Source organism: Pedococcus sp. P1_H8 (genome assembly GCF_056405175.1).
In genome coordinates this window covers 1-47886 of the sequence record NZ_JBFUCP010000016.1, presented here as the reverse complement: position 1 = coordinate 47886, position 47886 = coordinate 1, and the positions used below count along the sequence as shown (strand labels likewise).

Genomic DNA, 47886 nt, shown 5'->3' with positions numbered 1-47886 from the left:
AACGTAAACATCTACGCTCCAGACGGAACCCTGCTCGGCCACCACCGACTCGACCCCACCAAGCGATACCAAGGCCGCCTGCGAGAAGCCGCCTAAAATGTCCCACATCTACCCGGACATCCGTGTCCCACATCTAGGTAGACAGCACAGGGGTCCAGGTGCGGCAGATCCTTCAAAGTCGCGGCGGGTCAGGAGGGCGGCGGGTCAGGAGGGCGGCGGGTGGCCCTGGTCGGCGACGACACAGAACTCGTTGCCCTCGGGGTCGGCCATCACCTGCCACCAGCTGTCGATCGCCTCCAGCAGGTCGGTCACGGGCTCGCCGATCCGCCGGCCGCCCAGGGCTTCGAGCCGCTCGACCAGGGCGGGGACGCCGAGCTCCAGCGGCGGGTGGACGTCGACATGCATGCGGTTCTTGCCGGCCTTCTCCTCCGGCACGCGCTGCAGGATGAACACCGGCCCCGGCGGCTCGCCCTCGCGTGGGCGCAGCACCTCGAACTCGGGCAGCGAGAACACTGCGTCGTAGCCGAGCGCTGCCGTCCAGAACGGCACCAGCAGGGACAGGTCACGTCCGTCGAGGACGACCGAAAGCCTCATGCCGCGAGTATGCCGCGTGGTCACCGTCAGTCCGGTGCCCAGTCCTGCCGCGGGTCCAAGAGCGTCTGGAGCTCGGGCAGCCGCGTCCAGCCCGCCATGTTCGTGCGGGCCAAGACATGGACGGCGAGCAGTGGCGCGGTGGTCCCGCTCAGCCGAAGGGGCTCGTGCGCGTGCTGCCAGATCAGGTCGAGCCGCCACGGAGTGTCCTCCACCGTGGCCTCGACCACCGCGAGGTCGGTGAACCAGAAGGAGATCCAGCCGCGGAGGCGGTGGTTGACGAGCAGCCGGTCAGTGGTGCCCACCACGGAGGCGCTGTGCCTGTCTCCCCACTGGGCGGTGGGGTGCGCAGGGTACCTGCGCTCGTAGTTCGCGATCGTGCGCAGCGTGGCGTTCTCGTGGGCAGCGAGGCGCATGGGCAAGCCGTCGATCACGGGCAGGGGACGCGATGACTGCAACGCACCGGCATACCTCCGGGCCTCCAACCAGTCACGGTGCCCAGCGGCAGTCGCCAACCATGCTCCGGTCTGCACCTGGCTGCGTCTCCCACGTCGTTGTCGCGGGAGGCGATCGCCGCGAAATGGCGAAACGGCGGGCGGCGGGGTTGCGGGGGTGCGGTGCCGCCCGCCGTTTCTGGTGACCGACCATCCCCCCATGGTTGGTCAACCATGAAGACGTCGAGGTCCCGGAATCGTGACGCGATGTGCGTCGTGCGTGCCGGGGGCGAGGCGCGCAGCGGGCGTAAGGGGAACGGCGGGCGGGTTTGCGGGTGCCGCCCGCCGTTCCTGACCGGCATCGTCACAATGGTCGGTCAACCATGAAGACGTCGGTCATCCGCGATAGTGACGCGGCCAGGAGGCCAATTTTTCACAGATCAGCGGGCGCGACTCAGGTGCTGGTCAGGCTCGGGAGCTCGCCCTGCTTGGCCTTGCCCGACAGTCGGCTGTTGCGCACGCCGTAGGTGAAGTAGATGAGGAAGCCCAGCGCCATCCAGACGATGAACCGCAGCCAGGTCTCCACCGACAGGTTGAGCATCAGGTAGAGGCTGATCAGGGCGGCCAGGATGGGGAGCACCGGTGAGAACGGCACCGTGAAGGACCGCTTGAGGTCGGGGCGGCGGCTGCGCAGGACGGGGACGGCGATCGACACCAGGGCGAACGCCGAGAGCGTCCCGATGTTGACCATCTCCTCGAGCTTGCCGATGGGGGTCAGGCTGGCGATGAGGGCGATCGCGACGCCGATCATGACCGTCAGTCTCACAGGGGTGCCCGTCCTGGGGTTCGTGCGACCCAGTGCCGGCGGCAGCAGCCAGTCGCGCGACATCGCAAAGGTGACCCTGGTGGCTCCGATGATGAGCGTCATGACGACAGTCATCAGGCCGGCCACCGCTCCGGCCGCGATCATGGTGGCGAACCCGGGTTTACCGACCGACTCGAACGCCGAGGCCAGTGCCGCCTTGGGATCGATCTCGGTGTACTTGACCATCCCCGTGATGACCAGCGTCGTGGCGACGTAGAGGACCGTGCAGATCACCAGGGAGGCGATGATGCCGATCGGCAGGTCGCGCTGGGGGTTCTTGGCTTCTTCTGCCGTGGTCGCCACGACGTCGAAGCCGATGTAGGCGAAGAACACGATCGAGGCGCCTGCGACGATGCCGGCGATGCCGAAGGTCGACGGAGTGATCCCGAAGAGCACCTGGATGAGCGGCGCGTGGATGCCCTCGGATGCCTTGCCGGACACCGACGGCGGGATGAACGGTGAGTAGTTGGCCGACTTGATGTAGCCGATCCCGGCGATGATCACGAACAGGACGATGAACAGCTTGACGCCCACCAGGACGAGGTTGACGCGCAGCGACTCCTTGATGCCGATGGAGATCAGGGCCGTGAGGGCAAGGACGAGGATGAGGGCCAACAGGTCGAAGTGCGACCCCGGAGCCAGGCCCGCGGGCACGGTGAGGCCGAGCTTGTCGAGGAGGAGGGTGGCGTACTGCGACCAGCCCTGGGCCACGACGCTGGCGCCGAGCATCAGCTCCAGCAGCAGGTCCCAGCCGATGATCCACGCCACGAGCTCGCCGAGCGAGGCGTAGGAGAAGGTGTAGGCCGACCCGGACACCGGGACCGTGGACGCGAACTCGGCATAGCAGAGTGCCGCCAGCGCGCAGCAGATCGCGGCGATGACGAAGGAGATCGCGATGGACGGTCCTGCGTAGTCTGCTGCCGCCCGGCCCGTCAGCGTGAAGATGCCGGCGCCGATGATGACGCCGATCCCGAAGACGGTGAGGTCGAGAGCAGTCAGCTTCTTCTTGAGCTGGTACTCCGGCTCGTCGGTCTCGCGGATCGACTGCTCGATCGACTTGGTCCTCATGACGGACATGCCATCGCCTCCCGGCTCGGACGGTTCGCCGCTCGCGCGGCCCGGTCCGGGACACGCTAGCGCCGCCTTCCCGACCTCGCCCCCTGGAGGCCGGGGACCGACCGTCAGTCCTGGTAGCGGTCGCGCCGCGGTCGGATCGGGATCGGACCCGTCTCCGCCGAGCGGTCGCGAGCCTTCAGATCGGGGCTCCGGTACAGCGAATCCGCGGGATCGTCCGAGGCCGGCCGGGGTGTGCCCGGCGAGTGCCGCGGGTCGTCCCAGCCGGCATACGGATCGGGTATGCCGGGTGGTGGCGGCTGGTTGTCGTCCCACCGGCGCTCCCCGCCGTACTCGCCGCCGTACTCGTCGACGTCGAGTCGAGCGTGATCGGCCACGCCGAAGATCTCCGCGCAGATGGCGCGGTAGTGACCATCGGGCTCGGGCACCCAGTTGACCTCGCGCAGCGCCTGGTCCTGGCCGGCCGACTCCATGACGAAGCGGCCGTAGCCCAGGATCCGCCCGGGAACGGACCGCTCGTAGGACATGTCGGTGACCTTCATCAGCGGCATCATCGACACCTTCCGGGTGATGAAGCCGTAGAAGAGGAGCAGTCGTTTGTCGGTGGCCACGAACCAGTCGTGCCGCCATTCCGCCAGCTTGTAGGCCATCCGTGCGACGACGGCGAACCAGGCCCACCACACCGCCGTGCTCAGGAACCCCAGGGCGGGGTCGATGCGGGCGTCCACCCAGAACGCGACGACGCAGCCCACGACCGCCGAACCGACCGGTTCGGCGACCTTGCCCCAGTGCTGGTGGACCGCGGTGACGAGGCGCTCGCCGTCCAGCAGGTAGCGGTCGAGCTCCTGGTGGCGCCGGTCTGAGGCAGCCATCGGGCCGGGCCTGCTACCGGCCGAGCAGTGCGTCGAAGAAGTTGCCGATGTTCTTCACGCCGTCACCCATGATCGAGGCGGACGTCCTGACGATGTCGGCTGCCTGGTCCGGGGAGGTGAAGATCGCGTAGGCGGCGAACGCGACGAGGACCCACAGCAGGATCTTCTTCACGCGCTGCATGTCAATCTCCTTGATCGGTCGTCGGTGGGCACGCCGAAAGGCACACCTCGCCGTCCACCCTGCCCCAGATGGCGCCACGAGTCGGAGAGGCGCGCCGCCGGAGGAGCCGGCCGCACGGCATACCCGGTGGGTTGGTCGTGCCGAGGCGCGGCCCCCGCGCGGAGGCGGAAAGGTCAGACGACGCCGTAGAGGCGGTCGCCCGCGTCGCCGAGCCCGGGCACGATGTAGCCCTTGTCGTTGAGCCGCTCGTCCATCGCGCCGGTGACGATGGTGATCGGGATGGTGAGGTCGGCCAGGGCCTCCTCGACGTGCTTGACGCCCTCGGGCGCGGCTAGCAGGGTGACCGCCGTGATGTCGTCGGCACCCCGGTCGGCGAGGTAGCGGATGGCGTCGACGAGCGTGCCGCCGGTGGCGAGCATGGGGTCGATGACGTAGCACTGCCGGCCACTGAGGTCGTCGGGGAGGCGGTTGGCGTAGGTGATCGCCTCGAGCGTCTCCTCGTTGCGCTGCATGCCCAGGAAGCCCACCTCGGCGCTCGGCAGCAGGCGCACCATGCCCTCGAGCATGCCCAGGCCGGCGCGCAGGATCGGCACGATGAGCGGCTTGGGGTTGGACAGCTTGATGCCCGTGGTCGGTGCGACCGGGGTCTCGATCTCGAACGGTTCCACGCGCACGTCGCGGGTCGCTTCGTAGGCCAGCAGCGTCACCAGTTCCTCGGCCAGCCGCCGGAACGTCGGGCTGTCCGTGCGCTTGTCGCGCAGGTAGGTCAGCTTGTGTGTGATGAGCGGGTGGTCGGCAACGTGGACGCGCATAGGCGAAACTTAGCGCGTGACTCCGAGCGGTGGACCAGCAGTCGACGAGCGGTATGCCGCGTGGATGGGTCTGGCGCTCGACCTCGCCGCTGCTGCGGCTCGGGACGGGGACGTGCCGGTGGGTGCCGTGGTGGTCTCGCCCGCCGGTGAGGTGGTCGGTGAGGGACGCAACCTGCGCGAGGTCGAGGGCGACCCGACGGCCCACGCTGAGGTGGTCGCGCTGCGCGCCGCGGCTCGGGCGCTGGGGGAGTGGCGGCTGGAGGACTGCACCCTCGTGGTCACGCTCGAGCCGTGCCCGATGTGTGCGGGGGCCCTGATGCTGTCGCGGATCTCGCGACTGGTGCTCGGCGCCTGGGATCCCAAGCTGGGGGCGACGGGTTCGGTCTGGGACCTGGTCCGCGATCGCCGGGCGACCCATCGCGTCGAGGTGATCGGCGGAGTGCGTGAGTCAGAGTGTTCTCAGGTGCTGCTGGCATTCTTCGAGGAGCAGCGGGCGGCGAGCCGGTTGTCGGCGCATCAAGGCGAGCGGGAAGCAGGGGCGTGAGCGGACTCATCAACGACCTGGTCAACCAGGTGCTCGGGGCGCCTCCGTGGCTGGTCTACCTGATCGTCGCGCTCGTGGTGTTCGCGGAGGACGCCCTGTTCGTCGGGTTCGTGCTGCCCGGAGAGACGCTGGCCATCATCGGCGGCGTGACCGCCAGCCTCGGCCACACGTCGCTCGCCTGGGTGTTGGTGGTGGTCATCCTCGCGGCGGTCATCGGCGACTCGGTCGGCTATGAGATCGGCAGGCTGTTCGGGCCCCGCGTGATGGGTCTGAAGATCCTGGAGAGGCGGCAGGAGCGGCTCGAGTCGGCCCAGGACTTCCTGCGACGCCGGGGTGGGTCCGCCGTGTTCCTGGGCCGGTGGACCGCGTTCTTCCGGGCGGTCATGCCGGCGCTCGCGGGTCTCTCCGGCATGAAGTACCGCGTCTTCCTGCCCTGGAACGCGATCGGCGGAATCGCTTGGGGCGCAACGGCGGTCACGGCTGGTTATCTCGCGGGCGAGTCCTACCACCGGGTCGAGAAGTGGCTGGGTCGGGGCGCGGCCGGCGTGGTCGGCCTCATCGTGGTGGCGGCACTCGCGGTGTGGGCAGTGCGACGGCACCGGGCGGAGTCCACCGAGGCCTGACCCTCTGTTTCGACTTGTTGCCACCTGTGCGTCACGAAACGCGTGAATCGGGGGTCTCGTGACGGCTGGTTGGCAACAAGTGGCGGGTCAAGCAGACGAGGGTGAAGTGTCGGCGGTGGCCTTGGGCATGAGGAGCGCGGCGACGACCGTCACGAGGGCTGCCACCAGGACGCCGACGAAGACCGCTGTGCCTGCGTCGGTCGCAGTGCCCGGGTCGGTCTCGGGCTGTCCCGAGCGGGCGATGACGCCGTTGGCGACCGCGCCCAGCACCGCCGCGCCGAGCGCGCTGCCGATCGACCGGGCGAACAGGTTGGTGCCCGTCGCGACCCCGCGCTCCTGCCACTCCACGCTGGCCTGCGCCGCGATGAGCGACGGACTCGCGACTAGTCCCATGCCCAGCCCGGTGACGAAACAGGTCACCGCGACCACCACCACCGAAGGGTGCTGCGAGAACGCGGCGAGCGTCCCGGTGCCGAGGACGGTGAGCGCCATCCCGACGAGGATCGCCGGCCGGAAACCGAACCGGAGGTAGAGCAGGCGTCCGGACAGCGTGGCCGCGATGGGCCAGCCGATGGTCAGGGCCGCCAGGGCGAGACCGCCGACGAGAGGGTCGACGCCGAGCGAGTTCTCGAGGTAGGTGGGGACGAACGATGTCAGGCCGATGAGGATGACGCCCACCCCCAGCGCCAGCATCGTCGTGGTGGCAAGCAGCCGTCGGCTCAGCACCCACAGGGGCAGCACCGGCTCGGCGGCCCGGCGCTCGACCAGAAGGAAGGCGAGCAGTAGCAACGACCCGCCGCCCAGCACGGCGATGCTCGTGGGCGACGACCACGACCAGGCCTGGCCGCCCTCGAGGATGCCCAGGATGAGCAGCGACATGGCGACGGTGAGCAGAGCGGCGCCCGCGTAGTCGATGCGGTGCTGGTGGCGCGCCACGCGCTCGTGGAAGTTTCGGGCGATGAGGGTGCCGGCGAGAAGGCACAGCGGCACGTTGACGAAGAAGATCCAGCGCCAGATGCCGAGCTGGGACAGGATCCCGCCGAGAGTAGGGCCGACGACCGAGGCGACTGCCCACACGCTCGCGATGTAGCCCTGGGCCTTGGCGCGCTCGGCGACCGTGTAGATGTCGCCCGCGATGGTGATGGCCATCGGCTGCACGGCACCGGCACCCAGTCCCTGGACCGCGCGGAAGACGATGAGCGAGGTCATGCTCCAGGCGAAGCCACACAGCACCGAACCCGCGAGGAACAGACCGATCCCGAACAGCATGAGCGGTTTGCGCCCCACGATGTCGGCGAGCTTGGCGTAGATGGGCACCGACACGGCCTGCGCCAGCAGGTAGACCGAGAACAGCCAGGGGAACTGCGAGAAGCCGCCGAGGTCGCGCACGACCGACGGCACCGCGGTGGCGAGGATGGTCGCGTCCATGGCGATGAGCCCGGTCGAGACCATCAGCGCCAGCAGGATGGGCCCGCGGTCCGAGCGCAGGCCCACTCCAGCGGTGCTCGTCGTCGTGGAGGTCATCTCGGGTGACAAGTGCCGGGGGACGCTGTGCATTCCCCCGACAACCCTGAGGTATGCCGTGTGTGCCGCTCCCGTAGGCGGCTGGCAGACGGTCTCGAGGCGATTTCGTCGCGGTCACCTGCTCTAGTAACCTGCTCCGCGGTGGCGTGTCCGAGCGGCCTAAGGAGCACGCCTCGAAAGCGTGTGTGGGGGAGACTCCACCGTGGGTTCAAATCCCACCGCCACCGCCAGCCAAACGAAGAAGGACCCGACATGCTTTTCGTCGGGTCCTTCTTCGGTTATCGAACGCTGCGGGATTTGGGAGGAGCGAGGTTTGAAGGTTGCCCATCCGACTGTCCTGGGACGATAGCCGGTAGTCAAGCCTTCACGAGTCGTGAGCGAGGGGAAGTCATGGGGCGGGAGCGAGAGCGTGGGACAGGACGGTTGTCCGAGGCGTGGTCCGACCAGAATCGACTCACATCCGTGCGCCTGTTCTGGTGGCAGTGTCTGCTTCTAGGACTGAGTGTGGTCCCCTTGATTGGCAAGTGGTCCGCGGTTGCCCTGATCGTCTGGTACGGACCGCTCCTGCTCGGTTTCTAGGGCTCGGCGTCTGGCTAGCGGTGCGAATCGTGCGCTCGACTCGGCTCGGACGCGCTGACCTGCGCCGGTCTCGCGACGAAGCCGTGGTGGACGATGACGCTGACGAACGCGATGGCTCGGACCTGACCTGACGGGGAATGACGCCGAACCTGACGGGGAGGAGCGAGGACGAGGGAGGGCGTTCCACCGCCAGGGGGGCGCGCCAGGTTGGGCGGGTGCGCTGGCGCCAGTGCCGGGAGCGGTCAGCTCTCGACCTGGCTATAGGGACGTGCGCAACAGGTGATGTGCGCGGTCGAGCTCGGAAGTCAGTAGATCGAGCAGTTCGACGTCCGGTGTTTGGCCGCCGATCTCGACCTGACGGGCCAGGTCGGCGACGCGGGTGGCGCCCATGTTGGCCGCCGATCCTTTGAGCTCGTGGGCAGCGCTTCGCAGACTGTTGGTGTCGTTGCGGGTGAGGGCGCTGCGCATGGTCGCGAGCAGGACGGGGGAAGAGGTTATGAAGGCGTCTACCAGCGCCGGGATGAGCCCTGGCCCCGCCGTCGCGCCGAGCTCGCGCAGGGCCGTCAGGCGCTGGGGGTCCAGGGCCAAGGTGTCACTGTCGAGCGAGCCCGCCGGCTTCCGCTCGGGTTGGTTTGCCCGGTCATGGGTGGGACGCGCCCAGCGGCTCAGAACGTCCTTGAGTGTGGTCAGGGCCACCGGTTTGGGGATGTAGGCGTCCATTCCGGCCACCAAGCACCGTTCTTGGTCCGCGGGCGTCACGCCGGCTGTCATGGCGATGATCGGCACCCGTCCACCGCCGTTCTCCCGCCGTCGGATCTCCTGGGTCGCGGCGTAGCCGTCCATCGCAGGCATGTGGCAGTCCATCAGCACCGCTGCGTAGTCGATGGACGCGACGGCGTCCACGGCCTGCGCACCGTTCTCGGCGAGGTCGACGTCGTAGCCCAGGTGCGTGACCAGCCCTTCGGCGACGAGCTGGTTCACGATGTTGTCCTCGACGACGAGCACGCGTCCCGAAGCCGTCGCCGTGGGCGCCGCTTGGGGCGGCTGCGCCCGCCAGGACGCCGTGGTGGGCGCATCGGCCACCAGCCTGAGGAGCCGGTCGAAGAGCTCGGAACTGCGCACCGGCTTGCTCAGCGCGTCCTGGACCCCGGCGCGCCGCAGCTCGGCCCGGTCGACCTCGATCGTCGACGACAGCATGATCAGTGCGGTGCCGCGCAACGTGTCGTCCGCGCGGATGAGGCCGGCCAGCTCGAGGCCGTCGAGGTACGGCATGCACCTGTCGAGCACCGCGATCGCATAGGGATCGCCAGAGGCGAGAGCGGCGCGCATCATGGCGACGACCGCGTCCGGATGCGCTACGACGTCGGGTCGCGTTCCCCACTCGGTGAGCTGCGCCTCCAGGACCAGCCGGTTGGTCGCGTTGTCGTCCACGGCCAACACCCGCAGGCCGAGTAGCTGGTCGCGGCCCGGGACCGAGGGCGGACCGGTCGCCGACACAGGGAGAGGCACTTCGAACCAGAACGTGCTGCCAACGCCTTCTTCACTGTCCACTCCGATGGCGCCGCCCATCGCCTCGGTCAGGCTGCGCGAGATCGCCAGTCCGAGACCGCTGCCACCGAACTTGCGCGTGGTGGACGCGTCGGCCTGGGTGAAGGAGTCGAACATGGCGTGTTGCGCATCGTCGGGGATGCCGATTCCTGTGTCCGTCACCTGGAAGCGCACCCGGCCCGGGTCCGTCGCGCTCATCCGGGCGGTGATCACCACTTCGCCCTTGTCGGTGAACTTCATCGCGTTGGAGGCCAGGTTGAGCAGGATCTGGCGCAGCCGCCCCTCATCGCCGACGAGCCGCACCGGAACCTCGGGGGCGCAGTAGGCGATCAGCTCCAGCTCGTGGCGGCCGGACATGGGGGCCACCAGAGTTGCCACGGATTCGACCAACGACCGGGGGTCGAGGTCGACGAGCTCGAGGCCGACCATGCCGGCCTCGAGCTTGGAGAAGTCGAGGATGTCGTTGATGACCTGCAGGAGGGCCTGCCCGGCGTTCTTGAGGTTGTCGACGTACCGGACCTGGGTCTCGTCCAGGTCGGTGTGCGCGAGTAGTTCGGTGAGCCCGATGACTCCGTTCATGGGGGTCCGGATCTCGTGGCTCATCGTCGCCAGGAACTCTGACTTCAGGCGCGAAGCCTCCATGGCCTCCTTGCGGGCGATCTCGAGCTCCGCGGTGCGGCTGGCCACGCGCTGCTCGAGCTCGGAGCGGTTGGCGCTGAGCTCCTCGGCGAGCATGTTGATTCCGACCACCACGGCGTCGAGGTCGTCATCGTCCGCGGTGCGTGCCCCGCGGGCGTCAAGGTCGCCGGCGGCGAGGCTGGTGAGCAGCTCGATGATCCTGTCGATGCCCGCGGAACGGGACTCGGTCATGCCTGCACTTGCAGCCAGGCGACTGCCTCGGCCTCGGAGGTGAACATCTTCACCGGAATCGCTCCTCGCTTCAGTCCCATGAAGAAGTTGGCCAGCATTCGCGTTGACGCGGACGCGGCGATGAGCGCGACGGCACGGTAGTTGGGGTTCCGGTCCATGAAGAACTCCCGGGCGGGCCGGTCAATCGACTCGACCTGACGCAGGTCGACCAGGGAGAGCACCTTGCCCCTACCCAAAGCCTTGATCTCTGCGTCGACAGCGCGAGCCTCTTCGATGCCGCACACCGCGCCCGGAAGCCAATCGGTCCGCGCGACAGCGCTTGCCTCGTCCCACGAGACCTCGTAGCACTTGTTCTCGGCCATCCAGACACCTCCGCGGCGGTCGCCCCCATTGCTGCCACGGTACCGCCAGTACCCGCCCGTAAGTGTCAGGTCGGTACCCATCGGGGCAAATCCCCCAAGGAGGTGCGGGGCGCGGGCCTCCGCAACGGCCATGGCCAGACCGGGTTCCGGCATGTGGAAGGGCTGAGACCTTCCGGTCGCGAGGGCGCGTGAGGTGTGGTCGGGTGGCAGTGGCTGACGCCGTTATGGGTGTATTTGCCCGGTGTTGGGACCGGAGGACCTGACGAACGGCCGACGTCGTGAGTCGGGCGCTGGTCGCGGCGCGACAGGAAGTGCCGTCGCCAGCGGAACTGTCCAGCGAAACCGATGCAAGGAGTTGTTTCTCGATGTTCCGCACAACGATGACAATTGGTTCGGTGGTGGCCATGGCCGCCGTGGGTGTGCTGGGGGCGGCGCCTGGTGCGTCGGCGCATGGGGTTCAGCACGTGGACGGATTCCGTCTGGCGGGAACGATGGACGCGCCGGACTCGGCGTGGTTCGGACACAACGCGCTGTGGAAGGCGCCGTCGGGTGAGCGGTCGGCCAAGGTCGCGGCACTGGTGGCGGCCTACCAGCTGCAGGCGGCGCAGGCGAAGTCGGCCGGCCAGGCTGCCGAGGCGGCGTTCGAGGCGTGGCAGGTGCAGGCCGGCGAGGCGCGGGCAGCAGCGGCGGACCTCGCGAACGTCGAGGACGGGGCGTCCGACGGGGCGTCCCTGATGACCGCCTACGAGGAGCAGAAGGGCGAGGCGCAGGAGGCGTGGTCGGCCGCGAAGGACGCCCGTGAGGCCTGGCTCGTCCAGGTCGGCGAGGCGCGGGCGGCGTTGAAGGCTGTCTGGGCGCAGTGGTTCGCCGAGCGGCGGGCGGCGCGTGAGGCCAAGGCCCGCGACAAGGCACGGGAGTCCTCCTTGAAGTCGGTGCGGGTCGCGTCATGGGCGAGCGCTGACCGCTCGAAGACCGAGTCCAGGGACGGCGACGGTCGCGACGGTGACAGCCGTGACGGTGACCGCGACGGGTGGTGCGACCACGACGGGGACAGTGACGGCGCGGACCGCGACGGCGACTGGTCGGACCACGATGGCGACTGGTCGGACCACGATGGCGACCGTGACGGGGACGACCACGACGGGGACGACCACGACGGCGACCGGCGGTCGTGACCAGGCGTCCCTCGCGGCATACCTGACGACTGCGCCCCTGCCCTCACCCTGGGGGCGGGGGCGTTCGCCGCGCGCGCCAGTGCGCCGCGGCTGGGTCTGTGACTGGGCAAATGGTGCGTCACGTGGAACGGTGGGGGCGTGATCCCGGAGTCAGTCGAGCCAGTCGCCCCCACCCCGGTGTTCTTCCTCGCTGGCGGCACCGGGATCTCGGCCGAGACCCTGGGCAACATGATGTTGCAGCAGTTCCCCTCGGTCACCTTCACCCGGCGCAAGATCCCGTTCATCACGACCGTGGAGCAGGCGCAGCAGGTCGTCCTCGAGCTGGACGCCGCGGTGACCGACTCGGTGGTCCCCCTGGTGTTCTCGACGGTCTCGGCCGAGGACATCCGGGCCGAGCTGCAGACGACGCAGTGCGCGTTCATCGACCTCTTCGGCTCCCACCTCGACACCGTGGAGCGGGTGCTGCACGTCAACGCCACGCACGGTGTCGGTGCCCTGCACGGCGTCGGTGACAAGGGGCGCTACGACGCCCGGATGAAGGCCATCGAGTTCGCCATGGAGCACGACGACGGGGCGAGCCTGCGCAACCTGGAGCAGGCGGACCTGATCCTCGTGGCGCCGTCGCGATGCGGCAAGACGCCGACCTCGATGTACCTCGCCCTCCAGCACGGCCTCAAGGTGGCGAACTACCCCCTCGTCGACGAGGACTTCGACGCGGGCGGCATACCGCGTCCCATCCGTGGCCTCGTGGACCGGTGTTACGGACTGCTCTCCACCCCGGCGCGGCTCAGCCAGGTCAGGGGCGAGCGCCGACCGGGCTCGACGTATGCCAGTCTCGCCCAGTGCAGCTTCGAGCTGCGCCGGGCCGAGGCGCTCTATCGTGCGCACCGGATCCCCGCCATCAACTCCGCCTCGATGTCGGTGGAGGAGATGGCGGCGGTGATCATGCAGACCAGTCGCCTCGACAACCTTGCTTAGCAGGACAATCTCGAACAGCAACGCACTCGCGGCCCCCGCCGCCCTGTCGAAAGGATCGCCGTGACCGGCAACATCTCCTGGTTCAAAGACCTCGGCCTGGGCGACGTCGAAGCGGTCGGCGGCAAGAACGCCTCGCTCGGCGAGATGGTCCAGCACCTGTCGAAGGCAGGGGTGCGGGTCCCTGACGGTTTCGCCACGACCGCCGACGCCTACCGTCGCTTCCTGGCCCACGAGGGCCTGGCCGACCGCATCAGCGCGACGCTCGCGGGCCTCGACGTCGAGGACACCCGGGCGCTCGCCGAAGCCGGCGCCCAGATCCGCGACCTCGTCGAGGAGCAGCCCTTCCCCGAGGACCTCGACGCCGACATCCGCGCGGCCTACGAGGAGCTGGTGGCCGGCACCCCCGGCGAGGTGAGCTGGGCGGTGCGGTCCAGTGCCACGGCCGAGGACATGCCCGACGCGTCGTTCGCGGGGCAGCAGGAGACCTTCCTCAACGTGACCGGGATCGACAACATCCTGCTGGCCATCAAGAAGGTCTTCGCCTCCCTCTACAACGACCGCGCGATCGCCTACCGCGTGCACAGCAGCTATGACCACGACGTCGTCGCCCTGTCGGCGGGTGTGCAGCGGATGGTGCGGTCCGACATCGGGTCCTCGGGTGTGATGTTCACCATCGACACCGAGTCCGGCTTCCCCGACGCGGTCTTCATCACGAGCAGCTACGGGCTCGGCGAGGCGGTCGTGCAGGGCGCCGTCAACCCTGACGAGTTCTACGTCTACAAGCCGGCACTGCGGGCCGGGCGACCGGCGATCCTCAAGCGCGGCGTCGGCAGCAAGGCCACCAAGATGGTCTACACGCAGGACTCCGCGGTGGGTCGCTCGATCGACTTCGTCCCCGTCGACGAGGCCGACCGGGCCCAGCTGAGCCTGACCGACGACGAGGTCACCGAGCTCGCGGTGCACGCCCTCAAGATCGAGGAGCACTACGGCCGCCCCATGGACATCGAGTGGGGCAAGGACGGCATCGACGGACAGCTCTACATCCTGCAGGCCCGCCCCGAGACGGTGAAGTCGCGCCAGTCCGGGTCGACCCTGCAGCGGTTCCGGATGGACGAGCGCGGACCGGTCATCGTCGAGGGCCGCGCGATCGGCCAGAAGATCGGCGCGGGGGCGGTCCGCATCCTCACCTCGGCGGAGTCGATGCACGAGTTCCAGCCGGGCGAGGTCCTCGTCGCCGACATGACCGACCCCGACTGGGAGCCGGTCATGAAGCGCGCCAGTGCGATCGTCACCAACCGCGGCGGCCGCACCTGCCACGCCGCGATCATCGCCCGCGAGCTCGGCATCCCCGCGGTGGTCGGCAGCGGCTCGGCGACGACCACGCTGGCCGACGGGCAGGAGGTGACGGTGTCCGCGGCGGAGGGAGACACCGGCTTCGTCTACGAGGGGCGCCGCGCGTTCTCGGTCACCGAGACGGCACTGGACGACATGCCCGACGTCGCCGTCAAGATCATGATGAACGTCGGCACGCCCGACCAGGCCTTCGAGTTCTCTCGCCTGCCGCACAAGGGAATTGGGCTCGCGCGCCTGGAGTTCATCATCAACCGCCAGATCGGCATCCACCCCAGGGCCCTGCTCGAGCTCGATGACCAGGAGCCCGACATCAAGGCCGAGATCGAGGCCCTCATCGCGGCCTACGACGGTCCGCGCGACTACTTCGTCAAGCGCGTTGCCGAGGGGGTCTCCATGCTCGCGGCCGCCTTCGCGCCCGAGCCGGTGATCGTGCGGATGAGCGACTTCAAGTCCAACGAGTATGCCGGGATGCTGGGTGGGGCGCGCTACGAGCCGCACGAGGAGAACCCGATGATCGGGTACCGCGGCGCGGCGCGTTACCTGTCACCGGACTTCGCCGAGTGCTTCGCCATGGAGTGCGAGGCGCTGCGACTCGTGCGCGACGAGATGGGCCTGACCAACGTCAAGGTGATGATCCCGTTCGTCCGCACCATCACCGAGGCCGAAGGGGTCATCGACCTGCTCGGGCAGAACGGTCTGCGTCGAGGCGAGAACGACCTGCAGGTCGTGATGATGTGCGAGGTGCCGTCCAACGCCGTGAACGCCGACGCCTTCCTCGAGCACTTCGACGGGTTCTCCATCGGTTCCAACGACCTCACCCAGCTCACCCTGGGGCTGGACCGCGACTCCGCCCTCGTGGCCGGTGGCTTCGACGAACGCGACCCCGCGGTGAAGAAGATGCTCACCATGGCGATCGAGGCCTGTCGGGCCAAGGGCAAGTACGTCGGGATCTGCGGTCAGGGGCCCTCGGACCACCCCGAGCTCGCGGACTGGCTGATGGACCAGGGCATCGAGTCGATGTCCCTCAACCCCGACACCGTCGTGGAGACCTGGCTGCGACTGGCCCGGCGCGAGGTTCCATTGGCACGTGTGGAGCGCTGACCTGGGCTGTGGCCCGTTCGGGCGATTCGGGAATGAACGCCCGGCCCGATAGGGTTGCAACCACTGCGTGCGCACCGTCGTGCACCACAGGTCGTCTGCTCCGCGCCCCAACTACTGGTTGGCGCCGTCAGCTCACAGGTTCGTGAGTGGTTCAGCATCTTCGGCCACTCCCTACTTCTGTGAGGCTTTCCTTTGTCTACCCACCACACCCCTGTGCCGTTTGCCGACCTCGGCATCCCGCCCCGAGTCGTCGCAGCCCTGCGCGAGCGCGGCATCGACGCCCCCTTCCCGATCCAGGCGGCGACGCTGCCTGACTCGCTGGCCGGACGCGACGTCCTCGGCCGTGGCCGCACCGGCAGCGGCAAGACCGTCGCGTTCGCGCTGCCCATGGTCGCCGCCCTCGCCAAGTCCGGTCGACGCCGCGCGCCGCACACCCCGCGCGCCCTCGTCCTGGTCCCCACCCGTGAGCTGGCCATCCAGGTCGCCGAGACCGTGACGCCGCTCGCGGCCGCTCTCGAGCTCCGCACCATGACCATCTTCGGTGGCGTGGGCCAGAACCCGCAGGTGTCCGCGCTGCGTCGCGGGATCGACATCGTCATCGCGACCCCCGGTCGCCTCGAGGACCTCATCGGCCAGGGCCACGTTCGCCTGGGCGAGATCGAGGTGACCGTCCTCGACGAGGCCGACCACATGGCCGATCTCGGCTTCCTGCCCGCGGTGAAGCGCCTTCTCGACGCCACCCCGCGTGATGGCCAGCGGCTGCTCTTCTCGGCCACGCTGGACAACGCGATCGACCAGCTGGTCAAGCGCTACCTGCACAACCCGGTCACGCACAGCGTCGACAGCGCCGCCTCTCCCGTGCCGGCGATGACCCACCACCTCTTCAACGTGTCGCGCGACAACAAGCCGGCCGTCGTGCGCGAACTCGTTGCAGGACAAGGCCGCACACTCGCCTTCACCCGCACCAAGCACGCTGCCAAGAAGCTTGCCAAGCAGCTCACCGCGTCGGGGATTCCCGCTGTCGACCTGCACGGCAACCTGTCCCAGAGCGCGCGCCAGCGCAACCTCGCCGCCTTCAGCGACGGTTCCAGCCGAGTGCTCGTGGCCACCGACATCGCCGCCCGCGGCATCCACGTCGACGATGTCACCCTGGTCGTGCACGTTGACCCGCCGGCCGAGCACAAGGCCTACCTGCACCGTTCGGGCCGCACCGCCCGGGCCGGTGCCGAGGGCGTCGTCGTCACCGTCAGCACCCCCGAAGAGCGCGGTGACACCCGCACCCTCATGCGCCAGGCCGGCATCAAGCCGACCGCCGTCGACGTCACCCCTGGCCACCCCGCCATCGGTGACCTGACCGGCCCCACGGCAGCACTTGTCACCCCGGCCCCGGTGGTCGAGCAGGCAGGCAACGGTGCGGGCGGTCGCTCGCAGCGCGGTCGAGGCGGCTCGGGCGCACCCCGGACGCAGAGTGGCTCCGGCCGCTCGTCATCCGGTGGCTCCGGTCGCTCGTCCGCCGGCGGTGCTCGTGGCCGTCGCGGTGGCTCACAGTCCTCGAGCACCGAGTCCTACCGCACCGAGACCCCCAGGTCGCAGGGCTCCCGCTCCTCGGGCGGCTCCGGCTCCTCGCAGCGCGGCTCGGGCTCGCGGCAGGGCGGCGGGTCCCAGGGCCCGTCCCGCTCGGGCGGCGGCATCGCCGCGTTCTCCGCTGGTCGCGGCTCCCGCTGACCCGCAACCGCTGAAGCGCCGGACCTCTGAACCACTGAACCACTGAACCGCACGGTGGGCCGCGTCCCGGCGCGCGGCCACCGCGCGGCATACCCCTGAGGGCAACCCGACCCCGTCGTTTGGCGGAGCGATGCTCCCGCCGCGAGTGGGACCATGGTCGCCATGGCGTCGCACGACGTTCGAGACGCGGGTGTGCTGGCTCGGGGCGGGCTCGGCGCGGCCCTCCTGCTGGGGGCCGGTGTCAGTGTCGCCCTCGGCGCCTACGCCAGCGCGCACACGCCGAGCTCGCGCCCGCTGGTCACCCTGGGCTTCTCGGGCATGCTCCAGATGAAGGTCTGGCTGGGCACCCTCGCCGTCCTCCTCCTCGTGGTGCAGCTGCTCACCGCCCTGTGGATGTGGGGTCGGCTGCCGCGAGCAGGAGCGCCGCCTGACTGGGTGGCGCCCGTCCACCGGTGGAGCGGGAGCCTGGCGTTCGTGGTCACCCTCCCGGTCGCCTTCCACTGCCTGTGGGCCCTGGGCTTCGGGGTCGGCAGCCCGCGGGCGGTGCTTCACGGCGTCGCCGGCTGCCTCTTCTACGGAGCGTATGCCGCGAAGATGCTCGGTCTGCGGCTCCAGGGAGCGCCGGGCTGGGCCCTCCCCGTGCTCGGCGGCACCGTGCTCGGATCGCTCGTGCTCACGTGGCTCAGTGCCGCCCTCTGGTTCTTCACCCGTTCCGGTCTGCCGCTGTTCTGAGAGGAGTCGTCCGTGGCGATCCAGCCGCTCTCGCGTCGATCCGCGCTGCGCGGCGCGGCGGTTGCGGGCGTGGCTGCCGTGGTCGGCTTCGTGGTGGCCCGCGCAGGCCGGGCCGGTGCTCCCAGACCTGGGACGGCGGCCAACGCCTACGGTCCCGGCGCCCCTGACGAGGAGCGCGAGCTGGCTCGGCTCGACCAGGTGCCGAGCGGTGGAGGGGTGGTCGTCGAGGGCGACAAGATAGTGCTGACTCGCGGGACGGACGACGTCGTCCACGGGTTCTCCGCGATCTGCACGCACCAGGGTTGTCCGGTGTCGTCGGTCGCAGCCGGGGCGATCGTGTGTCCTTGTCACGGAAGCCGTTTCGACGCCACCAGCGGCGCGGTCCTCACCGGCCCGGCGACCCGTCCCCTGCCGCCCGTACCCGTCGTCGTCCGTGACGGCGTCGTGTACTCCACCACCTGAGGAGAGACCATGCCCCGTCTCTGGTCCGTGCTCCCGACGTTGCTGTGGCTCGCCGCCGCCGGCTTCACGATCGGCGCGCTCATCGCTCTCTCCTGAGCTCGCCGGCGTCTAGGGCGAGAGCGGCTCCTCGTCCTCCCACTCCTCGGCGGCGATCACCTTGAGCACCGCGTTGATCAGGCCCAGGTGGGTGAAGGCCTGGGGGAAGTTCCCCAGGTGACGCCCGCTCGCCGCGTCGATCTCCTCGGCGTACAGGCCCAGCGGCGTCGCGAGGTTGAGCAGGCGCTCGCACAGGCGGCGGGCACGCGGCTTCTCGCCCACGATCGCGAGGCACGACACCAGCCAGAACGAGCAGATGGTGAACGTTCCCTCTTCACCCGACAGCCCGTCGTCGGTCTCCTCCACCCGATAGCGCAGCACGAGCCCGTCGTCGGTGAGCTCGTCGGCGATGGCGACGACGGTGTCGTGGAGTCGAGGGTCGTCGGCCGGGAGGAAGCCGACGAGGGGCATGAGCAGGTTCGAGGCGTCCAGGGCGTCGGTGTCGTAGTGCTGGGTGAAGACACCCCGGTCGTCGACACCGTTGGTGCAGATGTCGGCGTGGATCTCGTCGGCAGCCTCCTGCCAGCGCTGCGCCAGCTCGACGTTCTCGCGGACGCGGGCGAGCTTGGCGCCACGGTCGGCGGCCACCCAGCACATGACCTTCGAGGAGGTGAAGTGCTTGGGGTCGCCGCGCACCTCCCAGATGCCTCGGTCCGGCTCACGCCAGTGCTCGATCGCCGCCTCGACGAAGCCGGAGAGAATGGGCCACAGCCGCTCGTCCAGGGTGTCGCGCGACTTGGTGTGGATCCACACCGAGTCCAGGATGGCGCCCCAGACGTCGTGCTGCTTCTGGTCGAAGGCGCCGTTGCCGATCCGGACCGGCCGCGCGCCGTCGTAACCGGTGAGGTGGTCGAGGGTGGACTCGGACAGGTCCTTCTCCCCGTCGATGCCGTACATGATCTGCAGGCCGTCGGAGGCTTCGGCGAGGTCGGCGATGAACCAGAAGAAGTCGCTGGCCTCCCAGTCGAACCCCAGGGTGTCCAGGGCCCACAGGGCGAGCGTCGAGTCGCGGATCCACGTGTAGCGGTAGTCCCAGTTGCGTTCCCCCCTCGGCGTCTCGGGCAGGGACGTCGTCGGCGCGGCGATCAGGGCGCCCGTGGGCGCATAGCTCAGACCCTTGAGGGTGAGGGCGCTGCGCTCCAGGTGGGTCCGCCACGGGTGGTCGGGGAACTTGCCGCGCGCCAGCCAGTGCTGCCAGTGGTGGGCGGTCCACACCTGCCGGCGGTACGCGTCGTCGAACGACTGCGGGGGGTCGTGCTCGGTCCACGAGAGGGCGGCGTAGTGCGTGTCGCCTTCCTTCATCAGCGTGCGCACCGTGGCCTGCGGTCCTTCGATGCCCAGGCGCATGTCGGTGGTGAGGCGGACCTTGAGCTCGCCTCCGTCGCCCTCGGCGACGGCCGAGTGGTAGTCGTCGCCGAAGAAGGACCAGATCGCCTGCTGGCGGCCGTAGTCGAAGACCGGCGAGCAGTTGAGTGCCAGCTGGACCTCGCCGTTGACGCACCGGATGGTCCGCAGCAGCACGTGCTCGGCGTCGTAGTCGGTGGGTGCCCTGCGGTAGCGGTGCGCCCGCTCGGTCTCGTGGTGCCACGGCCCCATCAGCAGCGCGTCGCGCACGATGATCCATCCGCTCGGCGTGCCCCACGAGGTCTCCAGGATCATCGTCCCCGGGAGGTAGCGACGTGCGGTCGGCACCAGCATGTCGGCCGGGCCGAGCCGGAAGCCACCGGCATCACGGTCCAGGATCGCGCCGAAGACGCTGGGCGAGTCCATCCGCGGCAGGCACATCCACTCGACGTTGCCGCTGGGGGCGATGAGCGCCGTGACCTGGCAGTCGGAGATGAACGCGTAGTCGCCGATGCGGGGGAAGGGCGAGCGGACGATCCGCTGCTCGCCTGCAGCCTGCCGGCGCTGCTCGCCTCCGGCGTCGGCGGCAGAGCCCGCGGGAGAGACGGTCGCAGTCATGCGGCACCTCCTGGTGGGCAACGGCGCAACGGCGCCCTCTCGCAGGATCCCGCAGTTTCGCGGCCCGCGCCATGGCCCGTTCGTGACCCGCCGTGATCAGCAGCCGGATACGCCCGAGGAGGTATGCCGCGGTGCCCCCTCTGGGGGACGCCTCCGGTAGGCGGCGTTGCCTACGCTGGCGGTATGCGTGAGCCCGCCGACCTGCCCTGGGGTCCCCCCTGGATGCGTGGTCGGGAGCAGTGGGCCCACCGGGGTGCGCCTCGGGTGGCGCGCTTTGTCCTGGCCGTCGTGGTCGCGGTGATCCAGCTCGGCGGCAGCCTCGGTGCGTCGCACGCCCAGCCGGCCCGCAGGCCGATCGATGCCCCGGCGGTCCTGATGCTGCTCGTCGCGCCGGCGGCGATCACGGTGCTCCGCCGGTTCCCCGTGCAGACCATGGCCGCGATCGCCGCTGCGACGGCGGTCTACCTCGCCCGGGGCTACGCCTACGGGCCGGTGTTCCTGGGCCTGGCGATCGGACTCGTGGCCACGGTCGTCCGCGGTCACCGGACGGTCGCCTGGCTGGGCGCGGCCGCAGTGCTCGGCGGTGACGCGGTGGGCCGACTCGCGTTCGACACGGCGCGGTGGTCGTGGCCGGCGCAGGGCGGACTCCTCGCGTGGACCCTCGTCGTGCTCGCAGCAGCGGAGGTGGTGCACAGCTGGCGGGAGCGAGCGGCGACCTTCCGGCAGGTGGCGCGGGAGACGAGGCTTCGGCAGGCAGGGGAGGAGCGGCTGCGGATCGCGCAGGACCTGCATGACGTCGTGGCGCACCACATGTCGCTCATCAACGTCCAGGCCGGCGTCGCCCTGCACCTGGCCGATCGCCGGCCCGAGCAGGTCGAGCCCGCCCTGGTCGCCATCCGCGACGCGAGCAAGGAGGCGCTCGGCGAGCTCCGGGCCCTCATCGACGTCCTGCGCCTCGACGGTGCCCCGGCCCCGCGGTCTCCAGTGGCCAACCTCGCCGGGCTCGACGACATCGTCGAGCGCAGCGGCCACGCGGGCCTGCGGGTCACCAAGACGGTGACCGGCCAGCCGCGGCCACTGTCCGCCGCAGTCGAGCTCGCGGCATACCGGATCCTGCAGGAGGCGATCACCAACATCGTCCGGCACGCGCACGCGACGCGGGCCACGGTCGTGCTCGACCACGGTGAGGACAGGCTCTCGGTCGCGATCGAGGACGACGGCGACGGAGGCTCACGGTTGTCGAACCTGGTGCAGGGCAACGGGATCAGCGGCATGCAGGAGCGCGCTCGCGCCCTGGGTGGCGAGCTCCGGGTGATTGCCGCGCCCGGTGGCGGCCTGCGCGTCGAGGCCGACCTGCCGACGGGTGGCCCGCTGTGATCCGGGTGGTGCTGGCCGACGACCAGGCGCTCCTGCGGGCCGGGATCCGCGCGCTGCTCGACGCCGAGGACGACATCGACGTGGTGGGTGAGGCGTCCAACGGCACCGAGGCCGTCGCGGTCGTCCGTGCCACCGAGCCCGACGTCGTGCTCATGGACATCCGGATGCCCGGCACGGACGGTCTGGAGGCCACCCGTCAGATCGCCGCCGACGAGCGACTCTCGGGCACGCGGGTGGTCATGCTGACGACGTTCGACCTCGACGAGTACGTCTTCGAGGCGGTCCGGATCGGCGCCAGTGGTTTCCTCGTCAAGGACACCGAACCCGCCGAGCTGCTGCGGGGGATCCGCGCAGTCGCCGCCGGTGACGCCCTGCTGAGCCCGGGCGTGACGCGGCGACTCATCGGTGAGTTCGCCACGCGAAGCCGCCCCAACGCAGCGCCGGCAGCAGGCCGGCTCGGCGAGCTGACCGACCGGGAGCGCGAGGTAGTCACGCTCGTCGGGGAGGGCCTCACCAACGACGAGATCGCCCAGCGGCTGTTCCTCAGCCCGGCGACCGCCAAGACCCACGTCAGCCGGTCGATGGTCAAGCTCCAGGTCCGTGACCGGGCCCAGCTCGTGGTCCTGGCCTACGAGTCCGGCCTGGTCCGCCCGGGCTGGTCGGAGTAGCCCAGGCGCCCGCGGCTACCTCGTCGGGAGCAGTCGAGGTGTCGCCCCCGGTGGGATTCGAGAAGGGCTCTCCCGTCGAAGGATTGAGGTGTCAGCCAATCCGACCAAGGAGTCACCATGACGACCCTCATCGCCAGTGCCGCGACCGCGGCCACCCTCGCCGCCAACGACGACCACTGGAACGGCCCCGGCCCCTGGTGGCCGATCTTCCCCTTCCTCTGGCTGCTGTTCATCATCGGCATCTTCGCCACGTTCCGGTTCTTCGGGATGCGTCGCTGGAAGCAGTTCCAGGGCCACGCCGGGACGCGCGCCGGAGAGGCCAAGCTGGCCGAGCGCTACGCCGCCGGCGAGATCGACGAGCAGGAGTACGAGCGCCGGCTCGCCACGCTCAGGCGGATGGGCTCGACCGACTAGGCCAGGCCGGCGCATCATTGCCAACCCCTTTGGGAGGGAAGACAATCGAAGTGTTCGGCCCGCCTCGGATCGACGGACCAACTTCAAGGAAAGCTGGTTGTGACAACCATGAAGCGATGGACCCATCCACAGGATCTCGTTGCTCTGATCGCTGGCGCCTACGCAGCCCTCTCGCCGTTGTGGACCACCACGACGGACCGGGCGACCACAACCATGGTCGTGCTTGGTGCCATCACCGCCGTCCTCGCCCTGATCGAGCTGGTCAGGCCGGACATGATGTCCATCGAGGGGCTCACGGCCCTCCTGGGCGCCTGCATGATCGCCGCCCCCTGGGTCATGAGTTTCAGTGGCACCAAGCCGATCTCGTGGACCGCGTGGATCGTCGGTGCGGTCGTCCTCGTCGTCGGCGCGGCTGATCTGCAGGTCACCAGATCGCACCACAAGGGCACCATGGCGACCTCGCACTAGCAGCAGGGGGTCGTCACACGACGCTCAGCAACGCCAGCGCATAGGCGCACTCGGGGTCGGGGTCACTGAAGGTGCCCCGGCCCCCTTCCGTGTCCACCTGCACGATCCAGTCGTTACCGTCGCGGTGCAGCCCTGCGAATCGGTCGCCGAGCAGCACCCGCAGCTGGTCCTCCCGCGGCATCCACAGCGCGGTGTCCAGGGTGACCGAGTCCAGCGCCCACTCGGTGGTGCCGTTGAAGCCCAGCAGCGGCTGCCCCTTGAACGTGTGCACGTCGATGGTCAGGTGGCTGATCCAGAACACCTCACCCACGATGTTCGGCTGGTCGATCGTGAACCGGTCGCCCGGCGTGGGTTCCCAGAGCACCCCGCCCTGGCTGAGGCTGCGCGACAGCTCCACCGTGATCATGGGGCGAGCCTACGACGAAGAGGTATGCCGCGCGGCCTGGCGCGCACGCGGCATACCTCCGTCTGTGGTGACGTCACAGCAGGTCGAAGGCGCGCAGCTCGTCCTCGGACATCAGGCGCGAGCGGATGAGGAAGCGAACGCCCTCGGGGGCTTCGACGGAGAAGCCGCTGCCCCGTCCCTTGACCACGTCGACGGTGAGGTGGGTGTGCTTCCAGTAGGCATACTGCGACAGGGAAATCCAGAACTCGACGGGGTCGAGGATCCCGCCGACCGCGAGCTCGGCGAGCAGCACGTCCGCCTCGCCGGTCATGAACTCCCCTGCGGGATAACACATCGGGGAGCTGCCGTCGCAGCACCCTCCGGACTGGTGGAACATCAGCGGGCCGTGCTTCGCGGTGAGGCGGCGGAGCAGGTCCGCCGCCTCACCGGTGAAGTCGACCCGGCTGTGCTGGGTCGTGTCCACGCCGGCCTAGAAGAACCCGAGCGCGTCGGGCGAGTAGGAGACGAGGAGGTTCTTGGTCTGCTGGTAGTGGTCGAGCATCATCTTGTGGTTCTCGCGGCCGATGCCGGACTGCTTGTAGCCACCGAACGCGGCGTGGGCCGGGTACTGGTGGTAGCAGTTCGTCCACACGCGCCCGGCCTTGATGCCGCGCCCCATCCGGTAGGCCCTTGAGCCGTCGCGGGTCCACACGCCGGCCCCGAGTCCGTAGAGCGTGTCGTTGGCAATCTCGAGCGCCTGTGCCTCGTCGGTGAAGCCCGTCAGCGAGACCACGGGTCCGAAGATCTCCTCCTGGAAGACCCGCATCGAGTTGCTGCCCTCGAACACGGTCGGGGTGACGTAGTAGCCCTCGGCGAGGTCGCCGTCGAGGATGTTGCGCTCGCCCCCGGTGAGGACCTTGGCGCCCTCCTGTCGGCCGATGTCGATGTAGGACAGGATCTTCTCGAGCTGGTCGTTGCTGGCCTGCGCGCCGATCATCGTGGTCGTGTCGAGCGGGTTGCCCTGGCTGATCTTCTCCACGCGCTCGATGGCGTCGCCGACGAAGTCGCTGTAGATCGACTGCTGCACGAGCGCCCGCGACGGGCAGGTGCAGACCTCGCCCTGGTTGAGCGCGAACATCGAGAATCCTTCGAGCGCCTTGTCGTAGAACGCGTCGCTGCTCTCGGCGACATCCTCGAAGAAGACGTTCGGGCTCTTGCCGCCGAGCTCGAGGGTCACCGGGATGATGTTCTGGGAGGCGTACTGCATGATCAGTCGGCCGGTGGTCGTCTCGCCGGTGAAGGCGACCTTGGCGACCCGAGGCGACGACGCGAGCGGCTTGCCGGCCTCGACGCCGAACCCGTTGACCACGTTGAGGACCCCGGCCGGAATGAGGTCGCCGATCAGCTCGAGCACCTTGAGGATCGACCAGGGTGTCTGCTCGGCCGGCTTGAGCACCACGGCGTTGCCGGCGGCCAGGGCGGGGGCGAGCTTCCACGTCGCCATGAGGATCGGGAAGTTCCAGGGGATGATCTGCGCGACCACGCCCAGCGGCTCATGGAAGTGGTAGGCCACGGTCTGGTCGTCGATCTCGCTGCTCGACCCCTCCTGGCCGCGGAGCACTCCGGCGAAGTAGCGGAAGTGGTCGATGGCGAGCGGCAGGTCGGCGGCCAGGGTCTCGCGGACGGGCTTGCCGTTGTCCCAGGTCTCCGCGATGGCGAGCATCTCGAGGTTCTCCTCGAGCCGGTCGGCGATCCGGTTGAGGACGAGGGAACGCTCGCCCAGCGAGGTCTTCCCCCAGGCCGGTGCGGCGGCGTGGGCGGCGTCCAGGGCCGCCTCGATGTCCTCGGCGGTGCCGCGGCCCACCTCGGTGAAGGCCCGGCCGGTCACGGGTGAGATGTTCTCGAAGTACTCGCCCTTCTTGGGCTCGACCCAGTTCCCGCCGATGAAGTGCCCGTAGCGCGGTTCGACCGTGACCTTCGAGCCCTCGGATCCGGGGGGTGCGTAGACCGTCATCGCTGTTCTCCCAACGTCTTTGGTGGTGCCCCGCTGTGGGGTTGGGCTGACGTTAGGCAGCGCAACGTTGCGACGACGTTGCACCCCGAGACTGACGGGCAGGTATGCCGCGCGCAGCCGTCAGAGTCCGTGCTCGCGGTCCAGGCGGGCGATCTGTCCGGCGACGAGGGGGCGCAGCGGCGACGACGCGGTCAGGCAGGCCATCTGCGCCGTCCACATCTCGTAGTCGTCGGCGCCCCAGGCTGACCGGGTCCAGGTGGACATGAGGTCGGGTTCGCGGCTGGCGAGGACGGCCCGCCGCAGTTGGCCCTCGACGTTGTTGCGCAGTCGCCCGACACCGGGCGCGGTCGAGTGCGGCAGCAGCGGACCGCGGTAGGACCGCAGGGCGACGTCGACCGATCCAGCGGCCAGGTGCGCCTCCACGGCGAGCCAGTCGGCGGTCACCTCGGCGGCCAGGCGGTAGGGGCGCGACGCCAGGACATCCTCGCCGAGCAGGGCGCGGAGCCGGTTGAGCTCGGCCCGCAGGGTGGACGTGCTCACGTCATCCTCGTAGAGCAGGACGGCGAGCTCGTCACCGGACAGGCCTCGCGGCGCGGCGGCCAGGAGGAGCACGATCTCGCTGTGCCGAGGGCTGAGCCGCAGCGTGGTGCTCGCGCCACGTCCATCGTCGACGGTGAGCAGCGCGTCGTTGCGGCCGAGGCCGTGCAGCGACAGGGCGATCCCCGCGTGGCTGGGTCGGGCGGGGCCCTTGGCGCGGGTCATCAGCTCGCGAGCGAGCTCCGCTTCGGCCATCCTCGCGGCGGCACGCACCATCGCCATCGTCTGCGGCACGACGATCTGCTCGCCCCCAGTGATGTCGAGGACGCCGAGCAGGGTGGCTGTGGTGGGGTCGTGGATCGGGGTTGCCGCGCAGCTCCATCGCTGCACCGACCGGCGGAAGTGCTCGGCTCCGATGATGTTCACGGGCTGGTCGAGGGCCAGCGCCATACCCGGCGCATTGGTGCCGGCAAGGCGTTCGTCCCAGTTGCTGCCCTCGACGAAGCCGATGCTCTCGGCCCTGCGCAGCACGCTCGGGGTGCCGCACACCCAGAGCAGCTGACCCGTGGCGTCGGAGACGGCCATGATCGCGTCGCAGTCGCGCGCGGCCCGGCCGAGCACGTCGTCGAGCAGCGGGAAGACCTGGGCCAGCGGATGGGCCTCGCGGTGGTCCCGCAGGGCGTCGGCGGGCAGCGTGATCGGCGCCTCCACCCGGTCGGCCTCGACCCCGGCGGCGGCAGACCTGACCCACGAGTCCGCCACCTGGGCGCGGACGGCCGTCATCGGTTCCACCTCGTCAGTGTGCGGGGCGCTCCCGGGCTTGTCACCGGCCGTCCCAACGGGTGAGGCGAGCGGGCGGTCCGACTCGACAGACGGTCGGCGCCCGACCGGTTTGCGCGGCTCAGCAGCCGGACGAGCTGGATGCCGCCGCGCCGGCCGTTGCCTTGGGTGGTGGCGTGAGGGCGGTGAACTTTGCGCCCAGCACGAGGTCGACGGAGGAGTCGGTGCGGCTGTCCTTGACGCCCTTGGCTCCCTTGACCAGGGCCAGCACGAGCTTGGCCGACGTGGTCCCCGTGGCGCCGTAGCGGACCTCCGCCGCAACGGCGACCTTCTTCTGGAGCGGGTCGTTGCTCACGGCCGACACCTTGAAGCCACGCTTGCGCACGTCGGACGCCGTCTTGGCCGCCAGCCCAGTGCGCTCGGTCGCGTTGTAGACGTTCACCGTGACCTGGGACGGGACCCGCACGCTGGAGGTGGCCGTACAGGTCGTGCTCGGAGCCGCGTGGGGCTTGTTGCTTTCCTGGAAGTACGAGTAGGCGTACCAGAAGGCGAAGAACAGCATGAGCGCGACGATCCCGAGCGTGATGAGGGCCCGACGTCGGCGGGTGCGACGGGTGCGTGAGGCACCGGCCTCCACGACGTAGCTCATTCACCCACCTCCACCGGCGGCCCAGTGTGCGTGGGGCCCGTGCGGCCCCCCTGCGTGGGGTCAGTCAAGCACGAGGACGCGCGCGTGGAGGGTAGGACGCTGTTGAAGGGCGGCACGCAGTGCGCGATGCAGGCCGTCCTCGAGATAGAGGGTTCCCTCCCACTCGACCACGTGCGCGAAGAGATCTCCGTAGAAGGTGGAGTCCTCGGCGAGCAGGTGGCCGAGGTCGAGGGTGCGCTTCGTGGTGACGAGCTGTTCGAGCCGCACGAGGCGCGGGGGCACGTCCGCCCAGTCACGGGGCGTCTGCTTCCCGTGGTCGGGATACGGCCTGCCCTCGCCCACCTTCTTGAAGATCACCCAGCAACCATAGGCGTATGCCGTGTGGTCGGCCCTCCGTGCGTCGTGACACCTGCCCCGGGGCGTGGAGCCGCACTAGAGTGCCGAACGTGACCGAGACGACGCCATCGCAGTCCCCCTCAGAGCCGACTGGCGGGGACAACGCCCAGCTCGACGAGATCCGCGCCGGGTACTCCTTCGCGGGTGGCGCGCTCCACTTCGGGGCCGCTGTCATCGACGGCGTGGCCCATCCTGATGCACCGGTGCGGATCCCGCTGTCGACGCTCAACCGGCACGGTCTCGTCGCCGGCGCGACGGGCACGGGCAAGACCAAGACCCTCCAGCTCATGGCCGAGCAGCTGTCCGGCCAGGGCGTGCCTGTCTTCCTCGCCGACATCAAGGGTGACCTTTCCGGCATGGCGACCGCAGGAACGGCCAACGACAGGATCACCGCCCGCGCGACGGACGTCGGGCAGCAGTGGGTCGGCACGGCATACCCGACCGAGTTCCTGTCCCTCGGTGGACTCGGCAGCGGCATCCCGATTCGTGCCACGATCACATCGTTCGGACCCACGCTGCTGTCAAAGGTGTTGGGGCTCAACGAGACCCAGGAGTCCAGCCTCGGCCTGGTCTTCCACTACGCGGACAAGAACGGCCTCGCGCTCCTGGACATCAAGGACCTGCGCGAGGTCATCGCGTTCCTCAACTCCGACGAGGGCAAGGCCGACCTCAAGTCGCTCGGCGGACTGTCGTCGGCCACCGCCGGGGTGATCCTGCGCGAGCTGATCGCCTTCTCGGACCAGGGCGCCGAGGCCTTCTTCGGTGAGCCCGAGTTCGACACCCAGGACCTCCTGCGGACCGCTGCCGACGGCAAGGGACTGGTCACCTGCCTCGAGCTGCCCGCCGTCCAGGACCGGCCGGCGCTGTTCTCCACGTTCCTCATGTGGCTGCTGGCCGACCTGTTCCACGACCTGCCCGAGGTCGGCGACGTCGACAAGCCCAAGCTGGTGTTCTTCTTCGACGAGGCCCACCTGCTGTTCAGCGACGCGAGCAAGGCCTTCCAGGACGCGATCGAGCAGACCGTGCGGCTGATCCGGTCCAAGGGCGTGGGCGTCTTCTTCGTGACGCAGTCACCCAAGGACGTGCCCGGCGACGTCCTGGCCCAGCTCGGCAACCGGGTGCAGCATGCGCTGCGGGCCTTCACGCCCGACGACGCGAAGGCGCTCAAGGCAGCGGTGTCGACCTACCCGCACAGCGCCTACGACCTCGCCGAGCTGCTGACCTCGCTCGGCACCGGCGAGGCCGTGGTCACCGTGCTGTCCGAGCGCGGCGCCCCGACGCCGGTCGCGTGGACCCGGATGATCGCGCCGCAGTCCCTGATGGCTCCCTCCGACGAAGCCACGGTGAAGCAGGTCATCACGGCGTCGTCGCTGTCGTCGAAGTACGCCGCCATGGTCGACCGCGAGTCCGCCTACGAAAAGCTCCAGGCGCGACTGCAGAAGGCGCCGACCCCTGAGCAGGCACCCGCACCGACTCCCAAGGCGCAGGCGCCGGAGCACGCTCCCCGGGCGCCGAAGGAGGAGCCGGGCATCGTCGAGCAGGTCGTGAAGTCGAGCGCCTTCAAGTCGGCACTGCGGTCGGCCGGCACGGTTCTCGGTCGTGAGATCACCCGCTCGATCTTCGGCACCGCCCGCCGCTCCCGCTGATCTGCAACCTGGGCGCCCCCTGGGGTGCTCAGGTTGCGGGAGAGGGGCGGGCGCCTCAGCCGAGGATGGCGGCGACCAGCAGGATCACCGGCACGGCGCCCACCGTCGTGATCAGGATCGTGTCGCGGGCCAGCACCGTGGCGCGGTTGTAGCGGGTCGCGTGCACGAAGATGTTCTGCGCCGTGGGCAGCGCCGAGGTGACCACGATTGCGAGCAGCGCGTGCCCGTCGACGCCGAGCAGGACGCTGGCGACGAACCACGCCACCGCCGGCTGGACGAACAGCTTGAGTGCAGAGGTCGACGCGAGCTCGGCCACCGAACCGGCCCGGCCCAGCCCAGGGCCCAGCCGCAGCGCGATCCCGTAGGCGACCAGCATGCACGGCACCGCCATGTCGCCGAGCAGCCCCAGCGGCGCGGCGACCGTGGTGGGCAGCGTCCACCCGGTGATCGACAGGCCGAGTCCGATGAGCGAGCCCACGGTCAGGGGGTTGCGGAACGGTCGGGTCAGCAGCTGCCACCACCGCGACCGCCCGTGCGCATCCGCGTCGAGGAAGCCCAGCGCCAGCGGTTGCAGGACGAGCAGCTGCAGCAGCAGGGTGGGCGCTACGAACGCCGCGTCGCCGAGCACATAGCTCGCCACCGGGATCCCGAGGTTTCCGGCATTGACGTATGCCGCGGACAGGGCACCGATCGTCGTGTCACCGAGGGAGCGGTGCCAGACCAGCCGCGCCAGCGCGATGTAGATGCCCGCGGCCGCGGCGACGCCCGCCAGCGAGGCGATGAGGTTGGCGGACAGCACTTGGTGCACGTCGGCCCGGGACAGCGTGATCACCATCAGGGCGGGGCTGGCGACGAAGAAGGCGATGCGCGAAAGCACTTGCTGTGCGCCGAGATCGACGATCCTCAGGTGGGCGAGCAGGGCGCCGACGGCGATGACGACGCCGATGGTCGTGAACCCGTTGAGTACGCCCTGCACACCGACAGGCTAGGTGGGGGGTCGCAGCACCGGCGCAAGGGTCTCAAGGACCGAGGCGTCCTCGATGGTGCCGGGCACGTTCGGGGTCTTCCCGTCGGCCATCTCGCGCATCGTCTTGCGCAGGATCTTGCCCGAGCGCGTCTTGGGCAGCGCCGTCACGACGTCGACCCGCTGCAGTGACGCGATCGCGCCCACCTCGTCGCGGACGCGCTGGTGCAGCTCGGCCCGGATCCGGTCACCGTCGGCCGCTCCGTCGACCCCGGCCTTGAGCACCACCAGTGCGCGGGGGACCTGCCCCTTGAGCTCGTCGTTGACACCGATAACCGCGCACTCGGCCACGGCCGGGTGACCCGCCAGGGCGGCCTCGATCGACCCGGTCGACAAGCGGTGCCCGGCGACGTTGAGGACATCGTCGGTCCGACCCATGACATAGAGGTAGCCGTCCTCGTCGACCAGCCCACCGTCACCGGTCAGGTAGTAGCCGTCGAAGGCGGAGAGATAGCCCGCGACGTAGCGGTCGTCGTCGCCCCACAGGGTGGGCAGCGTGCCCGGAGGCAGCGGCAGCCTGATGCAGATGGCGCCCTCCTCGCCGGCGGGCAGCTCCTGCCCATGCTCCCCGAGGATCCGGACGTCGAAGCCCGGTGTGGGCACGGTGGGCGAGCCCGGCTTGATCGGCATCGGCTCCAGGCCGCGCAGGTTGGCGGCGATCGGCCACCCGGTCTCGGTCTGCCACCAGTTGTCGATGACGGGCACCCCGAGCCGCTCGCTTGCCCACGCGTAGGTGTCGGGGTCGAGCCGCTCCCCGGCGAGGAACACGGTCTGGAGGCAGGACAGGTCGTGCGCTTTCATGAGCTCGCCGCCGGGGTCGTCCCGTTTGATGGCCCGGTAGGCCGTGGGAGCGGTGAACATGGCCTTGACACCATGCTCGGCGATCACTCTCCAGAAGGCGCCAGCATCCGGTGTGCCGACCGGCTTTCCCTCGTAGAGAACGGAAGTCGCGCCGGCAAGCAGTGGGGCGTAGACGATGTAGGAGTGGCCGACGACCCAGCCGACGTCGCTGGCCGTGAACCACGTGTCTCCGGGATCGATGCCGAAGACGTTGCCCATCGACCACCGCAGCGCCACTGCGTGGCCGCCGTTGTCGCGGACGATCCCCTTGGGCCGTCCGGTCGTCCCCGAGGTGTAGAGGATGTAGAGGGGGTCGGTGGCCGCGACCTCGACGCAGTCGGCGGGCTCGGCATCGGCGACCAGCTCGTCCCAGTCGAGCTCCTCCCAGTCGGTGTCGCGCTCGCCGACCGCGGCCCGGGCCTGGGGGCGTTGCAGGACGACGACTGACTCGGGCTTGTGGCTGCTGCGGTCGAGGGCAGCGTCCAGCAGCGGCTTGTACTCGACCACCCGAGTCGGCTCCACGCCACAGCTGGCCGCGACGACGACGGTGGGTTTGGCATCCTCGATGCGTGCGGCGAGCTCGGCGGCCGCGAAGCCACCGAAGACGACCGAGTGCACCGCCCCGAGTCGGGCGCAGGCCAGCATCGCGACGACGGCCTCGGGCACCATCGGCATGTAGATGACGACCCGGTCGCCCTTGCCGACCCCGAGCGAGGCCAGGGCGCCCGCGAACGTCGCGACGCGCTCGAGCAACGCGGCATACGTGATCGTCTCGTGGGTGTCGGTGACGGGACTGTCGTAGTGCAGCGCCGCCTGGTCGCCGCGCCCTGCGGCGACGTGCCGGTCGAGGGCGTTGAAGCAGGTGTTCAGGGTGCCGCCGGTGAACCACCGGTAGAACGGCGGCCGGTCGGCGTCCAGCACCCGGGTCGGCTCAGTGATCCAGTCGATCGCCTTCGCCGCCTCGCCCCAGAAGCCGTCCGGGTCCCTGAGGCTCTGCTCGTATGCCGCGTCGTACGCACCATTGCCCATGTCGCCATCGTGCGGCACCGCGTGTGGACCCGCCAGAGCAGACGGGCAGGTTGGCAGGGCCGGTTCCGGAGCCGAGTCTTGCCAAATCATGACCAATCAGGACAGCGCCACCCCTTGTGGGAGCCCGATATGCGTAGGTAAGTTCCATGATGAGCGCTTCGATGGTGAATCGTTCACACACGCTTTGGAGGCACTGAATGACCAGGTCTGCCCTGTCCCGTCGCACCCTCGTCGCCGGTGGCGTCGCCGCCGGAATGCTCCTCGCAGGGGCAGGTACCGGCCTCGCGTCGGCCGCCCCGCCGTCCGCTGGGCCGAGCGCCGAACCGTCCGCCGCGCAGACTGGCTGGGTCACGTCGACGTTGGCCCGGATGACGCTGGAGGAGAAGGTCGGCCAGCTGTTCATCCAGAACGTCTACGGCAAGGACGCGACGACGCCCGACGCCCGCAACCTCCCGCTCTATGGTGTGGCCAGCCCCGCCGAGGTCGTGCAGAAGTACCACCTCGGTGGCGTCATCTACTTCGCCTGGACGGACAGCGTCCAGAACCCGCAGCAGATCGCCGGCCTCTCCAACGGCCTGCAGGACGCCGCCCTGTCGCAGCCCTCCAAGGTCCGGATCCCGCTCCAGGTCGCCACCGACCAGGAGCAGGGAGTGGTCACCCGCATCGGGCCACCGGCCACGCAGTTCCCGGGTTCCATGGCGCTCGGGGCAGGTCGGTCCGCCGCCGACGCGCGCACCGCCGCGGCGATCACCGGCGAGGAGCTCAAGGCGATGGGGGTCAACACCGACTTCGCCCCCGACGCGGACGTCAACGTCAACCCGCTCAACCCGGTCATCGGGACGCGCTCGTTCTCGTCCAAGCCCGAGCTGGCCGCCGACCTCGTCGCGGCACAGGTCGCCGGCTACCAGGAGGACGCGGGAGTCACGAGCACCGCGAAGCACTTCCCCGGACACGGTGACACCGCGACCGACAGCCACGTCGCCTTCCCGATCATCACCCACTCGCGTCAGCAGTGGGAGCAGGTCGACGCGCCGCCGTTCAAGGCCGCCATCGCCCAGGGCATCGACATGATCATGACGGCGCACCTCAACTTCCCGGCACTGGACGACTCGGGCGACCCGGCCACGCTGAGCAAGCCGATCATGACCGGCCTGCTGCGCAACGAACTGGGCTACAAGGGGGTCATCGTCACCGATTCCCTTGCCATGCAAGGAGTCCGTGACCTCTACGGCGACCCCGAGGTCGCCGTCCGTGCCCTCGACGCCGGCGTCGACCAGCTGCTCATGACCCCCTCCATGGACGACGCGTATGCCGCGGTGATCGGTGCCGTGCGCAGCGGCCGGATCAGCGAGGCGAACCTCGACGCCAAGGTGCGTCGGGTGCTGGAGCTGAAGTACAAGCGCGGTGTCGTGGCCCAGCCGTACGTCGACCCGGCAGCTCTGGACAGCGTCGTCGGGACCGCCGACCACCTCGCGAAGGCGAGGGCCATCACGGACCGGACGACGACGCTGGTCAAGAACGACGCAGACACCCTGCCCCTGGCCACCCAGGGCACCAAGGTCCTCGTCACCGGCTACGGCGTGACGACCACCCAGCTCCTCGCGGACGGTCTCGCGGCGAAGGGGGCCAGCACCACGGTGAAGCAGACGGGCACCTCCCCCACGGATGCCCAGGTGGCCAGTGCGGTCGCCGCCGCCTCGACGCAGGACGCGGTGGTCGTGACGACCATGAAGGCCTGGGACACCAAGGTGACCGATCCGCGTGGCGGTCAGCAGAAGCTCGTCACGCAGCTGCTCGCCACCGGCAAGCCGGTGATCGTCGTGGCCACTCGCGACCCCTACGACATCGCGTACTTCACCAGTGCGCCGACCTACCTGGCCACGTACTCGTACAGCCCGGTGGCGATCGAGTCGGTGGCGCGGGTGATCAGCGGAGCGGTGCGCCCGACCGGCAAGCTGCCCGTCGACATCCCGGTCGCCGGTGACCCGAGCTCGGTGCTCTACCCGTTCGGCCACGGACTGGGGTTCTGAGCATGACCAACCTCAACCGCCGACAGCTCATCACCGCCGCAGGAGCCGGAGCGCTGGCCCTTCCCTTGGGCGCGAGCATGGCTCGCGCGGACACGGCAGACGCGAGCTCTCCGTCGCGTCCTGTCACCACCGGCGCAGAGCGCGAGGCGGCGGGCGGCTGGGCGGCGCTGGCCGGACAGAAGGTCGGGATCATCACGAACCCGACCGGCATCCTCACCAACCTTCGCACCATCGTCGACGAGATGCACGAGGCGGGCACGGTCGACATCGTCGGCGTCTTCGGCCCGGAGCACGGCTTCCGCGGGACCGCGCAGGCGGGCGGGTCCGAAGGCACCCACCAGGACCCGCGCACCGGGCTGACGGTCTACGACGCCTACGGCGCCAATGCGGCCAAGATGGAACAGCTGTTCAGGACGGCCGGGGTCGAGACCGTCGTCCTCGACATCCAGGACGCGGGTGCGCGGTTCTACACCTACATCTGGACGATGTACACGGCGATGCGTGCGGCGGTCGCGACCGGCTCGCGGTTCGTCGTGCTCGACCGGCCCAACCCCACCGGCGGCACCGCGCGAGGGCCGATGATGACCACGGCCTACACCTCGGGCGTGGGCGCCAAGGAGATCGTGCAGGCGCACGGCATGACGGTGGGTGAGCTGGCGCGCTTCTTCGACGCCGAGTTCCTGCCCGCTGACGCCGGCGGCCGCGTGAGCGACCTGTCCGTCGTGGAGGTCAAGGGGTGGCGCCGCGACATGACGTATGCCGCGACGGGACTTCCCTGGGTGACGCCGAGTCCCAACATGCCCACGCCGGACACCGCCCTGGTCTATCCGGGGACGGGCATGTTCGAGGGGACGAACCTGTCGGAGGGGCGCGGGACGACCCGTCCGTTCGAGCTGGTCGGCGCCCCCTATGTTGACTACAAGTGGGCGGAAAAGCTTGCTGCGCGCCAGATTCCGGGTGTCGGGTTCCGGGAGGCGTACTTCACGCCGACCTTCAGCAAGCACCTCAACAAGGTGTGCGGGGGCGTCCAGGTGCACCTCACCGACCCGTCGACGTTCGACCCGATGCGGGTCGGGGTCGAGATGCTGGTGGCGGCGAGGTCGACCTACACCGACTTCGCCTGGCGGGTGGACAACGATCCCCGGCCCTACTGGATCGACAAGCTCAGCGGGTCGACCCGACTGCGGGAGCAGATCACCGCCGGCGCCTCCGCCGACGACGTGGCCGGTGCGTGGTCGGCCGAGCTGGCGGAGTTCGACCGCCGCCGTCAGCAGTACCTCATCTACCGTGGCCCGGCCAATGCGTGATGCCATGCGCACCAAGGGAACTGCCGTCATCGCGGTGTGTGCCGCCCTCGTCAGCGGCGTCATGGTGACTGCCGTGCCCGCAGGGGCGGAGGACTTCAGCAAGCCCTTCCGGGGCTTCGCCCCGCCCAACACCGTGCTCTCCGACGGTTCGCCCGCGAGTGTCGGGCTGGACCCGGCGCCGATCGGCACCGCGGTCGACCAGATCCGGGGCCACGAGTCCGCTCCCGTGGGCGGGCACCCGATGTATGCCGGGGCCGTGGGCCTGATGGGCCACGACGGCAAGGTCGTCGAGCGGGACGTCAGCGGCTGGGCACTGCGCTACGCCAACGCCACGACCGAGCTGCCCCGGGACCAGTGGGTCCCGATGCGGGACGACACGCTCTTCGACCTGGCCTCGGTCTCCAAGCTGTTCACGTCGCTGGCTGTCGTCCAGCTCGTGGAGGAAGGCAAGGTCGACCTCGAAAGCCCTGTCGCGGCATACCTCCCGGAGTTCGCGGCGAACGGCAAGGAGAAGGTGACGGTCCGGCAGCTGCTGACTCACACGTCCGGGTTCGTGGCGTGGCTGCCGCTGTGGAGCAAGTACCCCGACAAGGCCTCGCGGATCAAGGCCGTCCTGGACCAGCCGATCAGCCGCCCGGCGGGCACCACCTACCTGTACAGCGACCTCAACCTGATCTCCCTCGGTGTCATGGTCGAACGGCTGCGGGGCGAGTCCCTCGACCGGGTCGTCGCGGAGCGGATCACCGGCCCACTGGGCATGACCGACACCGGCTACAACCCCGCGGTCCGCAACCCCGCCGACCGCGCCCGGGCCGCCGCCACGGAGTACCAGACCGCGCCGGCCCGCGGCATGGTCCGGGGCGAGGTCCACGACGAGAACGCCTGGTCCCTGGGTGGAGTCGCGGGTCACGCCGGGGTCTTCTCGACCGTGGACGACCTGGCGATCCTCAGCCAGGCGCTGCTCAACGGCGGCACCTACCGCGGCCAGCGGATCCTCAGTCGCGACAGCGTCAGCTCGCTGACCACGAACTTCAACGGCGACTTCCCGGGGAATGACCACGGGCTGGGTTTCGAGCTCAACCAGCGTTGGTACATGGACTCGCTCTCGGGTCCGAGGACGGCCGGCCACACGGGCTACACGGGCACCTCGATCGTCATCGACTTCAGCTCGAGGTCGTTCGCCATCCTCCTCACCAACCGGGTCCACCCGTCGCGCAGCTGGGGGAGCAACAACCTCGCCCGACGCGAGTGGGCAGGCGGGCTGGGGCAGTCGATGGGCGTGCGGCCCCAGCACGGTGACACCGCGTGGTTCTCGGGCGCCCAGGACGCCACCACGCACACGCTGGGCACGCCGACCCTCGCAGTGCCTGACTCCGGCGCGAACCTCTCCTTCGACCTCTTCCTCGACACCGAGGAGACCGACCTGCTCACCCTCGAGCGCTCGACCGATGGGGGCACCACGTGGGTGCCACAGCCCTTCGAGACGCGCGACCGCGGCGAGACCGGCGTCAGCGATGGCGTGGTCTCCGGCAGTGGTGCCCGGCGGTGGGCGCAGGCACAGGCCGAACTGGTGCCCGGCAGCCAGCAGCTGAGGTGGCGCTACCGGACCGACGGCAGCTACCTGGGTCGCGGGGTCTACGTCGACGACGTCCTCGTCGGGGCGCGGGGTGGAGCGTTGCTCGACGGGGAGAAGACGCCCGAAGCCTTCGTGGCGGAAGGGTGGACGCTCCGGTCGCGGTGAGTCGGGTCAGCTCCCGACGGGGTCCGGGAGGGTCAGCTGGGCCAGCACTGCAGTGCGTCCCGCCTGCTGGGGCGTTGAGTACCACCCCTGGCTCCAAGTGCGTCCGCAGAGCTGGGCGTTCACGGGGAGCCCGGGGCACAGCACGTTCGTCACGTCGGCGCCCGACACCTCGATCACGAACGGCATAGCTCCCAGGGTTGCCGGGCCTGTGATCGGGGGCAAGACCATCAGGGCGCGGCCCGGGGTCGAGGGAATGCTGCGGACGGTGGCTCCGACGAGTCGGTAGCGCATCACCACCGTGCTCGTCTCGCCGGGCAGCCGGAGGGTCCGCGGGGTGGTGAACGCCCCGGCACCGATGTTCACGACGGCATCGTCCGCCTGGACCTGGAGATCGGCGATCTCGATGCTCCTGGGCAGGCTCCGGGCTGCCACGCCCAAGGTCTGTGGGGGTCCGACCGAGAGCTTGTCGACGGGCTCGGCGAAGCGCACTCGTTCCACCACCTCGAGCGACCCGTCCGCCGTGGGAGTCGCTCGGACCAGGACTCCCGCGGTGGTCAGTCCGGGCCCCACGTCGGCGCCCGGGACGAACGCTGCGCTGCCGGAGGGCGACGAAGGTGCCACCGTCTCGGTGCGGGACGAGGTTGCCGACGAGGGGATCGTCGGGAGGGCTGCGCTCGGTGGCTGGTCCTGGACCTGCGTGGTGATCCAGCCGCCCGCGAGGAAGGCCCCGACGAAGATCAGCGGTGCGGCGAGGGCCACCGCGACGACCCGTCGCAGACCCAGACGACGAGGTGGCCGATCGTCCACCTCCTCTTCGACGGGCTCGGTCACCGCGTCGTCGACGGGCTCGACCAGAGGCTCGACCAGCGCCCCGGCCTGAGGCCTTGCCTTCGCGCCGAGTGTCGCCGACGCCGTCCGCGGCTCGTTCGCGGTCGTGGTGACCGACTCGGTCCGCTGGGCAGCGCGGTGGTCAGGGATGCGCGTCGGCAGGACCGTCGAGGTGGTCCTCCACTGCCCGACGGACTGCTGGCGTGCACTCTGCTTTCGCTTGCGTCCACCGCTCATGAACTGTCCCCTTGTGGCACTCCCGAGTATGTGCGGACTCTGGGGCGCAGTACCACCCCCAACGTCGGATTTACGTCTTTTATACGAGGTCAGAGCCGGTGCCGCAGGATCATCATCAGCCGATCCGGGGAACCTCCTACGTGTGTTTGGAGGCGCAGATGCGCCCACGTTCGCTCCAGGTCATCGCCCTCGTCCTCATGGGCGCAGCGGCGCTCGTCCTTGCTGCCGCACCCGCGCAAGGCACTGCTCCGCGGGCACCCTCCGCCAGCGCCGGGTCAGCGACCGTCTACCTCATCCAGGGCGTCGACGCCACGACGATGGCGCTGACCGTCGACGATCGCACGGTGGCCGCTGCGGCTGCCGCCAAGGCCGTCGTCCGCCTCACGCTGGCGCCCGGGCAACACACCGTCGCGGCCAGGCCGGCTTCCGGAGGGCCGACGGTCACGGCCACCCTTCGAGTGGCCGCGGGCTCGAGCACGGACGCCGTGCTCCACCGTCAGGCGGACGTCGCCAAGCCGCCCGTGTTCACGGCATACCGGAACGACCTGTCGCCCGTCACGGCCGGCAGCAGCCGACTGACGGTTGCCCACACGGCCGCCGTCGGGCCCGCGGACATCAGGGTCAAGGGCAAGGTGCTGTTCGCCAATGTGGCCAATGGCGAACAGCTGACCCTCACGGTGCCGGCCGGGACCTACCCCGTGGACATCGTGCCGGCCGCGACGTCGGGACCCGTCGTCTTCGGCCCGGTGGACCTGGTTGTCGGCAAGGCCTCGCTGACCAGGGTCTTTGCGATCGGCGTCGCCGCGACGGGTTCGATGGACGCTGTGGTCCAGGTGTTGCCGGTGGCGACGCGCGGCAGTGGTGAAGTCCCGTCGCGCGTGGATGCAGGTGACGGGGGCCAGGCGCAGGCCCTGATCGACGCCCACCGGGCGAGTGCGCCGTTCGGCTGGGCCGTGACGCCGCTCCTGCTCGGGCTGGTGGTCGCGCTGGGCCTGGGAGGGACGGCACGTCGCACCCGCCGGGCGTGAGCATGCGACGACGCGCTGAGGTGCCGGTGATCGCGGGGGTGCTGCTGGCGTTGTTGATGGGCGGCTGCGCGCCGGAGCTGGACGGAGACGTCAGTTCCAGGGAGGGGCTGCCCACGGCTGTCGTCGACGGAGGGAGTGCGCAGCTCACCGGTGGGGTGCCGTCCGCCCAGGAAGGCACTGCCGCGGCAAGTCAGCGAAAGACCTTCGTGCCCAAGCGGATTCGACTGCTGTCGACGCGGGGAGCCACTGCTCAGGTCGATGAGGTCGACACGGGTGCCGATGGTGCCCTGTCTCTCCCGGCAGACCCAGGCAGGGTGGGGTGGTGGGTGAGTGGGGCGCTGCCCGGGGAGGTCTTCGGCAGCGTCGTGCTGGCCGGGCACATCGACTCGCGACGTCAGGGCCTGGGGTTCCTTGCCAGGCTGCTCGACTCGAAGCCGGGGGACCGGATCGAGCTGTCGGGGCAGGGCCTGCGGCAGACCTACGTGGTTCGCTCCAACCGTGAGGTGGACAAGGACGTGCTCTCGTTGCGAACGGGCGTCTTCGACCGACAGGTGGCTGGTCGGCTGGTGCTGATCACGTGCACCGGGACCTTCGACCGGAGGACCAGGCACTACGACCACAACCTCGTCGTGTCTGCCGACCCCGTCGGGGTGGCCGTGCCCGGATGACGGAGGCCGTACGGTAGGCCCATGCCATCGCGCGAAGAGTCCGTCACCGTGACGCAGGCCATCCCGCTCCTGGTGCGGCTGCGGGGGATCCGCCCGTCGCTGTCGCCCGCCGAGGACCGGGTCGCGGAGAAGGTGCTGGCGAACCCGCGAGCCGCGGCGGCCCTGACCATCAGCGAACTCGCTACGGCCGCAACGACTTCGGAGACGACGGTGCTGCGATTCTGCCGGCGACTGGGTCTGCCCGGCTATCCGCAGCTGCGCTTGGCCCTGGCCGAGGAGAGTGCCCAACCGCGTTCGACGGGTGCGCAGGACACCGACATCAGCGCGAAGGACACCATCGACGACATCATCGCCAAGGTGGCCTTCGCCGACGCGAGCGCGGTCGAGGAGACCGCCCAGCAGCTCGACCGGGACGCCCTGGCGGCGACCTCCGCTGCCATCGCTGCTGCCAGCCGGGTGGACATCTACGGGATCGGTGCGAGCGCAATCGTCGGGATCGACCTCCAGCAGAAGCTGCACCGCATCGGCGTGGTCGCGTTCGCGTGGAACGACCCGCACATCGCGCTGACCTCCGCCACCCTGCTGGGCAAGGGGGACGTCGCGATCGGGATCTCGCACTCGGGCACCACTTCCGAGACCATCGAGTCGCTCGAGGTGGCGCGGGGCCGGGGCGCCACGACCGTCGCCATCACCAACTTTCCCCTGTCGCTGCTGGCTGCTCGTGCCGACCATCTCCTCACGACCGCGGCACGGGAGACCAGCCTGAGGTCGGGGGCGACGGCCAGCCGCATCGCCGCCCTCACCATCGTGGACTGCCTCTACATCGCGGTGGCCCAGCGACACCTGAGTCGGGCGCGCAAGGCAGTCGAGGAGACCCGGGCAGCAGTCGCGAGCCACCACCTCCGCCACTGAAGGGCCCGCGCCCTGTGGAGTTCCGGCGCGGGCCGTGGTTACTCATTCACAACATTGACGTCGAAACCGTAAGAAACTAACCTCGCTAGTGTGAGCAGCGACGTGAGCGTGAGCGCCCCGACCGAGGAGCGCCACCCGGGCACCACCTCGATCGACACCGAGGCGACCCTCGACATCCTGCGGTTGCTCAACGACGACGACGCGTTGGTGGCCCCGGCCGTGGCCGAGGTGCTGCCCGAGCTGGCCCTCCTCGTCGACCGGGCCGTCGAAGCCATTCGCGCCGGAGGCACGGTCCACTACTTCGGTGCCGGCACGTCCGGCCGCCTGGCCGTCCTGGACGCCGCCGAGCTGCTCCCCACCTTCAATGCGCCCGAGGGGCTGTTCGTCGCCCACCATGCCGGCGGCATGGACGCCCTGCTCAAGGCCGTCGAGAACGTCGAGGACGACGAGCAGGCGGGCCGCACCGACGCCGCCGCCGTCCGGCATGGCGATGTGGCGATCGGGCTGACCGCCTCCGGACGCACCCCCTATGTCGGTGGGGCTCTCCTGCGGGCCCACGAGGCGGGCGCGGTCACCGCGCTGGTGACGTCGAACCCGCACGCCGAGCTGGCGGCATACGCAGACCACCTGCTGGCTCCGCGCACGGGCCCCGAGGTGCTCACGGGCTCCACCCGGCTCAAGGCGGGCACCGCCCAGAAGCTGATCCTCAACTCGTTCAGCACGGCCGTCATGATCCGGCTGGGCCGGACCTGGTCCAACCTCATGGTCGACGTCGTCGCGACCAACGCCAAGCTCCGGGGTCGCGTCGTGCGCATCCTCCAGGAGGCGAGCGGTGCCAGCGATGCCGAGGCCCGCGGGGCCCTCGAGCAGGCCGGTGGCGAGCTGAAGCCGGCGCTCCTGTCGATGCTGGCCCACGTCGACGCGGCCGCCGCCCGTGTCGCCATCGCGGAGCACCACGGTTCGGTCGCCCGAGCCCTCGAAGCCCTCACATCCCCCAACAGCACATCCCCGAACGGCGCTGACCCGGCGCCGGCCCCCAGAGGAGAGAACTGATGACCCGTCGAACCAGCAAGGCCTTGGCCACGACCGCCCTGGTCGGACTCGCGGCCGCACTGGCAGCCTGCGCCCCCTCGGACGGAGGCTCCGACGGCGGAGCTGGTGGTGACAAGACCACCCTGTCGGTGTGGTCGTGGCGAGTCGAGGACGAGGCCGCCTACAAGAAGATCTTCGCGCAGTACGAGAAGAAGCACTCCGACGTCACGATCGACTTCAAGGCATTCAAGGCCACGGAGTACAACAAGATCCTCGCCACTGGACTCGCCGGGTCGGCCGGTCCGGACGTGCCGCAGGTGCGGTCCTACGGCCAGCTGCAGACGACTGTCGCGTCCGACGCGCTGGTGCCGCTCGACGGCAAGGTCGACCTGAGCGCCTGGGACGCCAACACCGTCGCCAGCACCAAGGGCAAGGAGGACGGCAAGATCTACTCGGTGCCGCTCGCGCGCCAGACGATCCAGATGTTCTACAACCAGGGCTTGTTCGAGAAGAACGGCCTGAAGGCTCCCACCACCTGGGACGAGTTCACCGCGGCCAACACCAAGCTCGCTGCGGCCGGTGTCACGCCGATCGCCATCGGCGCCAAGGACGACTGGACCCTGCCGATCGTGCACGAGGTGCTGGCTGCTCCTCGCTTCGGAGGCAAGGCGTTCCAGTCCGAGGTCAACAGTGGCGCCAAGGACTTCACCAGCCCCGACTGGGTTGCCTCCGTCCAGGTCGTCAAGAGCCTCGCGAAGTTCATGCCCAAGAACGTCACCGGTGTCGCCATCACTGACGCCCAGACGCTGTTCAGTGCCGAGAAGGCCGCGATGATCCCCGGCGGTTCGTTCGACCTCGCCGTACTGCAGAAGGCCAACCCGGCCGTGAAGATCGGTGTGTTCCAGGTGCCGCCGGCACCAGGGTCGCCGAGCGGTTCGACGGCCACCACCCCCGGGTGGGCTGACGGCAACTTTGCCGTCTCGGCCAAGTCCAAGAACCAGGCCGCTGCCACCGAGCTCGTGAAGTGGATGTCCACCAAGGAGTTCGGCCAGCTGGTTGTCGACGAGATCAAGCAGATCTCGGCCGTGCCGGGGGTCGAGTTCAAGGACCCGCTGCTCAAGGCGATGAACGACAACTACACCAACAGCGGCTCGCCCTACCTCCTGCTCACCGACTTCCGCTACGGCGCCCCGTCCGGCACCGACCTGCTCGGCAAGGGCCTGCAGCAGCTGCTCCTCGGTTCCAAGGACGCCAAGGGAGTCAGCACCGAGCTCAACACCGGCGTCAAGACCTGGTTCAAGCCCACCTCGTGACCGGTCTCCACCGCACCGGTGAGGTATGCCGCGTGGCAGGGCGCGCGGCATACCTCACCTCCAGGTCCGGTCCGGTCTGCGGCAGGCTGGCTGCATGAGGCGGCGCACCGGACTGTTGTTCATTGCCCCTGCCCTGGTGTTGTTCGGCGTCTTCGTGCTGTACCCGATGCTGACGGCGTTCTCCTACGCGTTCTTCGAGTGGCGGGGGACGTCGCGGGGGGCGTTCGCCGGGATGGCGAACTTCGAGACGCTGTTCACGAAGGCGCCGTTCTCGACCGACCTGCCGAGGGCCTTGTGGCACAACGTGATCTTCTTCGCGGGGACCATGCTCGTGCAGAACACCATCGGCCTCACGGTGGCCTTCCTGCTGCACCGCAGGGAGCGCAGCCGGCGGTTGCTGCAGACGCTGTACGCCATGCCCTACCTGGTCAGCCCCATCGTGATCGGCTACCTCTGGACGCTGTTGCTGTCGCCGACGTTCGGACCGGTCAACCAGCTGCTGACCAAGGTCGGCCTCGAGTCGTGGGCCCTGCCCTGGCTCGGTGACCCGAAGACGGCTCTGTGGGTCGTCGTGCTCGTCAGCGTGTGGCAGTGGATCGGCTTCCCGGTGCTGCTCTACGGCGCCGCGCTTGGCGGTGTGCCGGAGGAGCTGACCGAGGCCGCCAGGGTCGACGGAGCCTCGCACCGGCAGGCCTTCTTCAAGGTCACCTTGCCGCTGCTCGTGCCGGCCATCGGCACGGTCTCCGTCCTCACCTTCATCTTCGCGATGGAGGCCTTCGCGCTGCCCTACGCCTTCGGTGGATCCACCGGAAACCCGGCCGGCGCAACGGACTTCGTCTCGCTGCTTTTCTACCGCAGCGCCTTCGACTCGGGCGCGGTCGACGCCATCGGCAGCTCGTCAGCCCTGGCGACGCTGCTGTTCCTCATCATCTTCGGTGGTGCATTGGGCGCCACCGCCGTGTTGCGCAGGCACGAGCGCGGGATCATGGCATGACCGTCATCCCCGCGCCGGTCGATACCGAGCGCCGCGTCCTCGAACCGCCGCGGGGTGGTTCTGGCCGCGGCAGGGCCAAGCCGGTGGGCGGTGTCACGGCCAGCGTCGCCTTGTGGCTCTACGCCGGTCTCGCGCTGATCCCGTTGGTGCTCATGGTGATCAGCTCGTTCCGCACCAACGCCGACCTCATCACCGACCCGCTCGGCGCCCCCTGGCCGGTGTCGACCACGAGCTATCGCGATGCCTGGACGACCGGCAACTTCGCCACCTACTTCTGGAACTCGCTACTGGTCACCGGCGGCGCCGTCGTCCTCTCGACTGCCGTGTCGACGATGGCCGCCTATGCGTTGGCCAGGGTGAGGTCCCGGTGGTTCAGCGCCGTCGAGTCGTTGTTCCTCTCCGGGCTGATGCTGCCCATCCACCTGGCGATCCTGCCGATCTTCTTCCTCTTCGACGGACTCGGCCTGATCGACTCCCGCTTCGGACTGGCGCTCATGTACGGCGCGGCCGGCGTGCCGTTCTCGATCTTCGTGCTGACCACGTTCTTCCGGCAGCTGCCCGAGGAGCTCGAGGAGGCGGCGGCCCTCGACGGCGCATCGGCCTGGCAGACCTTCTGGCGGATCATGGTGCCGATGGTGCGACCGGCCCTAGCGACCGTGGCGGTCTTCCGCTTCGTGCCGATCTGGAACGACTTCCTCTTCCCCCTCGTGCTGCTGCGCAAGGAGGAGAAGTACACCCTGCCCGTCGGTCTCACGACCTTCTTCGGTGAGAACGCGACGAACTTCTCGGCTGTCTTCGCTGGGCTCGTGATCACCACGATCCCGCTCATCGTGCTCTTCCTGTTGGCCACCAAGCAGATCGTGGCGGGCTTGACCGCCGGCATGTCCAAGTGATCTGGTCGCGCCCATGACGGGTGCAACGGTGGTGGGTGTGGACGTGGGCGGCTCCGGTCTGCGTCTGCAGGTCTCGTATGCCGGTGTGCCCGGTGCCGTTCGCACGGCACCCGGGGTGCGGATCGGGTCGTCAGGCATCGACGTCGCCGCGGCTGTCGCGGATGCTCGGGGCCTCCTGGAGGGTGAGCTGGACGGGGTCGCCAGCCTCGGGCTGGGTGCTCGTCCTGAGGTCGTCGTCTGGTCGATGCGAGGGCTGCTGTTCCTGGCCGACCGGAGCGCCGTGCTGCGTGAGGTGCGGTCCGGGCTCGGTGCCGCGAGCACCGTCGTGGTGTCCGACGCTGTGGCGAATCTCGTGGGGGCCGTGGGCGATGTGCGACCAGGTGCTGTGGTGGCCGCGGGGTCTGGTGCGGTGGCGTTCGGGAGCGACTTCGGCACCGTCTGGCACAGGGTCGACGGCTGGGGCCACGTGTTGGGGGACGTGGGTTCGGGGGCCTGGATCGGGCTCGAAGGGTTGCGCGCTGCGTTGCGCGCCGATGACGGGCTGGCGGGCGGTTCGGAGCGACTGCTGGCCAGCGCGATGTCGCGGTTCGGTCCGACGCAGACCTGGCCTCGACAGCTGATGGCGGCACCGGACGCCCCCGAGCAGCTGGCGTCGTTCGCCCCAGTCGTGACTGCGGCTGCGGAGTCCTGGCCGACGGGCGCTGCCGATGGGGAGGGTGCCGCTGGGGAGGGGGCCGCTGGGGAGGGGGCCGATGGGGAGGGGGCCGACCCCGTGGCCGCCGACATCTGTCGTCGCGCCGGGCAGGGGCTGGGCGAGGCGCTGCTGACGGCGGCCTCCGGACTCGACGCACCGACGCTCGTCGCGAGCGGAGGCGTGCTCGCGGCGCCGGTGGTTCGAGCTGCGCTCGTCGCCTCGTTGGCCGAGAAGCGACGGCGGCTCACTCCCGCACGCGGAGGTGCCCTCGACGGGGCCCTGATCCTGGGCCGACGGTTGCTGGAGGTGGGCAGCCTGCCGGAGCACCCGGCATACCTGCTCGTGGCGAACCCCTGAGGCGCTTCCCGTTTGTCGCAGCGGCGCTTCAGGCGGCGGCGGTCACTCCTGGGGGCTGGTCTGGTACTTGATGTAGGCGCTGGAGTCCCGGTGCCACAGGCGGACCAGGGCCCACGCCCCGATCATGAGGAGGGCCAGGGCCAAGGTCTGGGCAAAGAGGCCCGCGGTGGGCAGCAGCCCGCCGAAGAAGCTCCCCACAGCGATCGTGAACAACACACTCGCGACGATGCGGCCCCATCGCGACCCGCGCGCGGTGACGCGTGCCATGAGCAGCCAGATGGCACAGCTCAGCACTGCGGTCACTGTCGTGACCGTGAGGGTGACGCGCAGCACGCCGTCGATGTCGGCATCGGTCGCCACGAGCCGGCCGGCTCTGGCTTCATTGACGATCGCCTCGCGCAGCTGGCCGCGCGTGAGGAAGCCGCGCAGGATCTCGGCGACCTCGAGGCCGGCGCCGAACTGCATGAGCCGGACGCTGTCGACGATCGAGCGCGGCGGGACCACCGGGGTGCCCGGGCGCCACAGCCGCTGGGCTTCGGGGCGCCCGTCGCCGGGGCCGTCCGGGCTCAGCACTCCGCGCCACGAGATCTGTCGAGCCATCTGGTTGGTGCTCCCTCCGAGCTATCTGCAGACATCCTGTCCCGGAACTCTGCCCAGAGCCAGTTCCGTGGCCCGGACCGCAGGCTGGCGCCGGTGGATCCGGGCACGCACTCGGCGCTGACTCGGCGCGGACTCGGCGCGGACGCGGCGCCGATGTGGCGCTGATTCGGCGCTGATTCGGAATCACGAATTCGTTGTGTTTTCAATGGAATTCGCTGGCTGACGCCCCTTGTCAAAGTCGGTGACCTTCTATAGACTCGAACACATGTTCGAATCGTCCACGGTTGCCGCGGTGATCCAGTCGGAGCTGGCTTCGCTGCGGGCCGATGGCCGGGACCGGTCCTTGGGTGAGCTGGTGGAGCTGGTGGGTGCGTGTCGGTCGGTGATCAACCAGGTCACCGCGCTGCAGACCCTGGCGATGGCGCACGTCGCGGCGGTCGAGGACGTCGAGCTGGAGGACGGGACGGTGGCGGAGCAGCACCGCGGCCTGGGGCACCAGCGGTTGGATGCGCCGGCCCTGGTCAGTGACCAGCTGGGGGTCGGCGACGCGGTCGCGAGCAGC

44 protein-coding genes, 1 tRNA gene and 1 pseudogene are annotated in these 47886 nt (G+C 69.6%); 26 read left to right on the top strand and 20 right to left on the bottom strand.

Annotated features, from left to right (window positions below; all coding sequences use genetic code 11):
- Positions 1–204: 204 nt before the first annotated feature.
- The 6 genes from AC1DYG_RS18235 to upp form a co-directional block, all read right to left on the bottom strand.
- Positions 205–594 (bottom strand): VOC family protein, encoded by a 390-nt coding sequence (locus AC1DYG_RS18235; RefSeq protein WP_477641279.1) that lies wholly within the window; start codon positions 592–594, stop codon positions 205–207.
- 26 nt (positions 595–620) lie between these two features.
- Positions 621–1124, bottom strand: a complete 504-nt coding sequence (locus tag AC1DYG_RS18230) for a hypothetical protein (RefSeq protein WP_477641278.1) — start codon at positions 1122–1124, stop codon at positions 621–623.
- Between the two features lie 355 nt (positions 1125–1479).
- A complete protein-coding gene (locus tag AC1DYG_RS18225) occupies positions 1480–2967 on the bottom strand; it encodes an amino acid permease (RefSeq protein ID WP_477641277.1) in 1488 nt (495 codons plus the stop codon).
- Positions 2968–3071: 104 nt separating this feature from the next.
- Positions 3072–3836: a PH domain-containing protein gene (locus AC1DYG_RS18220; protein WP_477641276.1), complete on the bottom strand. Its 765-nt coding sequence runs from the start codon at positions 3834–3836 to the stop codon at positions 3072–3074.
- A 13-nt stretch (positions 3837–3849) separates the two neighbouring features.
- Positions 3850–4017 carry a hypothetical protein gene (locus tag AC1DYG_RS18215; RefSeq protein WP_477617180.1) on the bottom strand — a complete coding sequence of 56 codons (168 nt, stop codon included), beginning with the start codon at positions 4015–4017 and terminating at the stop codon, positions 3850–3852.
- A 173-nt stretch (positions 4018–4190) separates the two neighbouring features.
- Positions 4191–4829 carry a uracil phosphoribosyltransferase gene (gene upp, locus AC1DYG_RS18210; protein ID WP_477614495.1) on the bottom strand — a complete coding sequence of 213 codons (639 nt, stop codon included), beginning with the start codon at positions 4827–4829 and terminating at the stop codon, positions 4191–4193.
- Between the two features lie 64 nt (positions 4830–4893).
- On the opposite strand from upp, the gene AC1DYG_RS18205 reads away from it, so the two are divergent.
- Together AC1DYG_RS18205 and AC1DYG_RS18200 are read left to right on the top strand one after the other, a co-directional pair.
- Positions 4894–5373 carry a nucleoside deaminase gene (locus AC1DYG_RS18205; RefSeq protein WP_477641283.1) on the top strand — a complete coding sequence of 160 codons (480 nt, stop codon included), beginning with the start codon at positions 4894–4896 and terminating at the stop codon, positions 5371–5373.
- Positions 5370–5996: a DedA family protein gene (locus AC1DYG_RS18200; protein WP_477641275.1), complete on the top strand. Its 627-nt coding sequence runs from the start codon at positions 5370–5372 to the stop codon at positions 5994–5996. The genes AC1DYG_RS18205 and AC1DYG_RS18200 overlap by 4 nt, the downstream gene beginning before the upstream one ends.
- Positions 5997–6083: 87 nt before the next feature.
- On the opposite strand, the gene AC1DYG_RS18195 is transcribed toward AC1DYG_RS18200, so the two are convergent.
- Positions 6084–7520 carry an MDR family MFS transporter gene (locus tag AC1DYG_RS18195; protein WP_477641274.1) on the bottom strand — a complete coding sequence of 479 codons (1437 nt, stop codon included), beginning with the start codon at positions 7518–7520 and terminating at the stop codon, positions 6084–6086.
- A 140-nt stretch (positions 7521–7660) separates the two neighbouring features.
- Between AC1DYG_RS18195 and AC1DYG_RS18190 the strand changes: the two genes are divergently transcribed.
- Positions 7661–7750, top strand: a tRNA-Ser gene (locus AC1DYG_RS18190).
- A 607-nt stretch (positions 7751–8357) separates the two neighbouring features.
- On the opposite strand, the gene AC1DYG_RS18185 is transcribed toward AC1DYG_RS18190, so the two are convergent.
- Together AC1DYG_RS18185 and AC1DYG_RS18180 are read right to left on the bottom strand one after the other, a co-directional pair.
- Complete coding sequence (locus AC1DYG_RS18185; RefSeq protein WP_477641273.1) at positions 8358–10517, bottom strand: response regulator; 2160 nt, start codon at positions 10515–10517, stop codon at positions 8358–8360.
- Positions 10514–10879: a SpoIIAA family protein gene (locus AC1DYG_RS18180; RefSeq protein WP_477641272.1), complete on the bottom strand. Its 366-nt coding sequence runs from the start codon at positions 10877–10879 to the stop codon at positions 10514–10516. The genes AC1DYG_RS18185 and AC1DYG_RS18180 overlap by 4 nt, the downstream gene beginning before the upstream one ends.
- Positions 10880–11244: 365 nt before the next feature.
- Here AC1DYG_RS18180 and AC1DYG_RS18175 point away from each other — a divergent pair, with 365 nt between their 5' ends.
- The 6 genes from AC1DYG_RS18175 to AC1DYG_RS18150 all read left to right on the top strand — a co-directional run bounded on the left by AC1DYG_RS18175 (position 11245) and on the right by AC1DYG_RS18150 (position 18405).
- Positions 11245–12054, top strand: coding sequence for a hypothetical protein (locus AC1DYG_RS18175; protein WP_477641271.1), 810 nt, complete (start codon positions 11245–11247; stop codon positions 12052–12054).
- Between the two features lie 138 nt (positions 12055–12192).
- Complete coding sequence (locus tag AC1DYG_RS18170) at positions 12193–13032, top strand: pyruvate, water dikinase regulatory protein (RefSeq protein WP_477641270.1); 840 nt, start codon at positions 12193–12195, stop codon at positions 13030–13032.
- 60 nt (positions 13033–13092) lie between these two features.
- Positions 13093–15486 (top strand): phosphoenolpyruvate synthase, encoded by a 2394-nt coding sequence (ppsA, locus tag AC1DYG_RS18165; RefSeq protein WP_477641269.1) that lies wholly within the window; start codon positions 13093–13095, stop codon positions 15484–15486.
- 213 nt (positions 15487–15699) lie between these two features.
- Positions 15700–17211 carry a DEAD/DEAH box helicase gene (locus AC1DYG_RS18160; RefSeq protein ID WP_477641268.1) on the top strand — a complete coding sequence of 504 codons (1512 nt, stop codon included), beginning with the start codon at positions 15700–15702 and terminating at the stop codon, positions 17209–17211.
- Between the two features lie 162 nt (positions 17212–17373).
- Positions 17374–17943, top strand: coding sequence for a DUF6529 family protein (locus tag AC1DYG_RS18155; protein ID WP_477641267.1), 570 nt, complete (start codon positions 17374–17376; stop codon positions 17941–17943).
- A 12-nt stretch (positions 17944–17955) separates the two neighbouring features.
- Positions 17956–18405 (top strand): Rieske (2Fe-2S) protein, encoded by a 450-nt coding sequence (locus AC1DYG_RS18150; protein WP_477641266.1) that lies wholly within the window; start codon positions 17956–17958, stop codon positions 18403–18405.
- 108 nt (positions 18406–18513) lie between these two features.
- On the opposite strand, the gene AC1DYG_RS18145 is transcribed toward AC1DYG_RS18150, so the two are convergent.
- The gene (locus tag AC1DYG_RS18145; RefSeq protein WP_477641265.1) at positions 18514–20463 is read right to left on the bottom strand and encodes a glycoside hydrolase family 15 protein; all 1950 of its coding nucleotides are present in this window, start codon (positions 20461–20463) and stop codon (positions 18514–18516) included.
- A 183-nt stretch (positions 20464–20646) separates the two neighbouring features.
- Between AC1DYG_RS18145 and AC1DYG_RS18140 the strand changes: the two genes are divergently transcribed.
- From AC1DYG_RS18140 to AC1DYG_RS18125, 4 genes are all read left to right on the top strand, one after another.
- A complete protein-coding gene (locus tag AC1DYG_RS18140; RefSeq protein ID WP_477641264.1) occupies positions 20647–21840 on the top strand; it encodes a sensor histidine kinase in 1194 nt (397 codons plus the stop codon).
- Positions 21837–22508, top strand: coding sequence for a response regulator (locus tag AC1DYG_RS18135; RefSeq protein WP_477641263.1), 672 nt, complete (start codon positions 21837–21839; stop codon positions 22506–22508). The genes AC1DYG_RS18140 and AC1DYG_RS18135 overlap by 4 nt, the downstream gene beginning before the upstream one ends.
- 117 nt (positions 22509–22625) lie before the next feature.
- Positions 22626–22922, top strand: a complete 297-nt coding sequence (locus AC1DYG_RS18130; RefSeq protein WP_477641262.1) for an SHOCT domain-containing protein — start codon at positions 22626–22628, stop codon at positions 22920–22922.
- Between the two features lie 108 nt (positions 22923–23030).
- Positions 23031–23390 (top strand): SPW repeat domain-containing protein, encoded by a 360-nt coding sequence (locus AC1DYG_RS18125; RefSeq protein WP_477641282.1) that lies wholly within the window; start codon positions 23031–23033, stop codon positions 23388–23390.
- A 13-nt stretch (positions 23391–23403) separates the two neighbouring features.
- Here AC1DYG_RS18125 and AC1DYG_RS18120 read toward each other — a convergent pair whose 3' ends face one another.
- The 6 genes from AC1DYG_RS18120 to AC1DYG_RS18095 all read right to left on the bottom strand — a co-directional run bounded on the left by AC1DYG_RS18120 (position 23404) and on the right by AC1DYG_RS18095 (position 28112).
- Entirely contained in the window at positions 23404–23796 is a 393-nt protein-coding gene (locus AC1DYG_RS18120; protein ID WP_477641261.1) for a hypothetical protein, read from the bottom strand.
- Between the two features lie 73 nt (positions 23797–23869).
- Positions 23870–24259, bottom strand: a complete 390-nt coding sequence (locus AC1DYG_RS18115) for a DUF779 domain-containing protein (RefSeq protein WP_477641260.1) — start codon at positions 24257–24259, stop codon at positions 23870–23872.
- A gap of 6 nt (positions 24260–24265) precedes the next feature.
- Positions 24266–25789, bottom strand: coding sequence for an acetaldehyde dehydrogenase ExaC (gene exaC / locus AC1DYG_RS18110; RefSeq protein ID WP_477641259.1), 1524 nt, complete (start codon positions 25787–25789; stop codon positions 24266–24268).
- Between the two features lie 120 nt (positions 25790–25909).
- Positions 25910–27109: a GAF domain-containing protein gene (locus AC1DYG_RS18105; RefSeq protein WP_477641281.1), complete on the bottom strand. Its 1200-nt coding sequence runs from the start codon at positions 27107–27109 to the stop codon at positions 25910–25912.
- Positions 27110–27227: 118 nt separating this feature from the next.
- Positions 27228–27755 (bottom strand): LytR C-terminal domain-containing protein, encoded by a 528-nt coding sequence (locus tag AC1DYG_RS18100; protein WP_477641258.1) that lies wholly within the window; start codon positions 27753–27755, stop codon positions 27228–27230.
- A gap of 60 nt (positions 27756–27815) precedes the next feature.
- Complete coding sequence (locus AC1DYG_RS18095; RefSeq protein ID WP_179421136.1) at positions 27816–28112, bottom strand: type II toxin-antitoxin system VapB family antitoxin; 297 nt, start codon at positions 28110–28112, stop codon at positions 27816–27818.
- A gap of 89 nt (positions 28113–28201) precedes the next feature.
- Between AC1DYG_RS18095 and AC1DYG_RS18090 the strand changes: the two genes are divergently transcribed.
- A complete protein-coding gene (locus tag AC1DYG_RS18090) occupies positions 28202–29797 on the top strand; it encodes a helicase HerA-like domain-containing protein (protein ID WP_477641257.1) in 1596 nt (531 codons plus the stop codon).
- A 55-nt stretch (positions 29798–29852) separates the two neighbouring features.
- On the opposite strand, the gene AC1DYG_RS18085 is transcribed toward AC1DYG_RS18090, so the two are convergent.
- Both AC1DYG_RS18085 and AC1DYG_RS18080 read right to left on the bottom strand, forming a co-directional pair.
- Entirely contained in the window at positions 29853–30773 is a 921-nt protein-coding gene (locus AC1DYG_RS18085; protein WP_477641256.1) for an AEC family transporter, read from the bottom strand.
- Positions 30774–30782: 9 nt separating this feature from the next.
- Positions 30783–32690, bottom strand: a complete 1908-nt coding sequence (locus AC1DYG_RS18080) for a propionyl-CoA synthetase (protein WP_477641255.1) — start codon at positions 32688–32690, stop codon at positions 30783–30785.
- 197 nt (positions 32691–32887) lie between these two features.
- Between AC1DYG_RS18080 and AC1DYG_RS18075 the strand changes: the two genes are divergently transcribed.
- Genes AC1DYG_RS18075 through AC1DYG_RS18065 form a run of 3 tightly spaced genes read left to right on the top strand, consistent with a single transcriptional unit; the run spans position 32888 to position 37768 of the window.
- A complete protein-coding gene (locus tag AC1DYG_RS18075; RefSeq protein ID WP_477641254.1) occupies positions 32888–34720 on the top strand; it encodes a glycoside hydrolase family 3 protein in 1833 nt (610 codons plus the stop codon).
- 2 nt (positions 34721–34722) lie between these two features.
- The gene (locus AC1DYG_RS18070; protein WP_477641253.1) at positions 34723–36027 is read left to right on the top strand and encodes an exo-beta-N-acetylmuramidase NamZ family protein; all 1305 of its coding nucleotides are present in this window, start codon (positions 34723–34725) and stop codon (positions 36025–36027) included.
- Positions 36020–37768 (top strand): serine hydrolase domain-containing protein, encoded by a 1749-nt coding sequence (locus tag AC1DYG_RS18065; RefSeq protein ID WP_477641252.1) that lies wholly within the window; start codon positions 36020–36022, stop codon positions 37766–37768. The genes AC1DYG_RS18070 and AC1DYG_RS18065 overlap by 8 nt, the downstream gene beginning before the upstream one ends.
- Before the next feature lie 6 nt (positions 37769–37774).
- Here the strand turns inward: AC1DYG_RS18065 and AC1DYG_RS18060 are convergent, their stop codons facing one another.
- The gene (locus AC1DYG_RS18060) at positions 37775–38833 is read right to left on the bottom strand and encodes a hypothetical protein (RefSeq protein ID WP_477641251.1); all 1059 of its coding nucleotides are present in this window, start codon (positions 38831–38833) and stop codon (positions 37775–37777) included.
- Positions 38834–38991: 158 nt separating this feature from the next.
- Between AC1DYG_RS18060 and AC1DYG_RS18055 the strand changes: the two genes are divergently transcribed.
- The 8 genes from AC1DYG_RS18055 (at position 38992) to AC1DYG_RS18020 (ending at position 46724) form a co-directional block, all read left to right on the top strand.
- On the top strand, positions 38992–39861 hold the full coding sequence (locus AC1DYG_RS18055) for a hypothetical protein (RefSeq protein ID WP_477641250.1): 870 nt from the start codon (positions 38992–38994) through the stop codon (positions 39859–39861).
- Positions 39862–39863: 2 nt separating this feature from the next.
- Positions 39864–40529 carry a class F sortase gene (locus AC1DYG_RS18050; RefSeq protein WP_477641280.1) on the top strand — a complete coding sequence of 222 codons (666 nt, stop codon included), beginning with the start codon at positions 39864–39866 and terminating at the stop codon, positions 40527–40529.
- Positions 40530–40550: 21 nt separating this feature from the next.
- A complete protein-coding gene (locus AC1DYG_RS18045; protein WP_477641249.1) occupies positions 40551–41441 on the top strand; it encodes a MurR/RpiR family transcriptional regulator in 891 nt (296 codons plus the stop codon).
- 90 nt (positions 41442–41531) lie between these two features.
- Complete coding sequence (locus AC1DYG_RS18040) at positions 41532–42494, top strand: N-acetylmuramic acid 6-phosphate etherase (RefSeq protein WP_477641248.1); 963 nt, start codon at positions 41532–41534, stop codon at positions 42492–42494.
- On the top strand, positions 42494–43786 hold the full coding sequence (locus AC1DYG_RS18035) for an ABC transporter substrate-binding protein (protein WP_477641247.1): 1293 nt from the start codon (positions 42494–42496) through the stop codon (positions 43784–43786). The genes AC1DYG_RS18040 and AC1DYG_RS18035 overlap by 1 nt, the downstream gene beginning before the upstream one ends.
- A gap of 94 nt (positions 43787–43880) precedes the next feature.
- Positions 43881–44780, top strand: a complete 900-nt coding sequence (locus AC1DYG_RS18030; RefSeq protein WP_477641246.1) for a carbohydrate ABC transporter permease — start codon at positions 43881–43883, stop codon at positions 44778–44780.
- Complete coding sequence (locus AC1DYG_RS18025) at positions 44777–45673, top strand: carbohydrate ABC transporter permease (RefSeq protein ID WP_477641245.1); 897 nt, start codon at positions 44777–44779, stop codon at positions 45671–45673. The genes AC1DYG_RS18030 and AC1DYG_RS18025 overlap by 4 nt, the downstream gene beginning before the upstream one ends.
- A gap of 13 nt (positions 45674–45686) precedes the next feature.
- Positions 45687–46724, top strand: coding sequence for an N-acetylglucosamine kinase (locus AC1DYG_RS18020; RefSeq protein WP_477641244.1), 1038 nt, complete (start codon positions 45687–45689; stop codon positions 46722–46724).
- A gap of 42 nt (positions 46725–46766) precedes the next feature.
- Here AC1DYG_RS18020 and AC1DYG_RS18015 read toward each other — a convergent pair whose 3' ends face one another.
- On the bottom strand, positions 46767–47324 hold the full coding sequence (locus tag AC1DYG_RS18015) for a hypothetical protein (RefSeq protein WP_477641243.1): 558 nt from the start codon (positions 47322–47324) through the stop codon (positions 46767–46769).
- 265 nt (positions 47325–47589) lie between these two features.
- On the opposite strand from AC1DYG_RS18015, the pseudogene AC1DYG_RS18010 reads away from it, so the two are divergent.
- A pseudogene (locus tag AC1DYG_RS18010) lies at positions 47590–47886 on the top strand (hypothetical protein); the annotation flags it as partial.

Bases quoted from the DNA above. Each gene is read 5' to 3' on its own strand.
- AC1DYG_RS18235 (WP_477641279.1), bottom strand. From the start codon at position 594: ATGAGGCTTTCGGTCGTCCTCGACGGACGTGACCTGTCCCTGCTGGTG.
- AC1DYG_RS18225 (WP_477641277.1), bottom strand. From the start codon at position 2,967: ATGTCCGTCATGAGGACCAAGTCGATCGAGCAGTCGATCCGCGAGACC.
- AC1DYG_RS18220 (WP_477641276.1), bottom strand. From the start codon at position 3,836: ATGGCTGCCTCAGACCGGCGCCACCAGGAGCTCGACCGCTACCTGCTG.
- AC1DYG_RS18215 (WP_477617180.1), bottom strand. From the start codon at position 4,017: ATGCAGCGCGTGAAGAAGATCCTGCTGTGGGTCCTCGTCGCGTTCGCC.
- upp (WP_477614495.1), bottom strand. From the start codon at position 4,829: ATGCGCGTCCACGTTGCCGACCACCCGCTCATCACACACAAGCTGACC.
- AC1DYG_RS18205 (WP_477641283.1), top strand. From the start codon at position 4,894: ATGGGTCTGGCGCTCGACCTCGCCGCTGCTGCGGCTCGGGACGGGGAC.
- AC1DYG_RS18195 (WP_477641274.1), bottom strand. From the start codon at position 7,520: ATGACCTCCACGACGACGAGCACCGCTGGAGTGGGCCTGCGCTCGGAC.
- AC1DYG_RS18185 (WP_477641273.1), bottom strand. From the start codon at position 10,517: ATGACCGAGTCCCGTTCCGCGGGCATCGACAGGATCATCGAGCTGCTC.
- AC1DYG_RS18180 (WP_477641272.1), bottom strand. From the start codon at position 10,879: ATGGCCGAGAACAAGTGCTACGAGGTCTCGTGGGACGAGGCAAGCGCT.
- AC1DYG_RS18175 (WP_477641271.1), top strand. From the start codon at position 11,245: ATGTTCCGCACAACGATGACAATTGGTTCGGTGGTGGCCATGGCCGCC.
- AC1DYG_RS18155 (WP_477641267.1), top strand. From the start codon at position 17,374: ATGGCGTCGCACGACGTTCGAGACGCGGGTGTGCTGGCTCGGGGCGGG.
- AC1DYG_RS18145 (WP_477641265.1), bottom strand. From the start codon at position 20,463: ATGACTGCGACCGTCTCTCCCGCGGGCTCTGCCGCCGACGCCGGAGGC.
- AC1DYG_RS18140 (WP_477641264.1), top strand. From the start codon at position 20,647: ATGCGTGAGCCCGCCGACCTGCCCTGGGGTCCCCCCTGGATGCGTGGT.
- AC1DYG_RS18130 (WP_477641262.1), top strand. From the start codon at position 22,626: ATGACGACCCTCATCGCCAGTGCCGCGACCGCGGCCACCCTCGCCGCC.
- AC1DYG_RS18125 (WP_477641282.1), top strand. From the start codon at position 23,031: ATGAAGCGATGGACCCATCCACAGGATCTCGTTGCTCTGATCGCTGGC.
- AC1DYG_RS18120 (WP_477641261.1), bottom strand. From the start codon at position 23,796: ATGATCACGGTGGAGCTGTCGCGCAGCCTCAGCCAGGGCGGGGTGCTC.
- exaC (WP_477641259.1), bottom strand. From the start codon at position 25,789: ATGACGGTCTACGCACCCCCCGGATCCGAGGGCTCGAAGGTCACGGTC.
- AC1DYG_RS18105 (WP_477641281.1), bottom strand. From the start codon at position 27,109: ATGACGGCCGTCCGCGCCCAGGTGGCGGACTCGTGGGTCAGGTCTGCC.
- AC1DYG_RS18100 (WP_477641258.1), bottom strand. From the start codon at position 27,755: ATGAGCTACGTCGTGGAGGCCGGTGCCTCACGCACCCGTCGCACCCGC.
- AC1DYG_RS18080 (WP_477641255.1), bottom strand. From the start codon at position 32,690: ATGGGCAATGGTGCGTACGACGCGGCATACGAGCAGAGCCTCAGGGAC.
- AC1DYG_RS18075 (WP_477641254.1), top strand. From the start codon at position 32,888: ATGACCAGGTCTGCCCTGTCCCGTCGCACCCTCGTCGCCGGTGGCGTC.
- AC1DYG_RS18070 (WP_477641253.1), top strand. From the start codon at position 34,723: ATGACCAACCTCAACCGCCGACAGCTCATCACCGCCGCAGGAGCCGGA.
- AC1DYG_RS18065 (WP_477641252.1), top strand. From the start codon at position 36,020: ATGCGTGATGCCATGCGCACCAAGGGAACTGCCGTCATCGCGGTGTGT.
- AC1DYG_RS18060 (WP_477641251.1), bottom strand. From the start codon at position 38,833: ATGAGCGGTGGACGCAAGCGAAAGCAGAGTGCACGCCAGCAGTCCGTC.
- AC1DYG_RS18055 (WP_477641250.1), top strand. From the start codon at position 38,992: ATGCGCCCACGTTCGCTCCAGGTCATCGCCCTCGTCCTCATGGGCGCA.
- AC1DYG_RS18050 (WP_477641280.1), top strand. From the start codon at position 39,864: ATGCGACGACGCGCTGAGGTGCCGGTGATCGCGGGGGTGCTGCTGGCG.
- AC1DYG_RS18045 (WP_477641249.1), top strand. From the start codon at position 40,551: ATGCCATCGCGCGAAGAGTCCGTCACCGTGACGCAGGCCATCCCGCTC.
- AC1DYG_RS18035 (WP_477641247.1), top strand. From the start codon at position 42,494: ATGACCCGTCGAACCAGCAAGGCCTTGGCCACGACCGCCCTGGTCGGA.
- AC1DYG_RS18030 (WP_477641246.1), top strand. From the start codon at position 43,881: ATGAGGCGGCGCACCGGACTGTTGTTCATTGCCCCTGCCCTGGTGTTG.
- AC1DYG_RS18025 (WP_477641245.1), top strand. From the start codon at position 44,777: ATGACCGTCATCCCCGCGCCGGTCGATACCGAGCGCCGCGTCCTCGAA.
- AC1DYG_RS18020 (WP_477641244.1), top strand. From the start codon at position 45,687: ATGACGGGTGCAACGGTGGTGGGTGTGGACGTGGGCGGCTCCGGTCTG.
- AC1DYG_RS18015 (WP_477641243.1), bottom strand. From the start codon at position 47,324: ATGGCTCGACAGATCTCGTGGCGCGGAGTGCTGAGCCCGGACGGCCCC.